Source organism: Amycolatopsis sp. M39, from assembly GCF_001651785.1.
In the GTDB taxonomy this organism is placed as follows: Bacteria; Actinomycetota; Actinomycetes; order Mycobacteriales; family Pseudonocardiaceae; genus Amycolatopsis; species Amycolatopsis rubida.
Window position 1 is genome coordinate 356,106 of record NZ_LWSF01000006.1, and the last position, 57,671, is coordinate 413,776.

At 69.9% G+C, this 57,671-nt stretch carries 40 protein-coding genes, 1 tRNA gene and 4 pseudogenes (1 of these 45 only partly in view); 21 read left to right on the top strand and 24 right to left on the bottom strand.

Translation table 11 applies throughout. The features are described 5' to 3' along the window. Positions 1 to 2,104: 2,104 nt before the first annotated feature. Positions 2,105 to 2,800 carry a tRNA-dependent cyclodipeptide synthase gene (locus A4R44_RS18835; protein ID WP_067581983.1) on the bottom strand — a complete coding sequence of 232 codons (696 nt, stop codon included), beginning with the start codon at positions 2,798 to 2,800 and terminating at the stop codon, positions 2,105 to 2,107. Positions 2,801 to 2,839: 39 nt separating this feature from the next. Next, the gene (locus tag A4R44_RS18840; protein WP_067581987.1) at positions 2,840 to 4,147 is read right to left on the bottom strand and encodes an LLM class flavin-dependent oxidoreductase; all 1,308 of its coding nucleotides are present in this window, start codon (positions 4,145 to 4,147) and stop codon (positions 2,840 to 2,842) included. Between the two features lie 361 nt (positions 4,148 to 4,508). Between A4R44_RS18840 and ribB the strand changes: the two genes are divergently transcribed. The 4 genes from ribB to A4R44_RS18860 all read left to right on the top strand — a co-directional run bounded on the left by ribB (position 4,509) and on the right by A4R44_RS18860 (position 9,986). Next, positions 4,509 to 5,291: a 3,4-dihydroxy-2-butanone-4-phosphate synthase gene (gene ribB / locus A4R44_RS49115; RefSeq protein ID WP_232791662.1), complete on the top strand. Its 783-nt coding sequence runs from the start codon at positions 4,509 to 4,511 to the stop codon at positions 5,289 to 5,291. Positions 5,292 to 5,869: 578 nt separating this feature from the next. Beyond that, positions 5,870 to 7,792, top strand: coding sequence for an SDR family oxidoreductase (locus A4R44_RS18850; protein WP_067581989.1), 1,923 nt, complete (start codon positions 5,870 to 5,872; stop codon positions 7,790 to 7,792). 705 nt (positions 7,793 to 8,497) lie between these two features. Beyond that, positions 8,498 to 9,100 carry a methyltransferase gene (locus A4R44_RS45850; RefSeq protein WP_255366136.1) on the top strand — a complete coding sequence of 201 codons (603 nt, stop codon included), beginning with the start codon at positions 8,498 to 8,500 and terminating at the stop codon, positions 9,098 to 9,100. A gap of 28 nt (positions 9,101 to 9,128) precedes the next feature. Further along, positions 9,129 to 9,986: an SDR family oxidoreductase gene (locus A4R44_RS18860; protein ID WP_232791663.1), complete on the top strand. Its 858-nt coding sequence runs from the start codon at positions 9,129 to 9,131 to the stop codon at positions 9,984 to 9,986. A 966-nt stretch (positions 9,987 to 10,952) separates the two neighbouring features. Here the strand turns inward: A4R44_RS18860 and A4R44_RS18865 are convergent. The 3 genes from A4R44_RS18865 to A4R44_RS18880 form a co-directional block, all read right to left on the bottom strand. Further along, on the bottom strand, positions 10,953 to 11,432 hold the full coding sequence (locus tag A4R44_RS18865; protein WP_067581993.1) for a PPOX class F420-dependent oxidoreductase: 480 nt from the start codon (positions 11,430 to 11,432) through the stop codon (positions 10,953 to 10,955). Between the two features lie 924 nt (positions 11,433 to 12,356). After that, positions 12,357 to 13,478 carry an AI-2E family transporter gene (locus A4R44_RS18870; protein ID WP_067581996.1) on the bottom strand — a complete coding sequence of 374 codons (1,122 nt, stop codon included), beginning with the start codon at positions 13,476 to 13,478 and terminating at the stop codon, positions 12,357 to 12,359. Between the two features lie 1,089 nt (positions 13,479 to 14,567). Further along, a tRNA-Leu gene (locus A4R44_RS18880) sits at positions 14,568 to 14,641 on the bottom strand. Positions 14,642 to 14,837: 196 nt separating this feature from the next. Here A4R44_RS18880 and A4R44_RS18885 point away from each other — a divergent pair. From A4R44_RS18885 to A4R44_RS18910, 6 genes and pseudogenes are all read left to right on the top strand, one after another. Beyond that, positions 14,838 to 15,449, top strand: a complete 612-nt coding sequence (locus A4R44_RS18885; protein WP_067582000.1) for an ANTAR domain-containing response regulator — start codon at positions 14,838 to 14,840, stop codon at positions 15,447 to 15,449. 629 nt (positions 15,450 to 16,078) lie between these two features. Then, positions 16,079 to 17,254 (top strand): branched-chain amino acid ABC transporter substrate-binding protein, encoded by a 1,176-nt coding sequence (locus tag A4R44_RS18890; RefSeq protein ID WP_067582003.1) that lies wholly within the window; start codon positions 16,079 to 16,081, stop codon positions 17,252 to 17,254. A 94-nt stretch (positions 17,255 to 17,348) separates the two neighbouring features. After that, positions 17,349 to 18,370 (top strand): annotated as a pseudogene (locus A4R44_RS18895) (branched-chain amino acid ABC transporter permease). Then, positions 18,367 to 19,512: a branched-chain amino acid ABC transporter permease gene (locus A4R44_RS18900; protein WP_067582006.1), complete on the top strand. Its 1,146-nt coding sequence runs from the start codon at positions 18,367 to 18,369 to the stop codon at positions 19,510 to 19,512. Before A4R44_RS18895 ends, A4R44_RS18900 begins: the two are co-directional and overlap by 4 nt. Next, positions 19,509 to 20,438 (top strand): ABC transporter ATP-binding protein, encoded by a 930-nt coding sequence (locus tag A4R44_RS18905; protein WP_067582011.1) that lies wholly within the window; start codon positions 19,509 to 19,511, stop codon positions 20,436 to 20,438. The genes A4R44_RS18900 and A4R44_RS18905 overlap by 4 nt, the downstream gene beginning before the upstream one ends. Then, positions 20,425 to 21,138, top strand: a complete 714-nt coding sequence (locus A4R44_RS18910) for an ABC transporter ATP-binding protein (protein ID WP_067582014.1) — start codon at positions 20,425 to 20,427, stop codon at positions 21,136 to 21,138. Before A4R44_RS18905 ends, A4R44_RS18910 begins: the two co-directional genes overlap by 14 nt. A gap of 237 nt (positions 21,139 to 21,375) precedes the next feature. On the opposite strand, the gene A4R44_RS18915 is transcribed toward A4R44_RS18910, so the two are convergent. Then, positions 21,376 to 21,816: a PaaI family thioesterase gene (locus tag A4R44_RS18915; RefSeq protein ID WP_067582016.1), complete on the bottom strand. Its 441-nt coding sequence runs from the start codon at positions 21,814 to 21,816 to the stop codon at positions 21,376 to 21,378. A gap of 62 nt (positions 21,817 to 21,878) precedes the next feature. Here A4R44_RS18915 and polA point away from each other — a divergent pair, with 62 nt between their 5' ends. After that, positions 21,879 to 24,617 (top strand): DNA polymerase I, encoded by a 2,739-nt coding sequence (gene polA / locus A4R44_RS18920; protein WP_067582017.1) that lies wholly within the window; start codon positions 21,879 to 21,881, stop codon positions 24,615 to 24,617. A gap of 681 nt (positions 24,618 to 25,298) precedes the next feature. Here the strand turns inward: polA and A4R44_RS18925 are convergent. From A4R44_RS18925 to A4R44_RS18945, 5 genes are all read right to left on the bottom strand, one after another. After that, positions 25,299 to 25,868 (bottom strand): TetR/AcrR family transcriptional regulator, encoded by a 570-nt coding sequence (locus tag A4R44_RS18925; protein ID WP_067582020.1) that lies wholly within the window; start codon positions 25,866 to 25,868, stop codon positions 25,299 to 25,301. Next, positions 25,865 to 27,760 (bottom strand): YhgE/Pip domain-containing protein, encoded by a 1,896-nt coding sequence (locus A4R44_RS18930; protein ID WP_095213447.1) that lies wholly within the window; start codon positions 27,758 to 27,760, stop codon positions 25,865 to 25,867. Before A4R44_RS18930 ends, A4R44_RS18925 begins: the two co-directional genes overlap by 4 nt. A 26-nt stretch (positions 27,761 to 27,786) precedes the next feature. Continuing rightward, on the bottom strand, positions 27,787 to 28,515 hold the full coding sequence (locus A4R44_RS18935) for an ABC transporter ATP-binding protein (protein WP_067582026.1): 729 nt from the start codon (positions 28,513 to 28,515) through the stop codon (positions 27,787 to 27,789). 108 nt (positions 28,516 to 28,623) lie between these two features. Beyond that, positions 28,624 to 29,517 carry a GNAT family N-acetyltransferase gene (locus tag A4R44_RS18940; protein WP_232791664.1) on the bottom strand — a complete coding sequence of 298 codons (894 nt, stop codon included), beginning with the start codon at positions 29,515 to 29,517 and terminating at the stop codon, positions 28,624 to 28,626. A gap of 17 nt (positions 29,518 to 29,534) precedes the next feature. Further along, positions 29,535 to 30,398, bottom strand: coding sequence for a class I SAM-dependent methyltransferase (locus A4R44_RS18945; protein ID WP_067582029.1), 864 nt, complete (start codon positions 30,396 to 30,398; stop codon positions 29,535 to 29,537). A 346-nt stretch (positions 30,399 to 30,744) separates the two neighbouring features. Between A4R44_RS18945 and rpsA the strand changes: the two are divergent. Beyond that, positions 30,745 to 32,246: pseudogene (gene rpsA / locus A4R44_RS18950) on the top strand (30S ribosomal protein S1). 268 nt (positions 32,247 to 32,514) lie between these two features. Here rpsA and A4R44_RS18955 read toward each other — a convergent pair. Then, positions 32,515 to 33,147 carry a TetR/AcrR family transcriptional regulator gene (locus A4R44_RS18955; protein WP_067582033.1) on the bottom strand — a complete coding sequence of 211 codons (633 nt, stop codon included), beginning with the start codon at positions 33,145 to 33,147 and terminating at the stop codon, positions 32,515 to 32,517. Positions 33,148 to 33,306: 159 nt separating this feature from the next. Here A4R44_RS18955 and A4R44_RS18960 point away from each other — a divergent pair, with 159 nt between their 5' ends. Further along, positions 33,307 to 33,747 (top strand): OsmC family protein, encoded by a 441-nt coding sequence (locus A4R44_RS18960; RefSeq protein ID WP_067582036.1) that lies wholly within the window; start codon positions 33,307 to 33,309, stop codon positions 33,745 to 33,747. 70 nt (positions 33,748 to 33,817) lie between these two features. Here A4R44_RS18960 and A4R44_RS18965 read toward each other — a convergent pair whose 3' ends face one another. Beyond that, positions 33,818 to 34,039, bottom strand: a complete 222-nt coding sequence (locus A4R44_RS18965) for a hypothetical protein (RefSeq protein ID WP_037818102.1) — start codon at positions 34,037 to 34,039, stop codon at positions 33,818 to 33,820. 500 nt (positions 34,040 to 34,539) lie between these two features. Between A4R44_RS18965 and coaE the strand changes: the two genes are divergently transcribed. Together coaE and thrS are read left to right on the top strand one after the other, a co-directional pair. Next, a complete protein-coding gene (gene coaE, locus A4R44_RS18970) occupies positions 34,540 to 35,724 on the top strand; it encodes a dephospho-CoA kinase (RefSeq protein WP_067582039.1) in 1,185 nt (394 codons plus the stop codon). Beyond that, the gene (gene thrS, locus A4R44_RS18975; RefSeq protein ID WP_255366134.1) at positions 35,615 to 37,111 is read left to right on the top strand and encodes a threonine--tRNA ligase; all 1,497 of its coding nucleotides are present in this window, start codon (positions 35,615 to 35,617) and stop codon (positions 37,109 to 37,111) included. Before coaE ends, thrS begins: the two co-directional genes overlap by 110 nt. A 379-nt stretch (positions 37,112 to 37,490) precedes the next feature. Here thrS and A4R44_RS18980 read toward each other — a convergent pair whose 3' ends face one another. From A4R44_RS18980 to A4R44_RS19015, 8 genes are all read right to left on the bottom strand, one after another. Beyond that, complete coding sequence (locus A4R44_RS18980) at positions 37,491 to 38,117, bottom strand: response regulator transcription factor (protein ID WP_067582048.1); 627 nt, start codon at positions 38,115 to 38,117, stop codon at positions 37,491 to 37,493. Next, on the bottom strand, positions 38,114 to 39,442 hold the full coding sequence (locus tag A4R44_RS18985; protein WP_232791665.1) for a sensor histidine kinase: 1,329 nt from the start codon (positions 39,440 to 39,442) through the stop codon (positions 38,114 to 38,116). Before A4R44_RS18985 ends, A4R44_RS18980 begins: the two co-directional genes overlap by 4 nt. Beyond that, on the bottom strand, positions 39,439 to 40,956 hold the full coding sequence (locus A4R44_RS18990; RefSeq protein ID WP_369805907.1) for an ArnT family glycosyltransferase: 1,518 nt from the start codon (positions 40,954 to 40,956) through the stop codon (positions 39,439 to 39,441). Before A4R44_RS18990 ends, A4R44_RS18985 begins: the two co-directional genes overlap by 4 nt. 96 nt (positions 40,957 to 41,052) lie before the next feature. Next, positions 41,053 to 42,567 (bottom strand): glycosyltransferase family 39 protein, encoded by a 1,515-nt coding sequence (locus tag A4R44_RS18995; RefSeq protein WP_067582394.1) that lies wholly within the window; start codon positions 42,565 to 42,567, stop codon positions 41,053 to 41,055. A 5-nt stretch (positions 42,568 to 42,572) separates the two neighbouring features. Then, complete coding sequence (locus A4R44_RS19000; RefSeq protein ID WP_067582055.1) at positions 42,573 to 43,310, bottom strand: ABC transporter permease; 738 nt, start codon at positions 43,308 to 43,310, stop codon at positions 42,573 to 42,575. A gap of 13 nt (positions 43,311 to 43,323) precedes the next feature. Next, entirely contained in the window at positions 43,324 to 44,229 is a 906-nt protein-coding gene (locus A4R44_RS19005) for an ABC transporter ATP-binding protein (RefSeq protein ID WP_067582062.1), read from the bottom strand. A gap of 71 nt (positions 44,230 to 44,300) precedes the next feature. Further along, positions 44,301 to 45,056 carry a class I SAM-dependent methyltransferase gene (locus A4R44_RS19010; RefSeq protein ID WP_067582064.1) on the bottom strand — a complete coding sequence of 252 codons (756 nt, stop codon included), beginning with the start codon at positions 45,054 to 45,056 and terminating at the stop codon, positions 44,301 to 44,303. An 80-nt stretch (positions 45,057 to 45,136) separates the two neighbouring features. Further along, positions 45,137 to 45,655, bottom strand: coding sequence for a DUF402 domain-containing protein (locus tag A4R44_RS19015; RefSeq protein ID WP_067582066.1), 519 nt, complete (start codon positions 45,653 to 45,655; stop codon positions 45,137 to 45,139). Between the two features lie 112 nt (positions 45,656 to 45,767). Between A4R44_RS19015 and A4R44_RS49120 the strand changes: the two are divergent. The 4 genes and pseudogenes from A4R44_RS49120 to A4R44_RS50475 form a co-directional block, all read left to right on the top strand. After that, a pseudogene (locus tag A4R44_RS49120) lies at positions 45,768 to 47,052 on the top strand (DUF5685 family protein). A 436-nt stretch (positions 47,053 to 47,488) separates the two neighbouring features. Next, positions 47,489 to 49,648, top strand: coding sequence for an excinuclease ABC subunit UvrB (gene uvrB, locus A4R44_RS19025; protein WP_067582068.1), 2,160 nt, complete (start codon positions 47,489 to 47,491; stop codon positions 49,646 to 49,648). 28 nt (positions 49,649 to 49,676) lie between these two features. Next, complete coding sequence (locus A4R44_RS19030) at positions 49,677 to 49,949, top strand: type II toxin-antitoxin system VapB family antitoxin (RefSeq protein ID WP_067582069.1); 273 nt, start codon at positions 49,677 to 49,679, stop codon at positions 49,947 to 49,949. A 32-nt stretch (positions 49,950 to 49,981) separates the two neighbouring features. Continuing rightward, a pseudogene (locus A4R44_RS50475) lies at positions 49,982 to 50,227 on the top strand (type II toxin-antitoxin system VapC family toxin); the annotation flags it as partial. A gap of 311 nt (positions 50,228 to 50,538) precedes the next feature. Here A4R44_RS50475 and A4R44_RS19035 read toward each other — a convergent pair. The 3 genes from A4R44_RS19035 to A4R44_RS19045 are packed head-to-tail and all read right to left on the bottom strand — an operon-like array spanning position 50,539 to position 55,122. Beyond that, positions 50,539 to 51,294 carry an enoyl-CoA hydratase/isomerase family protein gene (locus A4R44_RS19035; RefSeq protein WP_369805908.1) on the bottom strand — a complete coding sequence of 252 codons (756 nt, stop codon included), beginning with the start codon at positions 51,292 to 51,294 and terminating at the stop codon, positions 50,539 to 50,541. Positions 51,295 to 51,319: 25 nt separating this feature from the next. Then, the gene (locus tag A4R44_RS19040; RefSeq protein ID WP_067582075.1) at positions 51,320 to 52,258 is read right to left on the bottom strand and encodes an ABC transporter permease; all 939 of its coding nucleotides are present in this window, start codon (positions 52,256 to 52,258) and stop codon (positions 51,320 to 51,322) included. After that, positions 52,255 to 55,122, bottom strand: a complete 2,868-nt coding sequence (locus A4R44_RS19045) for an alpha/beta fold hydrolase (protein ID WP_067582078.1) — start codon at positions 55,120 to 55,122, stop codon at positions 52,255 to 52,257. Before A4R44_RS19045 ends, A4R44_RS19040 begins: the two co-directional genes overlap by 4 nt. Before the next feature lie 371 nt (positions 55,123 to 55,493). Between A4R44_RS19045 and A4R44_RS19050 the strand changes: the two genes are divergently transcribed. Beyond that, positions 55,494 to 56,462, top strand: coding sequence for a TerC family protein (locus A4R44_RS19050; RefSeq protein ID WP_067582082.1), 969 nt, complete (start codon positions 55,494 to 55,496; stop codon positions 56,460 to 56,462). 38 nt (positions 56,463 to 56,500) lie between these two features. After that, positions 56,501 to 57,671 carry the 5' portion of a S9 family peptidase gene (locus A4R44_RS19055; RefSeq protein WP_067582084.1) on the top strand. The gene runs 758 nt beyond the window's last position, so 1,171 of the gene's 1,929 nt are visible here — the first part of the coding sequence; its start codon is at positions 56,501 to 56,503; its stop codon lies off the right edge, out of view.

Consider the following 57,671-nt stretch of genomic DNA (forward strand, 5'->3'; position numbering starts at 1 on the left):
CCACGCTCTTCGGAAAGCGCTCGACGAGTGCCGCTGGAACGGACCCGCGTTCGCGAACGAGGTGAACAGGATCGGCCGCGAGATGGGCCTCGACCTGCACTACGCCCGGCCTTCGGTGTCTCAGTGGCTGGGGGGAGTGCGTCCCCGGCCGCCGGTGCCCGAGGTCATCGCCGAGGCGATCTCCCGGCGGCTCGGGCGCAGGGTCACTGCCGAGGAGACGGGCTTCGGCGTCCCCGGCCCCAGGCGCGGCGGTTACGACCTGGGGGAGGAGCGGCCCGGCGGGCCGGCCTGGCCGCCGAAGAGCCCCGTTCCCTATTCCCTCGACGCCCTCGCCGCGGTGCCGGACCTCTCCGGCCTGGGATTCGGGAGCGCGCGAGAGCGCGGATCCGCACTGGCCGCCCGCGATGTGCGCTCGGTCGCGACGATGACGGAAATGTTCGCGTGCACTGTCGCCCAGTTCGGAGCCAGTCCTGCGCGCAAGGCTATGCAGTCCTACATCGATACGAAGTTGCGTCCCCTCCTGCTGCGGCCGGCGAAGCCCGGAGTCCGGTGGGAGTTGCTGAACACGGCCACGCGCATGGTCCGGGTCTGCGGTTACGCCCACTACGACGACGAGGCCCACGGCAACGCTCAGCGCTATTACCTGCTCAGCGCTTCCGCGGCGATCGCCATCAGCGACACCGATGCCGTGGCGCGGGTGCTGCGGCTGCTCAGCATGCAGGCGAGGGAGCTCGGACACGCCGCCCCCGCCACCCGGCTGGCGCGCCTCGCGCTGGAACACGGCCGCAACTCCGGCACCGGGATGCGCGCGCTGCTGCACGGGCAACTGTCGGCCGCGGCGGCGACCGCGGCCGACGGGAAGACTGCCGACCGCCACCTGCGGACGGCGAAAAAGCTGGCCGGGGAACCGGATGGGCGGACGTGGCCGGGCGTGCTCACCGGGGCGTACGTCTCGTACTACGAGGCGGTGACCGCGAGCCATCGCGGCGACCGGACACGGGCCATCACTGCGCTGGCCGAGGGCGTGCGCCGATGTCCGGCCGATTTCGCCCGGCTGCGTGTGATCATGCTCGCCCGGCTCGCGGAACTCCAAGCGCGCGAAGGTCGCCTGACGGCGGCCTGCCGGACCTGGAGCCAGTTTCTCAGCCAGAGCGAAGCTTTCCGCTCGGCGAGCATCGACACCGCGGTACGCAGGGCGAAGGCGATCCTGCACCCCTACCGCTATCACGAAACGGCGGCCGAGATCCTGGCACAGATCGCGCACCGGCACAGACACGACCGGGTCCTTCCCGAGACCATCTGAACCGAGGACCGGACCATGCGCCTCGCCGAGCAGGCCACCGCTTTCAACGACTGCGGCGAATCGAGGATCGTGCCATGCCGAAGGCGAGGGCTCGACGCCTGAATCGCGTCCTCGGCCGAGGAGGGAAACGCGCCCCGATTCGCGGTTCCGGCCGAAGGGCGACCGATTGCCCTGCTCGCATCCGGCGCCCCGATGACGCGGGCGGCCTGGCGGCGGCCGTCGGGCTTTGCCCGGAGACGGAGTCCGTTCGGCGGCGGCACACTGTGCGAGGGACCGGTGCGATGGGGTGAACGTCGGGATGTCACGCGGCGGGGCCCACCGGAGGTCTGCCCGGCGGCGGAACGGCCTCGGCGCGCTGCTGCGCTGAGCGGGGGCGGGCATCAGGGTGGCCCCAGCTTGTCCGAGCCCGGTCAGCCGTGTGCCGCACCGGGGCGGAAAACCGGGCCACCGTGGACGGTGCCTGCTCATCCTGCGGAGCGAGGCAGCGCTGCTCGTTCGCGGTCGGCCCCGGCCAGGTCGTCGTCTGCGCCCGCGACCGACGGAGACTCGCTGGTGCCGAAGGCATCCGAGCGGCTATCGCCAGCCGGGGTGTCGCTCCGGCCCCGGTTCCTGCCGCCGGGTCGTTGAAGGCTGCTTCGCCCTGCCGCCGGTTCCGGAGGTCGCGGTTCTGCCGGGACCACCGGGTAACGTCCGGTCTGGGTCGCACCGCCTGCCGTCACCGGCTCAGCACCTGTTCGGCCGCTGGCGGTCCTAAGTGGACTTGATTGGCGGTGATCGGTCCCTCCGCAGAGCGGAGAACCGTCAGGAGGGTGGACGGCGCAGGCTCGCGTAGCCTTGTTTTTCGGACGGGCGCCAGCTCAGCTTGCCTTCGTACAGCGGGGCGATGAATTCCATGACATGCCGGTAGCAGGTGACCGAGCTGTCGTGGCCGAGCATGTCCGCGGTGTTGGTCATGACCGCCGCTTCGCTGACGTAGTAGCCGATGGTGGCCTCCAGCTCGGCTTCCGTGGGCTGCCTGCTCTGGTCGACCCGCCGCAGGACACGGCGGGAGATGTTCAGGCACGCGTCCCGGAAGACGTTGTCGTGCTCGGCCTTCTCGCGGATGACGGCGGTGATCTCGTCGTGAGGCGTCCCGCCGCGGAAGTCGTCGAAGGTGAGCAGATGGGCCTGCGCGGTCAGCCGGGGGACCCCGATCCGGTCGAACGCGCGCAGTGTCCTGCCTCGCAGCATCGACAGGTTCTTGCGCACTTTGGCGAGAGCGCGTTGCTGGTCGTATCCGGCGGCTTCCAGCAGGCTCCGCATCTGCTCGCCGGGGGTCACCACGTCGAACGTCCGGAACCGGTCGTGCATGGCGGCGACGCTGAAATCGATGACTTCCTGGCTGAAATAGCTGTTGAACATGCTGAGCGCGAGCAGCCCGTGCTCAGCCTTGTCCAGCAGCCGCGCGCTTTTCTGATCGATCGGGACGAAGTGGTCGCCGTACTCGCCAGTTCGCATGAGGTGCCGCCTCTCCGGCAGTGAAGCTGCCCGGTCTCGTCAGGTGCGTTCGCGTCTCGACGCGCTGGGACCGCCGGGCCGGGCCGGTACGGGCAGCGCGCCGCCGATCCCGCTGTCCGGGGGAAGACGCTGGTCGTGCTGCCCGGCCTCCTCCCGGTGCTCCGGTGCCCGCACCACCGGGATGTCCTCCTCGCGGAGCGGACGCAGGGCCCGTGCGCGACGGGCCTCAGCCGCCGCCACGTACGGCGCGAGCCGGTCGTCTTTGCCCGCTCGGGCACCGGCGTCACGTTCGCGGAACGCGGGCGCGATCTCGGTGCCGAACAGTTCCAGCGCTTGGCAAATGTGGTCATGCCGCGTCCGCCCCACCGCCTGGATGAAGATGACCTGGTCGAGTCCGGCTCGTTCGTAACCCGCGAGCAGCCCACGCACCTCAGCGGGGGTGCCGATGATTCCCTGCTCGGGGTGAAAGGGGATGCCGGTCTCCTCCCGCTGGAATGCCGACCACACATCCGTGCGTCCTGGGCGGTGGTGCCCGGACGCCCAGATGCGGCCCAAGCTGTAGCCGAAGTACCGCAGCCCCGGGGCGATCCGCGCGATCGCCTCTTCCCCGTCGTGGTGCACCGAGAACCCGAAGAGCGCGGCGACGTTCGCGTTCACGGTGTGTCCGATGGGCACGCACTTGCCGGACCTGATGATGTCGTAGTACTCGGCGACCCACGTCTTCGCCTCTTCCGGCTCGACGAATCCGAAGACCAGCGCTCCCATGCCGTTTCGGGCTGCCCGGAGAATGGACTCGCGCCGTGCGCAGGCGAGCCACATCGGCGGGTGCGGCCGCTGCAGCGGCTTCGGCACGATGTTGCGGCACGGCATGCTGAAGTAGTCGCCTTCGTGCCCGGGATAAGGGGTCAGCGCGAGCATGTCGGCCGCGGCCTGGGCGCCTTCCTGCCACATGGCCCGCTTCTCGTCGTAGGGCATCCCGAAACCGCCGAGTTCGAGTGCCGTGGCCGCTTCACCGGTGCCCCATTCGACCCGGCCCCCGCTCAGCACGTCCAGCGTCGCGATCCGCTCGGCCACCCGCGCGGGGTGGTTGATCCGGGGCGAGGTGAGGCAGACGCCGTGGCCGAGCCGGATGTCGCGGGTGCGCTGGGAAGCGGCGGCGAGCAGCACCTCCGGCGCGGAGCAGTGGGAGTACTCCTCAAGGAAGTGGTGTTCGACGGCCCAGGCATGATCGATGCCGATCCGGTCGGCGAGTTCGATCTGTTCCAGCGCCTCGGCGAACATCCGCTGGTCGCTGTCCGGGCTCCACGGCCGCGGAGCCTGCAGCTCGTACAACACCCCGAACTTCATGGCAGCTCTTCCTCCCGGACAGTCGTCCCGTTCGACGGTTCAGGCTACGAGGCTCTCAGCCCGGTGGAGCCGGGGTAAGTACGCACGGGGAAAAGGCTGTTGAGCGTCGCGACGCGTTAAACCGGGCAGGCGGGCGGAGACATCAGGTTCTGTTTCGTGGCCGGAAAGGGAGCCGTCACCAGTCAGGCGATCAGGACATGCCGGCCGCTTTGCCCGGCACCCGGTCGCCGCCCTCTCCGCGCCGGGAGAACAGAATGAACAGGCAGCGCCGCTTAACGGCCTGATGAGGTGAACGGCTTGTAGCCGTGGAGACACCGCGACGACGCTGGATGTTCCACACCGGCGTTCAAGGGAGACCATCATGTCGGCGAAGTCCCGGCACGGGCGAAATACGGGGGCGATGACCGTCTCTGGTGGACGCGATGGCTTCGGGCCGCCCGTTTCCGGGGCGCGGCGGCCGCCGGGCGCGGTGGAACTGGCGGTCCGGGATATCGCCGCCGGGCGGCCTGTCGTCGTGCTCGACGCCGAAGACCGTGAGAACGAAGGGGACCTGGTCGTCGCCGCGCAGAAGGCCACTCCGGAAATCGTGGCCTTCATGATGAGCGAGTGCCGCGGGCTGATCTGCGCGCCGATGGCCGCGGCGGACCTCGACCGCCTGCGGCTGCCACCGATGGCGGCGGCGAACACCGACCCCATGGGCACCGCGTTCACGGTCTCGGCGGACGCGTCCTCCGCCCACGGGGTCACTACAGGTATCTCGGCCCGGGACCGCGCTACCACGCTGCGGTTGCTCGCGAACGAAGACACGGCCCCGGACGATTTCACCCGGCCGGGCCACGTCTTTCCGCTCCGGGCGCGTCCCGGCGGTGTCCTCGTCCGGGCTGGGCACACAGAGGCTGCTGTCGACCTGGCCTCGCTCGCCGGATTGAGACCGGCCGCCGCCATCGTGGAGATAGCGGGACCCCGCGGCCATCTGCTGCGCGGTCCCGAGCTGGTCGAGTTCGCCGGCGTGCACGACCTGACGATCGTGTCGATCGCGGAACTCGCCGCCTGCCGGGACAACTCGGCAAAGCGGATCGAGCATCCGGCTGCCGACGCGGGATCAGTTCACCGCTCGCGGTCACAGCGGCGTAGCCGGCAGTGAGTACCCGGCGCTCCTCCGCAAGGACCCGCGGCGGCCGCTGCCGTCTCGCCCGGTGCCGGCCCCCTGGCTCGGCCGCGAGACGGGGCGAGGAGTTGCCCGACCACGCGCAGCCCGCGGCAGAGGTTCGTCCGCTCCGCACACGAGCACCGGACACCTCGCGGTCGCAAGAAAGACGGCACGCCGCAGGTCACATCGACCTGGGTGGGCCTCGGCGGCACTGCGATCGCGGTGCCGCCGTCAGCCTCGACTGAGACAGCGGCCGGTCGCCACGAACGAGAGGGCGGATCGCGCGGGTGGTGCGTCCGGCGGCCACGCACGCGTCCACATGCCGGAAGCAGACACGGCCAGCGTGCGCGGCCCCAGCCCCTCCTCGCGAACTCCGCGGGCAGTCGCGCCGCGATGACCGATCAACGTCCGCCAGAAATAAACCGGGAAAACGCGGCAACTTCTTCCCTGCGGCCGTGCACCGGGTGAAGTCTTGATACAGCCAGGCAATCACCGGGGAGGGCCTGGCCGTCCGATCGCGGGGTCCGTTCGGCGGCGAAATCCCGAATAACGGATAGGCGAGGGAGAACCTGATGCACGCTCGCAGCCCCGACGACGGTTCCGCGGCGAAGACCGGAGACTGGCCGGCCGGCTCCGGACTGTTTTCCTCCCTGCGGTTCGCTGCCCCGCCGATCCCGGAGGGGCGCACCCCGAAGCGGGTGCTCCTCACCTGCGCCACCAGCCTTCTGGGATCCTTTCTGCTGGACCGCTTGGTCAGGGCCGGGGTGGCCGAGGTGCGCTGCCTGATCCGTGCCCGCGACGCCGCGCACGGGTTGTCCAAGCTGGCTGAGCGGGTGCGCGGCCACGGGCTGGACTTCGGCGCGGTCGAGGGGAACGTCGTTCCCCTGGCCGGTGATCTGTCACAGCCCCGGCTCGGGTTGTCCCCGGACGCTTACGACGAACTGGCGCGCACCACGGAAATGATCGTCCACAATGGATCTTTCGACGCTGGTCCGGCCCTGGCATCGCCGCGGGCGGAGACGGTTGTCTCCGGCGTGCGCGCGTTGATCGCCCTGGCGGCGAGCGAGCGCCTCAAACCGCTGCACCACATCTCCACCCTTCTCACGATCGCGGGATCGGGGACGGCGCACCTCCGCTACATACTGGAAGACGACCGTCCAAGCCCGCTCGGCACCGACCGGCCGGGCACCGCCGACAGTCGACGGGCAGCCGAGGATCTGGTCCGGGAAGCCAGCTCGCGCGGCCTGCCGGCGGCGATCTACCGGCCGCATGCCATCGCGGCGGCTGCCGAAGGCGTGCTGCGGAGCGGCGACACCCCGATCGGTGCGTGGACCCGTGCGATCGTCGACACCGGGGCCGCACCGGAGGCCGATCTGCCGCTCGACTTCGCCCCGGCCGATTATGCCGCCGACGTGATTGTGCACGTTTTGCGCACCCAGCCTCCCGACGGCCGCGTCTACACCATCACCCACCCCGCTGCCGGCGAACTGAGCGCACTCGTCGACCGGCTGCGGAACCGGGGGTACTCCATTCGCGACATACCTTACGATCGCTGGGCACAGGACGTCTCGGCCCTCATCCAGTCGCCCGGCCATCCTGCGCGGCAGCTGGCCCCGCTGATCAGCGAGACAGGGACGGCGACCGGGCAGATGCGGCCACACTGGTTCTTCCCCGAGTTCAGCTGCACCAACACGATTCGCGCGACGGCCAACGCGGGCCTCGACCCGCCGCCCGCGGGAACCGCCTACCTGGACGGGTTGCTGGACCGCTTCGCCCGGTCCGGCCTGCTGCCCCCGCCGTCGGCCGTGCGACAGCGCCCGTCGGACGCCGCAACGGTGGTTGCTCCCGGGGAACGAAGCGCCCGGCTTCTCAGCGCGCTGACACCGAGGATATCGAGGTTCGTCCGGGAAACCTCTGCATACCGCCGATCCTGCACGCACGGCCTGGCGCTCGAAGACCTCCGCCGGTTCGTCGCAGGCGAACTCCCGGCGCAGTTGACAGAGATCGCGGCATTCGAACGCATGGCGGCCGAATTCGGCTCCTCTCCGGCCGGTGACCTCTTCCGGAAGATGACACAGGCAGCCCGCACTGTCCGCCCCGTCCTCCGGGAAGCCGCCGCCGAACTCGAAGTGGACCCGGCGCAACCAGTCCCTCAAGGCGCCGTCGACTTCGGTTGCTTCATGACAGAACTGTCCCACCGTGCGCGACCGGGCGCCGCGGCAGCCGTTCTGCGCACCAATTTGCTGCTGTGGTGTGCTGTCAGCGCCGAACTGCTCCTCACCCTGCGCGGTCTCGCCAGCACCCCGGCGGCGATCGTCCGGTATCTGGAACAGTTCGAGCACCCTCCAGTGGATATCCTGTCCACCTGCGCCGACGTTCTCGTCGCCGCCGTCGAACTTGGCGAAGACGGCGACGACATAGCCGCTGCCGTACGACGAGCGGAAGCCGCGCTACGAGGCTACTTCAAGACGGTTGTCGGGGACCCGGTGCACTGATGCGACCGCCCGCGTGACTGGGTTCCGTAGTAATGCTAGTGGCCAGCCTTCCGTATTCAGGGCCCTGGCGAATCCTCGGTGAATACGCAGCCTCGGACGGGGAGGGAGGTGACAGAGGATGCCGCGCACCGCCTGCTGGCCGTTCCGCAGGTGACCACTACGAGTCACTTTCGCCGGCGGCTCCCGGGCGGGTTTTCCGAGGGAGTCCGCCTCGGCCTGTCGTGGTCGCTGCGATCCACGGGAAACCGCCGAGAGCGAGAAAAGTCACCGTACTGTTTTATCGCATCCAAGCAGTGTGAAAGGAACGCCTGTGGCACGCGAAGAATCCGCAGATTTCCTGCTCTCCTCCAGTCTGGACTACCTCTATTCCGCTGCGTTGCGCGTGGCCGCCCTGGTCAACGTCGCCGATCAGCTCGCCGACGGCCCGGCGGACCCCGGAGAATTGGCTGAGCGCACGAAAACGCATCCGAACGCACTCGCGCGGGTTTTGCGCCTGCTCGCCTCTCGCGGAGTTTTCCACGAGGACGGCGACGGCCGCTTCGCCATCACCGCGCGAGCCCAGGCCCTGCGCACCGACTCTCCGACGTCGGTCCGCGATGCGGTTCTGATGATCACGGAGCCCGCGATCTGGCGTCCTGCGGGCGAGCTCGTCGCCGGCGCTCGCACCGGGCTGGCCGCCATCGACGCCGTATACGGCAGCCCGTTCTGGGAGGTGCACGCCCGGCCGGCGAGTTCGACGCCGGTATGGGTCAGTGGTCCCAGCTGGAGGCCAGGGGGTTCGCCCAGAGCTATCGTGTTCCTCCGGACGGTCTGGTGGTCGACGTCGGAGGCGGCCGCGGCAGGTTCCTGGTGGAGCTGCTGCGAATCCGGCCCGACCTGCGGGGCATCCTTCTCGACCAGCCGATCGTCGTCTCGAATCACGATCTTGGCCAGCTGGACGACCGAGACCGCTGGCAGGCCGTTTCCGGCGACTTCTTCGAAAGCGTTCCGCCGGACGGCGATGTCTACGTGCTCCAGTACATTCTCAACGACTGGCCCGACGACCAGTGCGTACGCATTCTGCAGAGCATCCGCCGATCCATGAAGCCCGAATCCCGGGTCGTCGCCCTCGAATGCGTAGTGCCGCCGGGCAACGCGCCGCATGCCGGAAAGGGCATTGATCTGGTCCTGTTGGCATCTTTTGCCGGCCGGGTCCGCACCGAGGCCGAATTTGCCGAGCTCTTCTCGGCCGCCGGGATGCGGCTGACCAGGGTGATGGAAAAGACGGGGCCGGGGTTCCTGTCCATCGTCGAAGGTGTTTCACAGTGAGACCGGAAAACAGCCTGTGGAGGACAGTGTGACAATTCCGACCGGCCCAGGCGTGGCCCTGGACGACGAGTATCCTCGCCCCGCCGGAGACGACTTCGAAATGCGAGGGCTGAGTGCGCTGGTGGTGTCCGGCAGCCGCGGGATCGGCCGGGCGATAGCCTTGGAACTGGCCAGGCGCGGCGTGGCGGTGACGATCACTGCCCGGCACCCGGAGTCGCTCAAGGAGGCGGCCGAGAGCATCGAGAGGGAGACCGGAAACCCGATCCAGCCGGTGGTCGCCAACAGCCGGAAGGCTGACGAGCGGCAGACGGCAGTGGACCTCGTGCTGAAGACCGGGCGGCTGGATCTGCTGGTCTACGCGACGGGCATCAACCCCGCCAGGAACACCCCGGCCGTGGACATGGCTCTGGACACTTTCCAACGGACGTTCGACACCAACGTCCTCGGCGCGCTGGGTTACGTGCAGCTCGCCTGGCATGCCTGGATGAAAGACCATGGCGGTTCGGTTCTGATGCTCAACACCGTGGCGGCGACCAGTCCTTTGCGGCTGGCGGCCTACAGTGCCACCAAAGCCGCGCTGCATCGGCTGACCGAGGACCTGGCCGACCAGCTCGCGCCGAGGGTGCGGGTGAACGCGATCGCGCCGGCCTTCGTGCGCACCACGTTCATGGACTCCGTCACCCGCCTGCCACCGGAGACGATCGCCGCAAGCTACCCGCTGGGCCGGATCGGACAACCCTCCGACATCGCCACGGCGGCGGCCTTCCTGCTCTCGCCGCTGGCGTCGTGGATCACCGGCGTGACCCTGCCGGTCGACGGCGGCAAGTCTGTCTCGGCCGTGACCCACGACCGCGAACACCCGCCCGTCGACTACCAAGTCCACTAGGCTCGACCTTGCCCGCGGCGGTTGTCCGGTGGCGCAGGGCCGGGAAGCCTGCCGATCTTTCCTTCGCGACACAAGGAAGATCGGCTGAGCCCCGCAGGCGATCGTGTGCGGATGCACCGGCCCATCCGGTGTAGTGCGGAGTCCGTCCTGGCTCCGGCGGGAGTTCGCGTCCGCAGCGCGGCGGCTTCCGCGAGATTCGCGTGGACGCATCATCCGGAAAGCCGGTCTTCAGCAGCTGGAGATCTGCTCTGAGCTCCACGCGTTCGCTCATCGACGATCCGGTGCCGCGGCTTGTTCCGGCTGGCCGCGGCGCTGTTTCCAGCCTCGTCACGGGTGTTCCGTCCAGGCGGAGGACTTGGCCCGTGAGCTGCTCGCCTGCGGCCGGCTTCGCCGCCGCGGGATCGCCCCAGCTTGTCTCCGCGGGCGGCTGCGTTGCGACGGGCAGTCTTACGCGAGATCGGCGCGTCTGCGAGTGATGAGCCGGATCTCGTGAGTTCGCGCAAGGACGAGCGGGAGCCGCGGTTCGAGCACGCCGCGGCCTGCTCGCCGTCGTCGAGGTCTGGCCTGGGGCCGTGGGTCGATCGCCCGGACGGCTCGGCCCGGAGAACGGCCGCTCGGGCCGATGGTCAACGAAGAATCCGTCGTTGCTCGGGAACGAGAAGCCTCCTCGCTTCTCGCCAAAGCAGCTGGCTGACAGGGGAAGGCAGTACTGCGGCAGCCTGACCGGAGACCCAGCGCAGGAGGCAACCTCATCGGATTGGCCCGTTCCGATGCGTGTGGACTCGGTCAAAGGGCAGGGGCGCGACCCGCTTCGACCGCGATCCGTGCTCGATGGCAGTTCGCGTACGCGAGCGTCGATGTTCCCTACGGCACCTGATCGAGTGTTCGTTCGACGAGGAGCCGTGGCTGGAGCTGATCTCGTCGATGGTCGCGCCGGCCGTCGCTGGGGTGTTCGCCACGCGGTCCTCACGGGACAGCCGGCTTCTCCAGCGCGGGCGGCGGCGAGGCCAGAAGGGAGTCCACGACTCCGGCCTGGCCGATGACGGTCGCGTCGGCCACCCGGACGACGACCTCGCCGGGAACGCAGACGCGGTCGACCCACTCCTGTGCGCGTTCCTCTCCGAGGTACCGGGCCGCGATCCGGTGCATCCAGCGGCGGACGTTCCCGGCGTGGTCGTCGATCTCCGCGTCGCCGGTTATCAGCACGAAGGCGAACGGGGGCCGGTCGTCGTCGAAGCAGATCGCGATCCTGCCCTCGCGTAGCATGGCCCGGCCCTTGACCGAGTCCGCGCGAGCGGTGAACACGACGGTGCCGCCGTCGAGGTCGACCCAGACCGGTGTCACGTGCGGACTGCCGTCCTTCCGCGTCACCGCGAGCTTGCCGGTGCGCGGTGCCGCGAGCACGAAACTCTGCCACCACTGATTGTCTATGACCTTGCCGGGCACGGCTGCCTCCGTTCATCTGTCAGACCAGAACCTGCTGTACTCCCGGGAAATCCCGCCTTCCCACTGTTGCCGCACCGCGTGCCGTGCGGCAACAGTGGGGATGATGGACGGGTTAAACGACGCGAAGCGTTGACTGCGGAAGCAAAGCGCCGAAACCTTGCCGGGGGACGCAGAAACAACATTCGCGATTCGGCAGCCGCTTTCGCGCCGCCGCCGCGATCAGGACACTGCACTCCACAAGCTCGGTCATGGGCTGCGCCGACTCGCGCCCGCCATCCAGCGGCAGTGCGCGCAGATCCGGTTCGTCCGTCCTCCGCCGGATAGTTCCGCGGCGAATCCTTCGACCTGGCAAGGTATTGCTAGACCGAGTGCGCGGCAGCTTCGACGGCTCTCGTGCTGAGTGCGGTCGGCACGTGAGGCCCGCGCCGGTGCTGAGCACGCTGTGGCGGCTGGCGCGTCGTTGCGCGGGATCACCGCCGTGATCGGCGGCCGTCCCGCAGGCCGGTGGTCGGCGCGCTGGGGGACTATCTGGGCGAGAAGTCCGGGTGATCGTCCACTGTGGAGGAAAATTGAACGCCCGGGATCCACCCGCCCTCGCCCGCCTCACGGTACCTCGGCGGGACCGGCTCGGCGGAATTGTCCACGACCACCACCATGCGTCTTGACCTGCACGGACGTAGTTTTCGGCTCGCGCGCGGACTGCCTCGCCACGATTACCGGGCCGCACGCCAAACCCGGGCACCGATCACGGCAGGAAGGCCCCGGCACTCCGCAATGACTTCGCTCGCGCGCCAGCACAGTCTGGGCGGCACTCATGACGTTGGCGTGGTTCGGCCGCCGCGCCTCGAAGCCCCTCGCTTCGAAATCCCCCGGCCCGGCAGCGTGGCGTGGACGTTCGGGCGTGGTCGCCGGGTCCGCGGGCGTTCACGCCGGCTCGCTCCCGGCGTGCGGCGGGGGTGCGTTGAGGCTGCGCAGACCGGAGCTGAGGACGGCGAGCAGCGGCACGGCCAGCAGGGCTCCGACGATCCCGGCGGTGACCAGTCCGGCGGCCAGCGCGAGCACGACCGCCAGCGGGTGCAGCCGGATGGCCCGGCCGAGCAGGAATGGCTGCAGGACGTGGCTTTCCAGCTGCATCACCCCGATCACGATGGCGAGCACGACGATTCCCGGCAGCACGCCGCCGGTCAGCAGTGCCACCAGTACCGCGACCANCGCGACCACGCCGGCGACGACCGAGCCGACCACGGGGATGAACGCGCCCAGGAACACCAGGGCGGCCAGCGGGGCGGCCAACGGCACCCCGACGATGAGCAAACCCGCCCCGATCGCCACCGCGTCGACGACCGCGACCGCCGCGGTGCCGCGGATGTAGCGGGCCAGCGTGGTGAACCCGGCCTGCCCCGCGAGGTCCACCCGGGGCCGGAACCGGGCGGGCGCGACGCGCAGGACGAACGTCCAGATCCGCCTGCCCTGGGCGAGGAAGAAGATCAGGCAGAACACCATCAGCAGGAACTCGGTGGCCAGTTCGCCGACCGTGACCGCGGTCGTCACGGCGCTGGAGGCGATCGAACTCCGGTTGTTGTCGAGGGTGGTGGCCACCTGGTCGAGCATCTGGTCGAGCTGCCCCTGGCTCAGGTGGACCGGGCCGGTCCGCAGCCATTCGCGAAGGTCGGCCACGCTGTGCGAGATCTGCTCGATCAGCGCGGGCATTCCCGCGGTCACGGTGAGGACCACGAAGGTGACCACTCCGCCGACCACGGCGATTCCGCCGACGATCACCATCGCGGTGGCCAGCGCGCGGGGGACTTTCTTGCGTGCCAGCCAGGAAACCGACGGTGCCAGCAGTCCGGTCAGCAGCAGTGCCACCGCCACCGGCACCAGCACTGTCGCGAGCTGCACGACGACGAACCCGATCAACGCCATCCCGCCGGCGACCACCAGCAACCGTCCGGAGACCGCGGCTGCGACACGTAACCCGTAGGGCACCGCCGCGAGAACGTCCTCCGTGGTCGGGCCGTGCCGGGCCGGCGGTCTGTCGCTGTTCATGAGCACCTGGCTTCCTCGCCCGGGATCCGGGCCTAGTGGGCGCACGAGACTAGCCCGCACTGTCTCACGCGCAGGCTTCCGTCCTCGGGCAGGGCGTCATCGTCAGAGCAGGCAGCCGCGTGCGACGCATTGCGTGTCCGGCCGGGGACGACGGCGAACAGCCCGGCGGAATCACTCCGGAGTACGCCCTGTCCGCCGGCTTGCGGGGTGGCTTGGGCTCCGGCCGCAGAGCCGGCCGGGTGTTCGAAGGACTCTCGGTGGAACGAGGCCTCAAAGCGCACGACGTTTCTTTGTTCGCGGCAAAAACGAGAGCATCTCGGTCTCGGGCAGTCGCGCACAGCGGATCCTGGGGCGGACTGTGCACGCACGTTCGCGAGGGCTGGAATATCGGCAAGCCCTGCTACGGAACCCGCGCATGAACCGCTGATCCCGGAATGGATGCACGACGAACTAGTCCAACGGCGTGCCGCCGAACGCACCTCCCGGAGCGCCGGCAAAACCCAGCGGACACCCGAAGACGGATGTGCATGTTCCGGGGCAGGGTGCTGTGTCCATGCGGCCGGCCGAGCACCGCCAACCGCGGCCGACCGGACAAGTACGGGGGCCATCGGAAGACGCTGTACTTGCGAGAGGACGCGATCCCTGCCTCGGTCGGAGGGCTTCTCTCCGATCGGCTGTTCGGGCCAGACCGGTGCGGAAGATCAGCAGGCGAAGCACAGAGAGGCCGAACTCAAGCGGCTCCGTCAAGCACTTGATCACCTGGCGCAAGCAGCGGCCGACCCGTTCACGAAGGCGCTCCGCGAGAAGTACGACAAGCTCGAACACGAGCGCGCGCAGATGGTTGCCGAGTTCGACGCGCTGCGCGAGGCGGAAGCGGCCGCGCCTAAGCGCCCGAAGGCGGAGGAAGCCAGCCTTCTCGGCGCAGTGCCCCGGCTGGTCTCGACCTCGCGAAGGCCCCCCGCGGATCTGCTCATGGCCCTTTTGAGGCAGGAAGCGCTGTCCGCGATCGCGAGTGCGGCGAAGAGGACCACTGAAGTGACGAATCGAACCGGGACCGGCTTGGCCGCGTCCGGCGGGGATTTCCGACGGTGCCCCCGGTGAGATTCGAACTCACACTGGACGGGTTTTGAATCCGTTGCCTCTGCCAGTTGGGCTACGGGGGCGCAGTGCCGGAAACTTTACGGGACCCGCCCCTCCAGCCCCAGACCGGGTCCGGTGATCGACTGGGGGCCGGGGCTGGGTGTCGCCCGCCACTTCGTGGTGAACGCCATCGTGGGATCTGGATCGGTCCCGGTACGCTGGGCTCTCGCGGGTGACCGCGTGTCGAAGACGTCCCGCCGAGCCTTCAGGAGGACACCGGTGACCGAACAGGCTGCCGAGTCGAACGGCGCCGCCGGCGTGCCGCAGCGACGGGTGCTCGTCGCGGAAGACGAGGCGCTCATCCGGCTCGACCTGGTGGAAATGCTGCGCGAAGAGGGCTACGAGGTGGTCGGCGAGGCCGGCGACGGCGAGGAGGCCATCGCGCTGGCCACCGACCTCAAGCCGGACCTCGTGATCCTCGACGTCAAGATGCCGAAGCTCGACGGCATCGAGGCGGCCGCGCGGATCACCGGCGACCGGATCGCGCCGGTCGTCATTCTCACCGCGTTCAGCCAGCGCGACCTCGTCGAACGGGCCCGCGACGCGGGCACCATGGCCTACCTGGTGAAACCGTTCGCCAAACGCGACCTCGTGCCCGCCATCGAGCTGGCCGTCAGCCGGTTCTCCGAGCTGCAGGCCCTTGAGGCCGAGGTCGCCGGGCTCACCGACCGGCTTGAGACCCGCAAGGTCATCGACCGGGCGAAGGGCCTGCTGATGAGCCGCCAGGGGCTCACCGAACCGGACGCGTTCCGCTGGATCCAGCGCACCGCGATGGACCGGCGCACCACGATGAAGGCCGTCGCCGAGGCGGTCGTGGAAAGCATCGGCTGAGCAACCGGCAAGCATCCCAGAAGCGGGCGTGGCCAGGGGGTCGCGCCCGCTTTTTCGTTGCCCGGCACACCGGAAACGCCGGAAACCGTGCCGGAGCGTGACCGTCCGGCCCCGGAGTGCGCTCCCGTCCAGCGGGACTCCCTCCGGTGCGCCGCGTCCGGCCCGGCTCGCCGGGTCGCGCCGAAACCTGGTCGACGACCAGGGAAAACCCTGGAGCGGCATCGATGCCGGACCCACCCGTGCGGGTTGATCTCCCCTGCGCGAAAGGGCAAGGTTGCTACCTTGGAGGCCGGGGGATCGTGGTGTCGGTCACGATGACGGAGGGGATGTTCCTAGACTGCCCCCATCGATCGGACGTCAGGTCAAGGTCCTTTCGAGGGGTGCTCGGACACGAAGAGTCATTCACTCGGTCGTTGCAATCAGACGATCGAGTGTAAATCGTCCGTTAATTCTCGTGACGACCGTCACGATGTGGATACAAGACTCGCTGTGACTCTGTGCAACACCTCACCCGGCGGCTACGTTCAGCGCCCAGTCGAAGTCCCACGCAGGGACCCGCCGTTCCCCGGGAGCGTGGCGGGTGGCATTTGGAGGAACGAGTGCAGAGAGCACGACTCACTAAGGTCATCGTGCTGGCCGCGGCGGGAGTCATCTCCCTTGGCGCCTGCTCGGCGCGGACCGGCGGTGACTCGGGTGGCGACAGCGGCGCGCCGCAGGCCGCGGCCCCGTCGGCGGCGGCGAACGCGGCGGACCCGGCGGGAGACGGCAAGGCGCAGTGCGCGCCGACCTCGATCGCCTACGCCGGCACGATCAACGGCGCGAACGCGGCCCTGGGCCAGAACATCCTCAAGGGCGCGAAGCTGGCGGTCGACCAGCACAACAAGGCCAACCCGGGCTGCCAGGTCAAGCTCGCGGAGTTCGACACCGAGGGCACCCCGGACAAGGCGCCGGGCATCGTGACCCAGATCGTCAACACCCCGGGCATCATCGGCGTCATCGGCCTCCCGTTCTCGGGCGAGTCGAAGGCCGCGGGCAACATCTTCAACTCCGCGGGCCTGGTCGCCGTGACCCCGTCCGCGACGAACCCGTCGCTCGCCCAGAACGGCTGGAAGACCTTCTTCCGCGCACTGGGCAACGACAACGCGCAGGGCCCGGCCGCCGCGAAGTTCATCACCGGCGAGCTCAAGGCGAACAAGGTCTGCGTGATCGAGGACGACTCCGAGTACGGCACCGGCCTCGCCGCCTCGACCGTCAAGGCGCTCGGCGGCAAGGCGAGCTGCCAGGACAAGGTCAAGACGAAGCAGACCGACTTCTCCGCCGTGGTCAACAAGATCAAGAACGAGAAGCCGGACGCGATCTTCTACTCGGGCTACTACCAGGAAGCCGCTCCGTTCGCGCAGCAGCTGAACGACGCGGGCGTCAAGGCCAAGTTCGTCGGCCCGGACGGCGTGAAGGACGACCTGTTCGTCAAGGGCGCCGGCGACGCCGCGGCCAACGCGTACTTCACCTGCCCCTGCGTGCCCGCCGACCAGTTCACCAAGTTCACCGACGCCTACAAGGCGGCGACCGGCGTCGACCCGGGCACCTACTCGCCCGAGGCCTACGACGTCGCGACGATCCTGCTGAAGGGCATCGACGCCGGCAAGAAGGACCGCGCCGGACTGCTGGACTTCGTGAAGACCTACGACGGCCAGGGCATCACGAAGCACTTCAAGTGGGACGACCACGGCGAGCTCGCCGCGACCACCGTGTGGACCTACAAGGTGGAGAACGGAAAGATCGTCCGCAACACCGAGATCAAGTAGCTCACCGCTTTCGGTTCCAGTACCGGGGTGCGGGCCAGGCGGCGAGATCCCGCCGCGCCCGCACCCCGGACCCACATGGAGAACTAGTGTGTCGATGACCCCTGACCTCAGTTCGCTCGTCCTCGCGCAGGGCGGCGGCAGCTGGATCACCTTCGATGTGAATTCGTTCCTGAACCAGTTCTGGGACAACACGATCGACGGCCTGTCCTACGGCAGCATCTACGCGCTCGTGGCGTTGGGCTACACCCTCGTCTACGGCGTGCTCAAACTCATCAACTTCGCCCACTCCGAGGTGTTCATCTACGGCGCCTACGCGACGTGGTTCACCTTCTACGGCTTGGGTTTCCGTCCCGGTGCGCCCCCGGACCTGCCGATCTTCGAGCTGATCGGCTTCCTGNCTTCCTGCTGCTCGCGCTCATCGCGTCGATGGCGGTGTCCGGCGGCACCGCGGTCGTCCTGGAACGCGTGGCCTACCGGCCGCTGCGCAAACGCAAGGCGCCCCGGCTGGTCTTCCTGATCACCGCGATCGGCGCCTCGTTCGTGCTGCAGCAGATCCTGTTCATCTGGCGCGGCGGCAACCCGGAGAACAGCATCCGGCTGCTGCGCAACGACGAGGTCTTCACGATCTTCGGCGGCAGCGTCACGATCGTCACCATCATCACCGTGGTGGCGTCGATCCTGCTGATGGTCGGCACGGACCTGTTCGTCAACCGCACCAAGTTCGGCCGCGGCATCCGCGCGGTCGCGCAGGACCCGGACACCGCGACGCTGATGGGCGTCAACAAGGAACGCGTCATCACGTTGACGTTCCTCATCGGCGGTCTGCTGGCCGGTGCGGCGGCGCTGTTCTACATGATGAAGATCCCGCAGGGCGCCTCCTACCAGGGCGGCTTCATCCTCGGCATCAAAGCGTTCACCGCCGCGGTGCTCGGCGGCATCGGCAACCTGCGCGGCGCGCTGCTGGGCGGCCTGCTCCTCGGGGTCGTGGAGAACTACGGGCAGTCCTTGTTCGGCGGCGCGTGGCGCGACGTCGTCGCGTTCGCCCTGCTGGTGCTGATCCTGATGTTCCGCCCGACCGGCATTCTCGGCGAATCGCTCGGAAAGGCCCGGGTATGACGACGACTACGACGCCGCCCGCCGCACCGGCGAAGACGCGCCGCCGTCCGGTTTCGGACTGGTGGAACAGGCTGTCCCGGGTTCAGCAGTGGGGGGTGCTCATCCCGCTGGTGGCGCTGGTCTACCTGCTGCCGGTGCTGAACCCGCCGCTGATCACCACCCAGCCCGGGTACGACTTCCCGATCGCGATGTTCGAGGTGGCCCGCTACGCGCTGGTCGCCATCGGGCTCAACATCGTGGTCGGCCAAGCGGGTCTGCTCGACCTCGGCTACGTCGGGTTCTTCGCCATCGGCGCCTACGTGATGGCGCTGTTCACGAGCCCGGACTCGTCGCTGGCGAAGCTGCCGTTCCTCGTCGTGCTGCCGATCGCGATGGTGGTCACGATGATCTTCGGGGTGATCCTGGGGACGCCGACGCTGCGGTTGCGCGGCGACTACCTGGCGATCGTCACGCTGGGCTTCGGCGAGATCGTGCGCCTGCTGGCCGACAACATCGACCCGCTGCGCGGCAACCGCGGCTTCCAGGGCGTCGGGCATCCGCCGGGCTCGAAGGCCGACGGCAGCCCGCTGTTCAACAACACCGACGGCATCCCGTGGTACTGGCTCTGCGTCACGATCATCATCGTGATCCTCTTCGTCGTCGGGAACCTGGAGCGCAGCCGCGTCGGCCGCGCGTGGGTCGCGATCCGCGACGACGAGGACGCGGCCGAGATCATGGGCGTGCCGACGTTCAAGTTCAAGATCTGGGCGTTCGTCGGCGGTGCCGCGGTCGGCGGTCTCTCCGGCGCGCTGTACGCGGGACAATTGGGCTTCGTGAACAACCAGAAGTTCGACGTGGTGACGTCGATGCTGTTCCTGGCCGCGGTCATTCTCGGCGGCGCGGGCAACAAGGTCGGCGTGCTGCTGGGCGCGATCGTGGTGGCGTACGTGCCGCTGCGGTTCCAGCAGATCGCGGAGTACAAGTACCTGATCTTCGGGCTGGCGCTGATCATCCTGATGATCTTTCGCCCGCAGGGCCTGCTCGGCGCGCGGCAGCGGCTGCTCGCCTACGGCAGGCAGGCCTACCAGCGGCTGCTCGGCAAGGGCGAGCAGGTCAGCAGCGACGGTTCGCTGGCCACCGACAATCCGGGGGAGAAGGCATGACGGTCCCTGGCAACGGAAACGGGCCGGAGGTCCCGGCCGAAGGCGGCCTCGTGGCCGAGGTCGCGAACATGACCGCCGAGGAACTCGCCGAGCACGAGGCCGAGGTCGCCGAGGTCGTCGCGCCGGACCGGGAGATCCGGGCCGATTACGGGCAGACGCTGCTCAAGGTCGACGACGTCACCGTCCGCTTCGGCGGGCTGGTGGCGCTGGACTCGGTGTCCTTCGAGATCCGGCGCGGCGAGATCCTCGGCCTGATCGGGCCGAACGGCGCGGGCAAGACGACCTGCTTCAACGCGATGACCGGCGTGTACCGGCCGTCGTCGGGACAGGTGCTGCTCGAAGACAAGCCGCTCGGCAAGACGTCGCGGCACGGGATCACCCAGCTCGGCATCGCCAGGACGTTCCAGAACATCCGGCTGTTCTCCGAGATGACCGCGCTGGAGAACGTGGTCGTCGGCACCGACGCACGGCACAGGACGAGCCTGCTCGGCGCCCTCCTGCGAGTCCCGCGGCACCACCGCGAGGAGAAGCAGGCGATCGAGAAAGCCATGGCGCTGCTGGAATTCGTCGGCATCGCCGACCGGGCCGCGGACCGGGCGAAGAACCTGCCGTACGGCTATCAGCGGCGGCTGGAGATCGCGCGGGCGCTGGCCACCGAGCCGAAGCTGCTGTGCCTCGACGAGCCTGCCGCCGGGTTCAACCCGGCGGAGAAGGAAGAGCTCATGGGGCTGATCCGGACGATCCGCGACGACGGCTACACCGTCCTGCTGATCGAACACGACATGAAGCTCGTCATGGGCGTCACCGACCGGATCGTGGTGCTGGAGTTCGGCAAGAAGATCGCCGACGGGCTGCCCTCCGAGATCCGGGAGAACCCCGCCGTGATCGCCGCTTACCTGGGAGTTCCCGACGATGACGTTGCTTGAGCTTTCCGACGTTTCCGTCCACTACGGACGGATCCAGGCCGTGTCCGGGCTGTCGATCACGGTCAACGAGGGCGAGATCGTCACCCTCATCGGGGCGAACGGGGCCGGCAAATCGACCACGATGCGCGCGATTTCCGGCATCCGGCCGATTTCCGGCGGCTCCATTCGCTTCGACGGCGAGGACATTTCGCGGCTGCGCGGGGATGTGCGCGTGGTCCGCGGGATTTCGCAGGCACCGGAGGGGCGGGGGATTTTTCCCGGGATGACGGTGCTGGAGAATCTGGACATGGGCGCTTACGCGCGCAAGGACCGGAAGAATCTGCAGCCTGACTTCGACCGGGTGTTCGAGTTGTTTCCGCGGCTGGCTGAGCGGAAGACCCAGGTCGGCGGGACGATGTCCGGGGGTGAGCAGCAGATGCTCGCCATCGGGCGGGCGTTGATGGCCAAGCCTCGGCTGTTGCTGCTGGACGAGCCTTCGATGGGGTTGGCTCCGCAGTTCATTCAGCAGATTTTCCGGATTATCACGGAGATCAACCGGCAGGGGACTACGGTGCTGCTGGTCGAGCAGAACGCGCAGCAGGCGTTGTCCCGGGCGCATCGGGCTTATGTGCTGGAGACCGGGCAGATCACCAAGACTGGTACCGGGCAGGAATTGCTGGCTGATACCAGTATCAAGGAGGCTTATCTCGGGGTGGGGTGACTGCTCGTCGCCTGGCGGCGACATTGCGCCCCAGTGGTTGCGCGGGGCACCCCGAAGCTGATTGTGACGACGGCGCGGGGGTGCTTGTCGAGGCGGGAAAGATGCCTTGACAAGCACCCCCGCGCCGCGTTCGTGGCTTCGTATCGGGGTGCGGGGGAGTGTGGCTGCCTGGTGAGCGGGGTGCGTTGCTGTGGCCGCGGGCCGTGAGGGGAACCTTCACGGATCTTTCACCGGGAATCAGGCGCCTGGCGGACGGTCCCGGACGACGCAGGTGAGGCGCGCGGTGCAAGTACGGCGACCCTCGTCGTCCGTCAGCACAATCTCCGACGTGATCGTCCCCCGGCCGACATGCAGGGGGGTCGCCACTCCGGTCACGGTGCCGGAGCGGACCGCGCGGTGGTGGGTGCAGGACAGCTCCAGGCCCATCGCGGCGCGTTCGGGGCCCGCGTTCAACGCGGCCAGCACCGAGCCCAGTGCTTCGGCGACGGTGGCGTTCGCGCCGCCGTGCAGGAGTCCGTAGGGCTGGAGGTTGCCTTCGACGGGGATCGTTCCGACGACCCGATCGGGAGTCAGCTCCACGAGCTTCAGCCCGATCTTGTCGTTCAGCTGCTGGCCCGCGGCCGCGGGATCCATGCCCGCGAACTGGCCCGGCGTGATTTCCGCCGTCTGCTCGGTCACTCTCTGCTCCTCAACCTATGCGACACGCAAGAGTGTCAGACCCTCACCCTAGACTCGCCCCCGTGAGCCCGACCGAGAACCGAACCGTTGCCAACGCCACAGGCGCCGCCGCCGCGAAAGACCGCCCCCGGCTGCTGCTGATCGACGGCCATTCGATGGCCTACCGCGCCTTCTTCGCCCTGCCCGCGGAGAATTTCCGCACGAAGACCGGGCAGGTCACCAACGCGGTCTTCGGCTTCACCTCGATGCTCATCAACCTGCTGCGCGACGAGAAGCCGACGCACCTCGCGGTGGCCTTCGATCTCTCGCGCAAGACCTTCCGGTCGGAGACGTACGCCGGCTACAAGGCCAACCGCAGCGCCACGCCGGACGAGTTCCGCGGCCAGGTCGACCTGGTCAAAGAGGTGCTCGAGGTGCTCGGCATCCCTTCGCTCACGAAGGAGAACTACGAGGCCGACGACGTCATCGCCACGCTCACCACGCAGGCGGGCGAGGACTACGACGTCCTCATCTGCACCGGCGACCGCGACGCGTTGCAGCTCGTCACCGACCGGGTGACCGTTTTGTACCCGAAGCGGGGCGTCTCCGACCTCGTGCGGTTCACGCCGGACGCGGTGGAAGAGAAATACGGCCTCACGCCGACGCAGTACCCGGACTTCGCGGCCCTGCGCGGCGACCCGTCGGACAACCTGCCCGGCATCCCCGGCGTGGGGGAGAAGACCGCGGCCAAGTGGATCCGGCAGTTCGGCAGCCTGGCCGACCTGATCGACCGGGTCGACGAGGTCAAGGGCAAGGTCGGCACCGCGCTGCGCGAGCACCTCTCCTCGGTCCAGCTCAACCGGCAGCTCACCGAGCTGGTCCGCGACGTGCCGCTGGAGTCCGTGCCGGGCCAGCTGGAGCTGCGCCCGTGGGACCGCGAGGCAGTGCACCGGCTCTTCGACGAGCTGGAGTTCCGCGTCCTGCGCGACCGGCTGTTCGAGACCCTGAGCAGCGCCGAACCGGAGGCCGAGGAGGGCTTCGAGGTGTCCGGTTCCGCGCTCTCGCCCGGCGCGCTCGGCGGGTGGCTCGAAGCGCACGCCGGTGCGGCCGAGCCGGTCGCGCTGTCGTTCCGGACGACTGGCTCGTCGGTCCGCTCCGACCTCAAGGCGGTCGCTTTCGCCACGGCTGAGGGCGAGGGCGCCTACGTCGACGTCACCGCGATGGACGAGGCGGACGACCGGGCGTTGTCGGCGTGGCTGGCGGACCCGAAGATCCGCAAGATCGGCCACGACCTGAAGGTGGCCCTGCACGCGGTGCGCGCCCGCGGCTGGACGTTCGGCGGGCTGACCATGGACACCGCGCTCGCCGCGTACCTCGCGCGGCCGGGGCAGCGCACGTTCGGGCTGGACGACTTGGCGCTGCGCTACCTGCACCGCGAGCTGCGTTCGGAAGCTGGCGACGGAGACGGTCAGCTGTCACTGCTCGACGGCGGCGCGGACGAGCTGGAGCAGAAGGAAATTTCCGCCGAACTGGTGAGGGCTCGCGCCGTCTTCGAGCTGGCCGGCGCGCTGGCCGCCGAGCTGGCGGAACTCGGCGGCGCGAAGCTGCTGGCCGAGCTGGAGCTGCCGCTGCTGGAAGTCATCACCGAACTCGAAGCGGCGGGCATCGCGGTCGACGTCGACCAGCTCACCGAGCTGGAGGCGCACTATCTCAGCCGGGTCACGCAGGCCGCGGAATCCGCGTACGAGGTGATCGGCAAGCAGATCAACCTGGGTTCGCCGAAGCAGTTGCAGGTGGTGCTGTTCGACGAGCTGGGCATGCCGAAGACCAAGCGCACCAAGACCGGCTACACCACCGACGCGGACGCGCTGCAGTCGCTGTTCGAGAAGACCGAGCATCCGTTCCTGCAGCACATGCTGGAACACCGCGACGCGACGCGGCTGCGCACCACGGTCGAGGGCTTGATCAAATCGGTCGCCGACGACGGGCGCATCCACACCACGCTGCAGCAGACCATCGCGGCCACCGGACGGCTGTCGTCGATCGAGCCGAACCTGCAGAACATCCCGGTGCGCACCGAGGAAGGCAGGCGCATCCGCGACGCGTTCGTGGTCGGCGACGGCTACGCCGAGCTGATGACCGCGGACTACAGCCAGATCGAAATGCGGATCATGGCGCATCTGTCGAAGGACGAGGGACTCATCGAGGCCTTCAACAGCGGCGAGGACCTGCACACGTTCGTGGCGTCGCGCGCGTTTTCCGTGCCCGCCGCGGAAATCACGCCGGAACAGCGCTACCGCGTCAAGGCGATGTCCTACGGGCTGGCGTACGGCTTGTCGGCATACGGCCTGTCGCAGCAGCTGAAGATCTCGACCGAAGACGCGAAAGAGCAGATGGAGGCGTACTTCTCGCGGTTCGGCGGGGTGCGCGACTACCTGCAGTCGGTCGTCGGCGAGGCGGCGAAGCGCGGGTACACCGAGACGATCTTCGGCCGCCGCCGCTACCTGCCGGACCTCAACAGCGACAACCGGCAGCGCCGCGAAATGGCCGAGCGGATGGCGCTGAACGCCCCGATCCAGGGCAGCGCGGCCGATATCATCAAGGTGGCGATGCTGAACGTGCACCGCGCCCTCGCCGAAGCGGGTTCGCGCAGCCGCGTGCTGCTCCAGGTCCACGACGAACTGGTCCTGGAAATCGCCGACGGCGAGCGTTCGGACGTCGAGAAACTGGTCCGCGAAGGCATGGGCTCGGCGGCGGAACTGGCCGTGCCGCTGGAGGTTTCGGTCGGGTACGGGCGGTCGTGGAACGAGGCCGCGCACTGAGCTGAGGAACCTGGCCCGGGCCGGTCCGCGACCGGTCCCGGGTACTCCCGCGCAGCGGTTTCGCGGCGGGAACCGGATTCGGGGAGCGGGCGACGGAATCCGGCCAGGCGGCCGCGAATCGGCGGAGCACGCGAACCGATCGGCGGTGCCATCCGGGCGCGAGCGGGAGCTGGCGCGGCGGGCGAAGGACTCCGGCAGGCCGCTCGCGATTCGGCGGGCGGGGCGAGGCAATCGGCCGCACACGCGGGCAAGCGAACGCGCACCGGCGCGGCCAACGGAACCGACGGCGAACTCGGCCAGGCCGCCACGCGGACCAAGCGCGTGAGGGGAACCCTGCGGGAGTCAGGTTCCCGCAGGGTTCCCCTCACGGCCCGGAAACCGCAGGCGTTGTCTCACGAGCGCCAGGCGCGATGTCGCCGTCAGGCGACGAGCCGAGACGACCACCATCCGGGATTCACCCGCCCGCTTGCCCGGTCAGCGGTACCCCCGTGACCGCGACCCCACTTAGCGTGACTCACGCGGGAACGACCGACCCGGAAGGACCGAGCAATGATCAAACGCCTGTTCCAGACCGTCCTGCGGCACGGATGCTGCTCCGCCTGCACCGGCAAGGGCTGCGGCTGCTGCGCGAACTGCCACTGACCCCCAGGGGCCCGGCGCGGAAAGCCGGGCCCCGCCACGTCACCTCTTGACCCCGCGAATCAACAACATCACCGACCCGAGCACGTCCGCCCGGTCCCGCGCGGGATGGAACACCTGCCAATCCAGCGCCACCACGAGCATCGTCCCGAACAACCCGGCCGCAGCAGTAGCGATATCCAACCCGGCGGGCAACCGCCCAGCCGCGTCCAATCGCTCCAGCTGCGCCTTCACGACAGCGATCAGTTCCTCCCGCAGCAACGCCAACGTGTCATGCCACCGCCCGGGCGTATGCCACAACTCGCTGACCACGATCTGCGAAAACCCGGGATACTCCGCGATGAACTCCAGCGTCGTATCCACCTGGGCCTCGATCACCGCCAGCGGATCGTCATCCGACCCCGCCGCCCGCAACCGCCCGGCGAGCAGATCCACGCCGAACCGCAGCAGCGCGTCGACCAGCCCGTCCTTGGACCCGAAGTTGTAATAAACGGTGCCCTTGGCGACCCCGGCCTCAGCCGCGATGTCGTCCACCGTCAGCCCGACCAGCCCGCGGCTGGCCGAGAGCCGCAAGGTGGCCTCGAAGAGCTTCCGTTTGGTCGTTTCTCTCACAGGCTCAGCTCGGGCTTGAGTGCCGACACCGACCACACCCGGTGTTTGCGCGCCGCGAGAGTGGACAGCAGGATCCCGCCGACGAGGTAGGCGGCCAGCACCCCTACGTCACCGAGGATCTGCAGCGAAGCGCCGGAATACAGCAGGTGCCGGAAGCCGTCGATGGCGTAGCCCATGGGCAGCACGATGTGCAGCGGATAGAGCGCGTCCGGGATCGTCTGCCACGGGAACGTGCCGCCCGCGCTCACCAGCTGCAGCACCAGCAGCACGAGCCCGAGGAACTTGCCGACCGCGCCGAAGAGCGCGTTCAGCGCGTGCACGATCGAGGTGAAGGCCAGCGACACCAGGCAGGCGAAGCCGATCGCGCCCAGCGGATGCGCCACGTGGATGCCGACCAGCCAGGTCACCGCGGCGAACAGCACGATCACCTGCCCCAGCCCCAGCACGGCCGAGGACATCCAGCCGCCGAGCGCGACCCGCAGCGGGGACGCCCCGGCGGTGAGCGCGCGCTTCGACAGCGGGCGGATCAGCAGGAACAGCACGAACGCGCCGATCCAGGTGGCCAGCGAGATGAAGAACGGCGCGAGCCCGGCCCCGTAGGTGCCCGCGGACGCGACGCCGTTCGACGTGACCGCGACCGGGTCGGCGATCGTGTTCGCGGTGGCGGTCCGGGTCGGGTCGTCCGGGTTCGGGATCTGCTTCAGTCCGGCGGCCAGTCCGTCGCGCAGCTTCACCGAACCGTCGGCGAGCTGGTCGGTGCCGGTGACCGCGGTCTTCTCGCCGTCGTTGAGCTTCGCCGCGCCGTCGCGCAGCTGCTTCGCGCCGTCGGACGCCTGCGCGATCCCGCTGGCCAGCTGCGGCGAGGCCGACGCGAGCTGATGCGCCCCGTCGGACACCTGCCGGGCGCCGCTGGAGAGCTTCTGCAGGTCTCCGTTCGCGGACTGGATCTTCCCGTTCGCCTCGTTGACCGGGGAACGAAGCTGGTCGAGGCGGGAGAGGATGTCGTTGACCTGGCTGTCGGAGAGCCCGGCGTCGTGCAGTTGCGTGTTCAGCTGGGAGCGGTAACTGTCGAGACGGCTTTGCAGGTCGCTCGACGCGGACGCGGCCAGCGACGAGGCGTCCGCGACCTTCTGGTTGCCGTCGGCCACCTGGCCCGCGCCGTCGGCGAGCTTCTGCGTCTGGCTCGGCAGCTGCGCGGTGCTCGATGCGAGCGTGCCCAATCCGGTGGCGAGGCTGGCCGAACCGGTCGCGAGCTGGCTCGCTCCGTCGGCCAGTTGATGTTGCCCGGTCTGGAGTTTCCCCGCTCCGTCGGCAAGCTGCTTGGCACCGTCGGTGGCCTCGGAGATCTTGCCGTAGATGGTGGAGAAGCCGACGAGGAACTTGTCCGCCGCCTCGCTGCCCACCTTCTCCGCGATCGTCTTGCGGACCTGGTCGGCCACCTGTTTCGCGATGGTGCCGGACAGATAGTTGTTGGCGTCGTTGGTGGTCAGCGTGATGGTCGCCTGCTGCGGCTCGAAATTTCCGGACGACAGCAGCGCCTTCGAGAAGTCGTGCGGGATGCCGATGGCGAAGGAGTACTTGTCGTCCCGCACGCCGTCCCGAGCGTCCTTTTCGGACACTTGGTGCCACTGGAAGGTGCCGGACTTCACCAGTTCGTCGGTGACCTCGCGGCCGACGTTGCGCTCGGCCCCGTTGGAGTCCTTCGCGCCCGCGTCCTCGGTGAACACGGCGGCGGGCAGCTTGTCGAGACGGCCGTACGGGTCGTAGTTCGCGTAGAGGTAGAACGACGCGTACAGCAGCGGCACCATCACGAGCGCGAACATGGCGAGCTTCGGCAGCGTCCCGGTGGAGAGCCTGCGCAGCTCGTTCAGCGCGATCCGGAACGCGTTCAGTCCGCCGGCCCGCTTGTGGGGGGTGGTCATGCCCGGTCTCCCTCGGAGTTCTCGGTTTCGGCGGTCAGTTCGGCGGTTTCCGGGAGCTGCTTGGTCTGCTCGGCTTCGGTGGGTTCCGGCGGGGCGTACAGCCGGACCGGGTCCGGCTGCTCGGCCTCGCCGACCTTGGCGGGCGGGAACGGAAGCGCCGGCTCCGGCGTCGTCGCGGCGAGCACGGCCACCGCGAACCCGCGCGCGGCGTGCTCCTTCGCGACCGCGGTCCAGGTCTCGACGTCGCTGGTGTGCCGGTCGGGCGTGTCGAGGACGAGCACGCGCACCCCGTCGCGTTCGGCGGCCAGCGCGGTGAGCAGCCGGATGCGCAACGCCGGTTCGAGGTTCTCGAACCGGCTGTCGGCATACGGAGCCGCGTCGTGCTGGGAGAGCCAAGCTGTGACAGCATCCTTGCTGGAAGGACGGTGTGCGAGCGCCAGTTCTTCGCCGGTGACGACGCGCAGCGACAAGGCCTCGTCCGGCTCGCTGACCCCCGGCGAGTCCACGACGGCCACGAGCCGCCGCAGGTCGCCCTCCGGTTCGGCGGTCACGGTGCCGGTGGTCGGCTTCAGCCGTCCGGCCAGCGCCAGCACCAGCGCGGTGATGCCGACGCCCGGTTCGCCGTGCACGACGGTGAGGCAGCCCTCCTCGACGGTGAGCGAGGTAGGCGGCAACAAGGGGCCGTGGGGGCCCTTCAGGGACACCCGGTCGGCACGGACCTGCACAGGACACACTCCACGGATTTTGAACTGACTAGTCAGTTCAAAAGTTAGACCTGACCTGGAGGCGTCGGCAAGGCGGCTCGCCGGACGTCACACCAAAGAGCGGCGAGCTCAGCGCAGGGCCCACGCAGGGTGCGCTTCCCAGGACGTCCACAGCGGCCGGTAGCCCTGCCGGTGCCAGAACACCGACGACAGGGGATTGGTCGGGTTGTAGTAGAGGTAGGTGCCGGTCGCGCCCTGGTTCAGCAGTTCGCGGTGTGCGCGGGCCATCAGTGCGCGGCCGATCCCGCGGCCGCGGCTGCCCGGGGCGGTGACGACGTTGTTCACGTACCCCCACCGGCCGGTCGGCAGCAGTTCGGCGGCCTCGTTCCCGGGCATGGATTCGACCCAGTCGCATTGCGCGAGCGCCGCCACCTCGCCGTCGGCCTCGGCGAGCCAGGTCGCCTTCTCGCCGAGCGCGCGGCGCAGCGCCGGGCCGAGCAGTTCCGCGGTCTGTTCGCGTTTCCGGTGCGCGACCAGGCCGGTGTAGTCGAAGGTCGCCGTGCACAAGGCCAGCGCCGCGGGGTAGTCGTCCGGTCCGGCGAGGCGGATCGACGCGTCGGCGGCGGTGTCTTCCGGTGCGACGGCGGGGCGAACGGCCAATGCGGACAACGGGACCAGCCCGTGGTCGAGAAAGGCCCGGATGGCCTCGGCGTCGCGGCTCGGCCAGGTGACGACGCACGCCGAATCGGTGCCCGGCGCTTCGGTGTCCACTTGGGACCGCAGTGCGCCGAGCAGCGCGTCGAACGCTTCGGTGCCTGCCGTTTCCGGATCCGGGAACAGCTGCCACACCTCGGCCGCCGACCACAGCAGGGGAACGTCGCCCGGACCGTGCCGGTAGCGCTGGAGCATCGCGGAAACCTGCGTGCCCGACGCGGTCACCGCGCGCAGCCGGTCGCCGCTCGCGAGCGGGACGGGCGGCGGCAGGAGCGGGTCGAGTTCGGCGAATCGGCCTGCGGAGCTCACTGCCGCAGCGTAGCCGGTCAGTCGCGGCGCGTGCGGAAGATGGCGGTGCCGGGGAACAGCCTGCCGCGCAGCGGGCTCCACTGGCCCCAGGCGCGGGTGTGGCCCTGCGGCCATTCCGGCTCGACGAGGTCTTCCAGCGCGAAGCCTTCGGAGGCGAGCGCGCGCACGTAGTCCCCGAGCGTGCGGTGGTATTCGACGTACGTCGCCGTGCCGTCGTCGTCCACCTCGACGTATGGCGTGCGGTCGAAGTAGGGCTGGGTCGCGGTGAGCCCCTGCGGCCCGGGATCGTCCGGGAAGATCCACCGCATCGGGTGGGTCACCGAGAACACCCATGGCGCGCCGGGGCGCAGCACCCGGCGCACTTCGCCGAACACGGTCTCCAGCGACGGCACGAAGGGGAGCGCGCCGAACGCGGAGCACGCGATGTCGAAGCTCGCCGCGGCGAACGGAAGCCGCTCGGCGTTCGCCTGCACGAGGGGGACCGCCGCGCCGGTGCGGGCGTTCCCTTCGCGGGCGTGGCGGAGCATGCCGCCGGACAGGTCGGTGGCGACGGGTTCGGCTCCGGCGGCCGCGAGCCAGCGCGAGCACGCGGCCTGTCCGCAGCCGACTTCGAGCACTCGCTTGCCGCGCACGTCGCCGAGCAGTCGCGCGTCCTCTTCGCGCACGCCCTCCGGGCACCAGACGAAATCGGCGTCGCCGAGGAATCCGCCGTGGGTGGCCTGGTAGTCGTCGGCATCCGCGTCCCACCAGGCCAGATTCGCCGCTTCCGCTTCGTTTCCGCCGACTTCGCGATGGGCGACGCCGACGGTGCCGAGCCGTTCCTCTGCACTCGCGTGGCGGTCGCCGGACAGGGCCGCCGGTGCCGCGGCGGGCTCGGGCATGCGGGTCTCCTCTCCCGGGTGCGGCCGGCTGGGCGCGGGGAATGCCCGGACCGGCGGAAACGTTGCGAAGAAGGTACCGGGAGCCGAGGGCGACCCTGATTGTGTCCCCCGGACAGGCCCGCGTACGATACGTGTTAGCGCAGTGGGGTTCGCGCTGCCTGGGTGACTACCCACCGGGGCCGCGCATCGTCAGCGGGTCATGCCGCGGTCGTTCACTGGTGGAACGTTTGGTCACCGGACGTTTGAGCAGGGTCGTCGCATGCCAGTTGCGGGGCCCGCCGCGTGCACCGCCGGTAGCCAACTTCACGTCCACCTACGACACCCATCCACCGGAGCAACCCGCCTAATGACCACCGACACCGCCACCGCCCCGACCGCCCCGACCGGGGCCCCGCAGGTCGCCATCAACGACATCGGGTCGGAGGAAGACTTCCTCGCGGCTATCGACAAGACGATCAAGTACTTCAACGATGGGGACATCGTCGAGGGCACCATCGTCAAGGTCGACCGCGACGAGGTCCTGCTCGACATCGGGTACAAGACCGAGGGCGTCATCCCCTCGCGCGAGCTGTCCATCAAGCACGATGTCGACCCGGCCGAGGTTGTCGCCGTCGGCGATGAGGTCGAAGCCCTTGTCCTCCAGAAGGAGGACAAGGAAGGCCGTCTGATCCTGTCCAAGAAGCGCGCCCAGTACGAGCGCGCCTGGGGCACGATCGAGGAGCTCAAGGAGAAGGACGAGCCCGTCAAGGGCACCGTCATCGAGGTCGTCAAGGGCGGCCTCATCCTGGACATCGGCCTGCGCGGCTTCCTGCCCGCGTCGCTGGTCGAGATGCGCCGCGTGCGCGACCTGCAGCCCTACGTGGGCCGCGAGCTCGAGGCGAAGATCATCGAGCTGGACAAGAACCGCAACAACGTGGTCCTGTCGCGGCGCGCCTACCTGGAGCAGACCCAGTCCGAGGTGCGCAGCGAGTTCCTCAACGCGCTCGCCAAGGGCCAGGTCCGCAAGGGCGTCGTGTCCTCCATCGTCAACTTCGGCGCCTTCGTGGACCTGGGCGGCGTCGACGGCCTGGTGCACGTCTCCGAGCTGTCCTGGAAGCACATCGACCACCCGTCCGAGGTCGTCGAGGTCGGCCAGGAGGTCACGGTCGAGGTCCTGGACGTCGACATGGACCGCGAGCGCGTCTCGCTGTCGCTGAAGGCGACCCAGGAAGACCCGTGGCGCCAGTTCGCCCGCACCCACGCGATCGGCCAGATCGTGCCGGGCAAGGTCACCAAGCTCGTCCCGTTCGGCGCGTTCGTCCGCGTCGAGGAGGGCATCGAGGGCCTGGTGCACATCTCCGAGCTGGCCGAGCGCCACGTGGAGATCCCGGAGCAGGTCGTGCAGGTCAACGGCGACGTCATGGTCAAGGTCATCGACATCGACCTCGAGCGCCGTCGCATCTCGCTGTCGCTGAAGCAGGCGAACGAGGGCGTCACGCCGGAGACCGAGTTCGACCCCACCCAGTACGGCATGGCCGCCGAGTACGACGCCGAGGGCAACTACATCTACCCCGAAGGCTTCGACCCGGACACGCAGGAGTGGCAGGAAGGCTTCGACAAGCAGCGCGAGGAGTGGGAGCGGCAGNGCGGCAGTACGCCGAGGCCCACACGCGCTACGAGGCGCACATGGCCCAGGTCAAGAAGGCCGCCGAGGCCGACGCCGAAGCCGCTGCCGACGCTGCCACCGGCATCGAGGGCGGCGACCAGAGCTACACCTCGTCCGCCCCGGTCGAGGCGAAGAGCGGCGGCACGCTCGCCAGCGACGAGCAGCTCGCGGCTCTGCGCGAGAAGCTGTCGGGCGGCGCGTGAGCGACTGACTCGCTGAGTCTCTGACACGTTCGGCCCCGGTCCACCTGGACCGGGGCCGAACTGTTTTCCGGGTCTTTTCGCGCTGGTCGGCCGCGCAACCGGGGCGGCTCGCCGCGCGGCTGTGCGAGGACGTCGGGCGGGCAGACCCGGTCGGTTCTCGCGACGAACTCGTGCGCGGCACCCCCCGACCGCAACGCCGGGTCCGGGTCGTAGTCGTGCACGGAAGGCTCGAACACCGGGCCGAGCTGTTGCCCGTGCCGTGCGCGGGTCAGGTGCGCAGGCCGAGTCCGTCGATCGTCGCGTGCACTCCCCGGCGGTAGATGGTTTCGTGCGCGGATTCGTCGGAGCTGAGGAACCAGTCGTCGAGCGGGCTTTGCGAGCGGATCGTCAGCTCGACGCTCACCAGCCCGTGCATGGAGGTCCAGAGCAGATAACCGCATTCCTGCGCGAGGACTCCCGGCGGGCAGACCCGGTCGATCTTCGCGACGAACTCGGCGAAACTGGTGCGCAGCACTCCCGACCGCAACGCCGGGTCCGGGTCGTAGTCGTGCACCGAACGCTCGAACATCAAGCCGTAGCGGGCCGGGCTTTCCAGTGCGAACCGGCGGTAGGCGAGTGCGACCTCGACCAGGTCGGCGATTCCGTCGCCGCCGGACTGCGGAGCGGCGCGCAGTTCCTCGCCCAGCAGGTCGAAAGCCCGTTCGTACAAGGCGTCCAGCAGGCCGGTGCGGCCGCCGAAGCGCGTGTACACCGTGATCGTGGACGCCCCGGCCTGTTCGGCCACCGCGCGCACCGTCAACCCGGCGACGCCTCGCTCGCTGAGGACGGTCAGCGCCGCGTCGAGGAACCGGCCGCGGTTGTGCTGCTCCGCCGGCCGTGTCGAGAGATGCCGGGTGGCCATCTCCCACCCCCTTTTGCCCGTGCTCCGCGGCAAGCGCGTCCGCTTCTCGCAAGCAGAAGATACGATATTCACGGCTTCTTGGGAACGTCGTTCCCGGACCGTCCACAAGCGACCGCCCGGAGCGGGCGGGCAGTGCCGAGCGGAAGGAATCCGTCCCCCATGACCCAGCCGGAACCCGGCACTGTCGTCGTCACCGATGCCGGGAGCGGCCGCTACACCCAGCGAGTCACGACCGCAGGCCACGAATTCCTCGCCGACGAACCGACGGGCGCGGGCGGCGCGGACGCCGGTCCCACGCCGTACGATCTTTTGCTGTCCGCGCTCGGCGCCTGCACGTCGATGACGCTGCGGATGTACGCCGACCGCAAGGGAATCCCGCTGGCCCGCACGACCGTCCGGCTCCGGCACGACCGGGTGCACGCCCGCGACTGCGAACGCTGCGAGACCGAGGCCGGGCTGATCAGCCGGATCACCCGGGAAATCTCCCTGGAAGGCGACCTCGACGACGCCCAGCGCGCGCGATTGCTGGACATCGCGGACAAATGCCCGGTGCACCGCACGCTGAGCCACGAGATCGCGATCGAAACCCACGCCATCTGATCCTGGCTGGCCGGTGAAGGAGTCCTTCACCGATCTTCGTCGCGGCGGCGGAGAAACCAGGCGGGGAGGGTCAGGCGCGTTCCAGCGAAACCGAGGGGACCCAGGCGCGTTCCAGTGCGGCTTCGCGGGCACGACGGCGGAGGCCGGCCAGACTGTGCTTCGCGGGCACGAGCAGCGCGCTGAACCACGTGCGCCGGTACTCCGCCAATGCGTCCGAGACCTGGCGATAGGAGACGCAGTGCACCAGACCCGGGGTGCCGAGCCGGTGCTTCCCGACGTGCTTCTCCGCCATTGTTCCTCCGTGTGGGCGACCCTTCCGCCGCGCACGGTACGCACTCGACCCGCGAAAACAGCGCAAGCGCGCGGCGTGTCACCCACATCAGTTCGGCTACGCCCGAAAATGTGCTTGCGTTTGCGCGGAGGGTGTGCGGGTACGTGTGCGGCTGCACGTGCAGGGGGTCCGGCGTCGCCTGAGCGGGTGACGGCGGCTCGTTGCCCATCCGACCACAAGCAGGCCGACCCTGCTGGGGCACGTGACCGTTGCCGCGACGTCGTTCGGCCGTGGCTGTGGCCGGATGAGCGGCCATCGGCACAAGTAGGCCGACCCTGCTGGGGAACGTGACGGTTGCCGNGTGACGGTTGCCGCGACGTCGTTCGGCCGTGGCTGTGGCCGGATGAGCGATCATCGGCACAAGTAGGCCGACCCTGCTGGGGAACGTGACGGTTGCCGCGACGTCGTTCGGCCGTGGCTGTGGCCGGATGAGCGGCCATCGGCACAAGTAAGGTGTGGCCATGCTGCGAGTGGGCCTGACGGGCGGGATCGGTGCGGGGAAGTCGACGGTGGCGAACCGGCTGGCCGAACACGGGGCCGTCGTCATCGACTCCGACCGCATCGCGCGCGAGGTCGTGGAGCCGGGCACACCCGGGCTGGCCGCGCTGGCCGAAGCGTTCGGCGAGGAAATCCTCGCGGAGGACGGTTCGCTGGACCGTCCCGCGCTCGCCGCGCGCGCGTTCGCGGACGACGAATCGCGCAACCGGCTGAACTCGATCGTGCATCCGCTGGTCGGGCAGCGCACCGGCGAGCTGATGGCCGGGGCGGCCGACGACGCGATCGTGGTGCACGACGTGCCGCTGCTGGTGGAGAACGACCTCGCGCCCGCGTATCACCTGGTCCTGGTGGTCGACGCGCCGGTGGAGGTGCGAGTGCGCCGGCTCGTCGAGGTGCGCGGCATGCCCGAAGCCGACGCGCGGGCGCGGATCCGGGCGCAGGCCGCGGAGGAACAGCGTCGCGCCGTCGCGGACGTCTGGCTCGACAACGGCGGCACGCCGGACGTTGTGCTCGCCGAGGTGGACGCGTTGTGGGCGGACCGGCTGATTCCGTTCGAGGCGAACCTCCGGCTGCGCAAACCGCGTCCGCCCGCCTCGCCGGTGATCTCGCCGTACGACTCGGGCTGGCCCTTGCAGGCCGAACGCCGGCTGGCGCGGCTGCGGCAGATCGCGGGTTCGCGGCTGGTGCGCGCGGACCACATCGGGTCCACCGCGGTGCCGGGGCTGCCCGCCAAGGACATCCTCGATCTCCAGCTCACAGTGTCCTCTTTGGACGATGCGGACGCGATCGCCGAGGCTCTCGCCGACGCCGGTTTCCCGCGCCGCGAAGGCGAATGGTGGGACGACCCGCAGGGCGGCGACGGGAAGTGGGTCAAGCGGTTCCACCAGAGCGCCGACCCGAAGCGGCCGGTCAACCTGCACGTCCGGTCCACCGAAACCCCGGCGTGGCGGCTCGCGCTGGTGTTCCGCGACTGGATCCGCGCGCATCCGGACGAGCGCGACAGCTACGCGCGGGTGAAGGAAGAACTGGCGCGCAAGCATGCCGCGGACGGCACAGTCGAGCAGTACGCGGAAGAGAAGCAGGGCTGGGTCAACGAGGCGTTCGTGCGCGCGGAGAAGTGGGCCGGGCAAAGCGGCTGGAAGCCCTGAGCCGGAAAACCGGGTGCGGGCCCGCCGGGTGCGGGGTTACCGTTCGCGGTATGAAGCGCGCCCCGTCCACGACGACGCCGGATCCCGTCCCGGCGCGCTGAACACTGCCATTTCGAGCCCGGGGCGAGCGCCCCGGGCTCTGTTGTGCGCTCGCCTCGCCTTCCGTGAGGAGACCGCCATGCCTGACCACCGCACACTCGGCCGGGAACTCGGCCTGTTCGGCAGCGACCCGCTGATCGGGGCCGGACTGCCGTATCTGCTGCCCGGCGGAGCCGCCGTGCGGCACGTGCTGGAGGAGTACGTCCGCGAGGTCGAACGCCGCGCCGGCTACCGGCACGTGGTGTCGCCGGTGCTGGGGAAACGCGAGCTCTACGAGCTTTCCGGCCACTGGGCGCATTACCGCGACGACATGTTCCCGCCGATGGATCTCGGCGGCGAGCAGGTCGTGCTGCGGCCGAGCCTGTGCCCGCACCACGCGCTGATCTACCGGTCCCGCGCGCACAGCCACCGCGAACTGCCGCTGCGGCTGGCCGAACTCGGCGGGATGTACCGCGCCGAACTGTCCGGCGTCCTCGGCGGGCTCAGCCGGGTGCGCGCGATCCAGCTGAACGACGCGCACATCTTCTGCCTTCCCGAGCAGGTCGGCGCGGAGGTGCGGGGTGCGCTCGCGCTGATCCGCCGCGGGTACCGGGACCTCGGCCTGAAACCCGCGCGCTACCGCCTTTCCTTGCCGGACAACCGCGGCAAGTACGCCGGTGCCGCCGACGCGTGGGAGCGCGCGGCCGAGGTGCTCGTCGACGCACTCGAGGGCATCGAGTACGAACGCGGCCCGGGCGAAGCCGCGTTCTACGGCCCGAAGATCGACGTCCAGATCGCCGACAGTTCCGGCCGCGAATCGACCCTGTCCACCGTCCAGATCGACCTGCACCAGCCGAAGCGGTTCGGGCTCGAATACGTCGGCCCGGACGGCCGCGCGCACCGGCCGGTCCTGGTGCACCGCGCGGTGCTCGGTAGCCTGGAACGCGTGCTGGCACACCTGATCGAGGTGCACGGCGGCGCGTTCCCGCCGTGGCTGGCGCCGGTGCAGGTCGCGGTGCTTCCGGTCGGTGACGCGGAACTTCCGGCGGCCGAAGCGGTCGCGGAGGAGGCGATGGACGCCGGGTTGCGCGCCGAAGTCGTCGCGGCGGACCGGGGGAGTCTGGGCTCTCGCATCCGCGACCGCCGGCTGGTGCCGTACCAGGCGGTGATCGGCCCGCGAGAGGCCGCCGCGGATCTGATCGCACCTCGGCTCCGGGACGGTCGGAAGCTGGATCCGTTGCCGGGGAGGGAATTCGTCGCCGCAGTGGTCGCCCGGGCAGCATCCCGCTCCGAAGTCCTGTGGAGCTGAAAGCGGCCCGCTGAGGTTTTCTCGGTGGTTGCGGTGCGCGGCGGGGTTCGCGGTAACGGTGCTGGTCGGGGTGCTGCGGCGCGCCGGGCGGTTTTCTCCTGCACAGACCTCGCCACCGCACGCCGGGCCTGCGGCGGCCGGGACGAGAGCCCGCGCGGGCGCAATGCGCGAAGCCGCCCTTGGCCGCTGGCTCCGGTCGGGCTCGGGCGAGCGGGACCCGACCCGGCCGGATGCTGCGCATCGCCGCAGCTACTGAGAAAACTCCAATGCGGCATGGGGTTTCTCAGTAGTGCGCGGGGTGCGCCCCGTCGGCGGGCCCTTCACGGACCTCGACGAGACCGAAGCCATCCGGGTCCGCACCGCGACGGCCGAGCCGGGGCTAGGACCCGATCAAACCGCGTTCGAAAGCCACCGCCACCGCGGCCGCCCGGTCCTTCACGCCGAGCTTCGCGTACGCGTGCAGCAGGTGTGTCTTCACCGTCGCCTCGCTGATGAACAGCTTTTTCGCCGCTTCCTTGTTCGTCGACCCGCGCGCGACGAGGTTCAGCACCTCGATTTCCCGCTGCGACAACGGTTCCTGGGCCGGTGCGCGCATCTGGCCCATGATCCGGCTCGCGACCGCGGGGGAGAGGACTGCCTCGCCGCGCGCGGCGGCGCGGACGGCGCGGAACAGTTCCTCGCGCGGCGAATCCTTCAGCAGGTAACCGGTCGCGCCCGCCTCGATCGCGGGCAGCACGTCGGAATCGGTGTCGTAGGTGGTCAGCACGAGCACGCGCGCGGGGTTGCCGAGGCGGGCGAGTTCGGTGATCGCGGCGACGCCGTCGGTGCCGGGCATCCGCAGGTCCATCAGGACGACATCCGGGCGAAGGGCCTCGGCGAGCGTGACCGCCTCGTCTCCGTGCGCGGCCTCGCCCAGCACCTCGAAACCGCGCTCGCCGGTGAAGATGCCGCGCAGCCCGTCCCGGACGATCGGGTGGTCGTCGGCGATGAGCAGCGTGATGGTCATGAAGCCCCCTCGGTCGGATCCAGTGTCGCAGCCGGGATCGCGGGCAGGCGCGCCGAGATCGCGGTGCCGCCGCCCGGCTCGGATTCGACGTGCAGGGTGCCGGCGAGCCGCTCCGCACGCTGCCGCATGCCGGGCAGGCCGTGCCCGCCTTCGGCCGACGGCGGCGTGGGCGGATGCGCCGGGTCGAAGCCGACGCCGTCGTCGCGCGCGTCGAGGATCACTTCGTCGCCCAGGTACGACAGAGTGATCCCGGCCCGGCTGGCCCGCGCGTGTTTGGCCACATTGGACAGTGCTTCCTGGGTGACCCGCAGCAGGGTGGCCTCCAGCTCCGGATGCAGCGGGACGGCGGTCCCGGTGGCCGAGAATTCCGCGGGCACGCCGGTGCGTTCGCTCCACAGCCGGGCGACCTCGGCGAGCGCTTCGGGCAGCGTGGCGGTTTCGAGCGGTTCCGGGTGCAAAGCGGCGACCGAACGCCGGGCGGCGGTGAGGTTTTCCCGCGCGAGCTGGGTGGCCGCGGCGAGGTGGCGTTCCCATTCCGCCGCGTCGGCACGGGCTTGGGCGGCGGCTTCGAGCTGGGTGATGATCCCGGTGAATCCCTGCGCGAGCGTGTCGTGGATTTCCTGGCTCAGGCGCTGCCGCTCGTCGAGCACTCCTGCCTCGCGTGCCTGCGCGAGCAGCTGCCGCTGGAGTCCGCGGTTCTCCGCCTCGGCCGCCGCCAGCTGCTCAAGCGCCTGCTTGCGTTCCTGGCTCTGCCTGCCCACCGCGGCGAAAAGCGCGCCACCGCCGCCGATCGCCACGGTCTGCACGACCACCACGGTGCCCCAGATGCCCGGCGAAACCGACAGGGCGTGAAGCGGCCCGCCGAGCGTCATGGTGTTGATCAGCAGCGACGTGATGCCGACGCCCAGAAACGCGACCAGCATCGGCTTCATCCGCATCGCCGCGAAGAACCCGTAGACCATGAAGATCAGGAAGTACGCTTCCCGGTACTGGAGGATCGAGCCGAACGTGACGACCCCGGCGAATATCGCGACCGCGGCGAGCGGGTGGTCGCGCAGCTTCCCCCGCAGCGCGACAGTCGTCAGCCCCAGCCAGACCGCGGCCCCGCCGGCGAGAAGCAGCGTGGTGTTCCGGTGTTCGGCTGCCTGATCGCTCAGTGCGCTGAGCAGCGTCGGGACGATCAGCAGAACCCAGGCGAGCACGGTCTCGGCCCAGCTGAAGCAGCGGTGCCATCGCACCGGCGGATCGCTCGGGCCGGGCGTGGCCGGCGGCATCATCGAACCCCGCCAGTCGAGTTTGACGTCCCGGACGTCGTCGAGTCTCACGCCTTGAGGTCCTTCAGCTGCGGCCAGATCTGCGCCCAGCCGCCGATCCGGCCTTCGAGCAGCCAGATCGGCAGGTGCTGGCTGGAGTTCGGGACGCCGAGCCGGTTGCCGACCTCGCCGACGACGCGCGCGGACCGGAAGTGCGCCGCCAGCTTCGCCGGTTCGCGGCCGACGAACAGCACGGTGTCGGCGTTGTCGCCCGGGCGGCCGAAGTACCAGAATCCGCGGCTGGCGCTGTACGCCTCGGGCAAGCCCTGATCGGGCCCGTACCGGCCGAGCGCGCCGGCTTGCCAGTACCCGCCGGTGACGAGCGCGGTGCGGGTCCGTTCCTCCGGCGGCAGCGCGCGGTACTGCTTGGCGACGGACGCGGCCAGATCCGGCCAGCCGTATTCCTCCGCCGCGTACGCCGGGCGCGGCGCGGTCGGGTGCTCGACCAGCCACTGCACCGGCCACACCGGGAGTGCGTAGGGCAGGCTGTAGAGCGCGGAGAGGACGAACAGCGGCCACGTCGGCACCCAGCGCCACCACAACGCGGGCCGCCGGTCCTGCAGATGCACCGCGGCGGCTGCCCACAGGATGCCGAAAGTGCCTGCGGCGTAATAAAACCGGCCGTTGCCGATCAGGAAGATCACGAAGACGCCGAGCGCGGTCCAGCCGAGGAACCGGTACGCCCGCAGCCGGGCGCTGCCGAGCAGCACCGCCAGCCCGTACAGGACGCCCAGCGCGCCGATGACCAGACCGGCTCCGGCGAGCAGCGCGGGCACGAACATCGCCCGGCCGCCCGCTTCCTCGACCTCGCGCGACACCGCGTCGCCCATGCCCAGCTGCGGCCAGCCGTTCGAGGCTTGCCAGAGCAACGTCGGCACGCACGCGACAGCGGCGATCGCCGCGCCGGCCCACAGTTTGGGGCGGCGCACCAGGTCCCGCGGCCCGAAGACGAGCGCGGTGATCGCGGTGACTGCCCAGAACCCGCCGATCAGGAACTTCACGTTCAGCCCGGCCGCCGTCGCGACGCCGAGCCACAGCAGCAGGTTGTCGTCGCGGGTGCGGATCCAGCGCACCAGCAGCCACAGCACGACCGTCCACAGCAGAGGGTCCACAGTGGACGTCGCGAGGTAGTGGCCGCTGCCGACGAACTGCCCGCAGACCGCGTACGCCGCGGCGGCGCGGGTCTGCGCCTTGCGTTCGCCGCCCATTTCGCGGGCGATGAGCGCGGTGAACACCACGCCCGCGGCGGTCGCCAGGATCGCCGGGATCCGGAACACGACGAGCGAGCCCGGCGCGATCGAGTTCGCCAGCCAGGCGAGCCACGGCAGCACCGGCGGCTGGTCCGCGTAGCCCCACGCGAGGTGCTTGCCCGCGGCGAGGAAGTACAGCTCGTCGCCGAAGTAGCCGTAGCGGCCGGCGGTGGCGAGGAGTACGGCGGCGGTCCCCGCGGCGAGCAGGAGGACCGGCCGCCGGGCGAACCCGGCGAGCGCGCGCCCGGGCGTGCTCGGTGCGGTGGCCGTGGTCACGGCATCCATCCTGCTCCCTGTCGGCGGATCGGGGGGCTGGCCTTGCCCGCACCCTACGGGCGAGGCCAGCCCCCGTCCTACTGCGGGTGACGCCGGTCAAGTCCCGGTGTTCGCCAGCTCGGGCCAGATTTCCGCCCACGGCCGCAGCCTCGCGGTGGCCAGCCACAATGGGGTGCCGTCGAGCACACTCGGCTTCGCGCTGCCGGTCGTGACCGCGCCGACCGGTTCGAGATGGGCGAAGCGGCCGAGCAACGGCCGGGGGTCGGCTCCGACGAACAGGACGTCGCGTGCCGAATCGGGCGGGACGGCCAGCGTGGCGTACCCGCGGTTCGGGCTGGCCGGTTCGGGCAGGCCGAGGTCCGGGCCGTAGCGGTCGAGCGCGCTCGCGGTCCAGTAGGTCTCGCCGACGATCGCGGTGTGTGCCGGGTCGGGCACGCGATGGAATGCCGTGGCGACCGACTGCGCGCCTTCCGGCCAGCCGACCTCGCCGAACGAAAAGGCAGGTGTGGGCAGCGACGGGTTCTTCTCGACCCAGGAATGCGGCCACACCGGCAGCGCGGCGGGCAGCATCAGCAGCGCGGAAAGCACGAAGACCGGCCACGTCGGGATCCAGCGCCACCACCGCGACGCCCGCCCGTTCTCCAGTTCCACCGCCGCGGCCGCCCAGCACGGCGCGAACATGCCCGCGATGTAGTACGAGCGGCCGTTCACCGCGATGAACACCACGGCGAGCGCGAGCGTGGTCCAGGCGAGGAAGCGGTAGGAGCGGAGCCGCGGCGAACGCAGCAGCCGCCACAGGCCGTAGCCCAGCAGCACGATGCCCACCGGGACGCCGGCGAGCAGCAGCACCTGCGGGATCCAGGTGAGCCGTCCGCCCCAGCTTTCGCCGACCTCGTGCGAGATCGCCGCGCCCATGCCGAGCTGCGGCCAGCCGTGCTGCGCCTGCCACACCAGCGTCGGGACCAGTGCCAGCGCGGCGATCGCCGCGCCCGCCCACAGCAGCGGGCGGCGCAGCAGTTCGCGCGGACCGCAGATCAGCAGCGCGATCCCGGCGACGATCCAGAAGCCGCCGATCAGGAACTTCACGTACAGCGCGAGCGCGGTGACGACCCCGGCCCACAGCAGCAGGCCGTCTCTCCGGGTGCGGATCCAGCGGACGATCAGCCAGAGCAGGACGGTCCAGAGGAACGGGTCCAGGGTCGACGTCGCCAGGTAGTGGCCGCCGGCCACGAAATTCGTGCAGGCGGCGAAGGCCGCGGCGGTGATCGCCTGCGCGCGGGCGCGGCCGCCGAGCTCGCGGGCGATGAGCGCGGCGAACACGACGCCGGCGAGCATCGCCAGCATCGCCGGGATCCGCAGGACGAACAGCGAATCCGGCGCGATCGTGTCCATCGCGCGGGCGAGCAGCGGCAGCAGCGGCGGCTGGTCCACGTAACCCCAGGCCGGATGCCGTCCGGCGGCGAGGAAGTACAGCTCGTCGCCGAAGTAGCCGTAGTTGTTCGCGGTGAGCGCCAGCGGCACCGCCATCAGCGCGGCGATGCCGAGCACGGGCATCCGGGCGAACGGCTCGATCGCTCGGGCCGTCGCGGCCTCTTCCTGTGTCGCAGTCATCGTGCTCACTCCCAGCGGAAGAATCGGGCGGCGAGCGTCGAGCACACGATGGCGACCACCGCGAGCGCGATCACGGGCAGCAGGTGCGGCGCGTGTCCGGCAGCGGTGTCGCGCAGGCTGCCGAGCGTCGCGCCGAGCGGCAGGATGTCGGCGACGTGCTGCAAGACCGGCGGCAGCTGTTCCTTCGGGACCCAGACGCCGCCGAGCGCGAGCATCGGGAAGAACACGGCCGCACCGAGCCCGTTCGCCGCGCGGCCGGTCGGTGCGAACGCGGCGAGCAGCGTGCCCACCGAGAACAGCGAGACCGCGCCCAGCAGCATGACCGCGACGAATCCGCCGGGGTTCTTCGGCAGTGCCATGCCGAGCGCGATCGTGCCCACCCCCACGACGAGCACGATCGCGACCACGGCGATGGCGAGGTTCACCAGCAGCTGCGCGGCGAGCAGCCGCGACGGCGGCACCGGGCTCGCCGCCAGCCGCTTCAACACCCCCTTCTCCCGGTGCGCGGCCATTGCGCCGGGGAACAGGTTCAGCGCGAGGATCCCGAGCAGGATCGCCACCGCCATCGGCGCGATCAAAGTGGCCAGCGACGACTGGCCGCCGTGCTCGGCGCTCGGTTCGCGCGATCCCGGCATCAGCCCGAACACCAGCACCAGCGCCAGCGGGATCCCGAGCACCACGGCGGGCGCGCCCGGATCGCGGAGGAAGATCTTCGCCTCGGCGACGGTCAGCTTCGACAACACTTCCGGTTCCCCCTCAGTCCAGTTTCCGGCCGGTCAGCGCGACGAACGCGTCGTCGAGGCTGGCCTGCTCCACCCGCAGATCGCCCGCGACTACGTCGGCGCGGGCGAGGAACGAAGTCACCGCCTGCAGCGCGCCGTCGCCTCCGGTCACCACGAGATGCGCGCCGCTGCGCTCGACCTTCAGCACGCTCGGCAGCCCGGTCAGCTCCCGCGGGTCGACCGGCGCGGACGGGCGGAACCGGATGCGCTGCTCCCCGCCGGCCCGGCCGACCAGTCCCGCCGGGGTGTCGGTCGCGACGACGCGCCCGGCGTCGATCACCGCGATCCGGTCGCACAGCCGTTCCGCCTCCTCCATGAAGTGCGTGACGAGCACGACCGTCACGCCTTCCGCGCGGACGGCTTCGACGAGGTCCCAGGTGTCGCGGCGGGCCTGCGGGTCGAGACCGGTGGTCAGTTCGTCGAGCACCACCACCTCGGGGCTGCCGACCAGCGCGAGCGCGATCGACACGCGCTGCTGCTGGCCGCCGGAAAGCTTGCGGTAGAAGGTGTTCCGTTGTTCGGTGAGCCCGAGCAGCGCCATCAGCCGCCCGGGATCGGCCGGGGAGCGGTACATCGCGGCGAACAGGTCGAGCACTTCGCCGACGCGCAACCGGTCGGGGAGCTGGCTTTCCTGCAGCTGGACGCCGAGGCGCTGACGCAGCTCGCGGATGTCGCGCCGCGGGTCGAGCCCGAGCACCGAAACGGTGCCGCCGTCGGGGGAGCGCAGGCCCTCGACGCATTCCACTGTGGTGGTCTTGCCCGCGCCGTTGGGGCCGAGGATCCCGAAGATCTCGCCCTGCTCCACGGTGAACGAGACATCTTCCACCGCTGTCTTCCGGCGATAGCGTTTCTGGAGGTTCCGCACCTCGATGACCGGCATTGCCTGGGAGTCCCCTCTCGAATCGCAGCGGTTGCCGTCTTCGAGAATCCCGGCCGGAGGGGCCGGTCGGATCAGCGGAACGGCGCGACTTCCGGTCCACCGGCTGTCCGCCGCGCATCCACCGATCGGTGGATGCGGAAGTAGATCATCGGGTTGTCGCGCCCGGTGTGCACGGTGCTGTCGACGCCGAGTTCACGCCTGAGTTCGTTGAGGCGAGCGTACGCGTGTTTCGCGCGGGCACGGGCCGCGGTGAAGTACGGAGTCCGCGTTTTTTCCAGCCAGCGCACCACTTCGGAGCCTTCGGTGAACGGCAGCGGGGTGGCGCGGTGGAACACGTCATGCACGCTCACCGCGGCATCGATCTTCGGGAAGACCTCGGACAGGTACCACCTCGCGAAGCGCGCGCCGTGATCGGCGTCGATGAACAGATAGTTCACATCGGACAGCAAATCGACGGCGAGGGTGCGCGCGTCGCCTTGGCGGAATTCCCAGCGGCCCGTGGCCAGTGCGTGCGGGACAGTCTTGGTGGCGTTGCCGATGAGGTCGATCGTGGTCAGCTTGCCGGCGCCGTTGTCCGCGAGCGCGCGGAGGATCCAGCTCGTCGACCACCCGTGCAGCGAACCGATTTCCACGACTTTCTCCGGGCGCAGGCGCCGCAGGAGCAGGTAGGTGATCTCTGCCTCGACGTCGTCCAGTTGCGTCTTCATCGCCGGATGCGCGCGGCGGTGCGCGTGCTGGGCGTCTTTCGCGGCGCGCAACGCTTCGGCGTGTTCGCGATACAGCGAGCGGACGAGGTCGAGCGTCACCTGGTGTGCGGTTCGTTCCATACCGCCGATCGTGGCCGGGCGAGGTGGCCCGGGTAATCCTGCTGACCGCCGGGCGGGGTGGGGAATTCCCCCGTTTCCGGTTAGGGATGCCTGCGCCAGCCGAGTGTCATGTCCTTTGTGGACAGCCAGGCGGCCAGGTCGTATCCGTGCGCGGCGAGACCCTCGACGGCGGCGTAGGCGGCTTCGAGCGCGTACTCACCTTCTTCCTGGGAGAGCAGGTTCCCGGCGACGGCGGCGAGCAGTTCGTCGGTGTCGATCACCCGGACCGAGATCTTGTCCTTGAGCACGAGGTCGAGGTAGAGGTCGGTGGCGACCCAGCGCGGGCCGTCGCGGTGCACGCGCACGACGTCGAGGTAGAAGTCCTGGTCGCGTTCGTGGCCGGGGCTGAACCAGAAGTCGGTGATCCGCAGTCCGAGCCCCGGCAGCAGCCAGGACTCGAGGTAGTGGAACTGCGCCCGCCCCGGCGCGGGCCGCGCCAGGTACAGGCCGAACGGCTCCTCGCGGAACTCGTCCACGTCGCGGCGGATGCCCTTGTTGTCGACGTTCACGCGGGCGGCCGGGTCGAACGTCTCGACCTTGGGCGGGTGCAGATCGGTCATCCGCCCATCCTGCCTTGCCCCGGCCCTTCGGAGAATCGCCGGAACCCGGGTCAGGGGCCTGGCCGAGGGGTTAAAGTTCCCGGGTCATTCGGTTCTCCTGGGGGACACGCACTTGTTCGGGATCATCAGACCCTGCCGGCATCGGCTGGCCGGGCGGCTTCACGCGGACTGGACGGCGCACCTGTGCGGCCTCTGCCTCGCGCTGCGCGACCAGCACGGGCAGCTCGCCCGGGTCGTGACGAACTACGACGCGCTGATCGTGTCGGCGCTGGTCGAGGCACAGACGCCGAGCGGACCCCGGCGCGGCGCGGGACCGTGCCCGCTGCGGTCGATGCGCCCGGCGTCGGTCGCGGTCGGCGACGGCGCCCGGCTCGCCGCGGCGGTGTCGCTGGTGCTGGCCTCGGCGAAGGTGGACGATCACGTCGCCGACCGGGACGGCGCTTTCGCCCGGCGTCCGGTAGCTGGAGCGGCGAGACTGCTCGCCCGGCGCTGGGCCGCGCAGGGCGGCCGGACGGGTGCGGGCATCGGCTTCGACACCGCGGTACTGACCGAAGCCGTCGGCCGGCAGGGCGAGCTGGAACGCGCGATTCGCGCCGGGGACTCGCCGCTGCTGGCGACCGAACCGGCCGAGCTGGCGTCGTCCGCGGCGTTCGCGCAGACCGCGGTGCTGGCTGTTCGGCCGGGTGGCGCACCTGCTCGACGCGGTGGAGGACCTGGCTCCCGACGCCGCGTCCGGGTCCTGGAATCCGTTGCTGGCCACGGGAACCGCGCTGGACGAGGCGCATCGGCTGTGCTCGGACGCGGTGCTCGGGGTCGAGCTGGCGTTGCGCGAGGCGGAGTTCGCCGATTCGGCGTTGGTGCACGCGCTGCTGGTGCACGAGCTGCGGCAGGCGGTGCGGCGGGCGTTCGGGCATCACCATCTGCACGGTCAGCAGCCGCCGCCCGGGTGGATCGGGCCGGGGCCCGCGCCGCGGCAGTCGCCGTACGGGCCGGGGGCCGGTGCGCCTTCGGGGATGCCTGGGTACGGGCCGCCGCCGGGGTACGGCGCTCCGGCGCCGGGTTACGGACCTGCCGGAATGCCGGGTCCCGGCGGGCCGGGCGGTCCTGCGGGGCCGTCCGGCCCGGGCGGACCAGGCGGGCCGGACGGCCCCGAACCGCCGGCGGACGGGGGCTCGCCGGAGGGCAAGGGCGGCGGCTGCTGGGCGCCGAAGTTCGCGGTCCCGCCGAAAAACCGGAACTTCTTCTCCGGCTGCGCGATCGCGACCTACATGTGCTGTTCCTGCCAGTTCTGCTGCCGCGACCCGTACCCGGGCCCGTGGAGCGGCAAACCGCACGACAACGCCTGCGACTGCGACTGCTGTGATTGCTGTGACGGTTGCGACTGCTGCAGCTGCTGAGCCGGAAGGTCTGTGAGGGGAACCCCGCGGGGCTCTGATTCCCCATGTCTGGAATTTGGCAGCGGCACTGTGGGTGTGGTCGAGGCGTGTCTGCCCGCGTCGAAGGGGCTGGCCTGGGTCAGCGACCCCCGGGCGCCGCGGCTGGACACCCGCGAAGGCTCCGCCGAACTGCCCGCTTGATGCGCGTCTTGAGGTTCGTGAGGGGAACCCTGAGGGAATCTGATTCCCTCAGGGTTCCCTCACGAACGGGCAAATCCGGCGTACCGGCCTCGGTCTTGGGCGGGTGCACCTCGTACCGCGCCTGCGGCACCGGGTTAAGGCCCTGGCAGGGCCCAGGGTTCCCGCACGGCTGCTCGGGTAGCCCGCCAGGGCGATAGATCCCCAGCTCAAGGCGGGGTCGCGGAAATTGTCGGTGCCCCGGCCTACCCTGGTTCCCGTGGCTTTCGCAACCGAACACCCCGTCCTCGCCCAGTCCGACTTCCGCCCCGTCTCCGAGGTGCCTCGTGAAGGCGGCCGGTTCGAGGTCGTCAGCGAGTACCAGCCCGCGGGCGACCAGCCCGCGGCCATCGACGATCTCGAACGCCGGATCAGGGCGGGCGAGAAAGACGTCGTGCTGCTGGGCGCCACCGGCACCGGCAAATCGGCCACCACCGCGTGGCTGATCGAACGCGTCCAGCGGCCCACGCTCGTGATGGCCCCGAACAAGACGCTGGCCGCGCAGCTGGCCAACGAGCTGCGCGAACTGTTCCCGCACAACGCGGTCGAATACTTCGTCAGCTACTACGACTACTACCAGCCCGAGGCGTACATCGCGCAGACGGACACCTACATCGAGAAGGACTCGTCGATCAACGACGACGTCGAGCGGCTGCGCCACTCCGCCACGATGAACCTGCTCTCGCGCCGCGACGTCATCGTGGTCGCGTCGGTGTCCTGCATCTACGGCCTGGGCACGCCGCAGTCGTACCTCGACCGGTCCACGAAACTGGAGGTCGGCGGCACGGTGGAGCGCGACGTGCTGCTGCGCGCGCTGGTCGACGTGCAGTACTCGCGCAACGACATCGCCTTCGCGCGCGGCACGTTCCGCGTCCGCGGCGACACGGTGGAGATCATCCCGGCGTACGAGGAGCTGGCGATCCGCGTCGAGTTCTTCGGCGACGAGATCGACAAGCTGTACTACCTGCACCCGCTCACCGGCGACATCGTGCGCGAGGTCGACGAGGTCCGGATCTTCCCGGCCACGCACTACGTCGCCGGGCCGGAGCGGATGGAGAAGGCGATCCGCGGCATCGAGGCCGAGCTGGAGGAGCGGCTGGCCGAGCTGGAGAAGCAGGGCAAACTGCTGGAGGCCCAGCGGCTGCGGATGCGCACCGCCTACGACATCGAGATGATGCGCCAGGTCGGCTTCTGCTCCGGCATCGAGAACTACTCGCGGCACATCGACGGCCGCGGCGCGGGTTCCGCGCCCGCCACGCTGATCGACTACTTCCCGGAAGACTTCCTGCTGGTCATCGACGAATCGCACCAGACGGTGCCGCAGATCGGCGGCATGTACGAGGGCGACATGAGCCGCAAGCGCAACCTGGTCGACTACGGGTTCCGGCTGCCGAGCGCGGTCGACAACCGGCCGCTCACCTGGGAGGAGTTCTCCGACCGGATCGGGCAGACGGTGTACCTGTCGGCGACGCCGGGCCCGTACGAGATGGGGCAGACCGGCGGCGAGTTCGTCGAGCAGGTCATCCGGCCCACCGGCCTGGTCGACCCGAAGGTGGTCGTGAAGCCCACCGAGGGCCAGATCGACGACCTGGTGCACGAGATCCGCGAGCGTGCGGACAAGGACGAGCGGGTCCTGGTCACCACGCTCACCAAGAAGATGGCCGAGGACCTCACGGACTACCTGCTGGAGCTGGGCATCCGCGTCCGGTACCTGCACTCGGAGGTCGACACGCTGCGCCGGGTCGAGCTGCTGCGCCAGCTGCGCGCGGGCGATTACGACGTCCTGGTCGGCATCAACCTGCTGCGCGAGGGCCTCGACCTGCCCGAGGTGTCGCTGGTCGCGATCCTCGACGCGGACAAGGAAGGCTTCCTGCGCAGCGGAACCTCGCTGATCCAGACCATCGGCCGCGCGGCGCGGAACGTGTCCGGCGAGGTCCACATGTACGCGGACAAGATCACCGATTCGATGCAGTACGCGATCGACGAGACCGACCGCCGCCGCGCCAAGCAGGTCGCCTACAACGAGGAGCGCGGCCTCGACCCGCAGCCGCTGCGCAAGAAGATCGCCGACATCCTCGACCGCGTCTACACCGAAGCGGAAGACTCCGACGAGGCGGTCGCGGTCGGCGGTTCGGGCCGCAACGCCTCGCGCGGCAAGAAGCCGGAACAGGGCGACCGCGTGCGCAGCTCGGGCATGCTCACCGACAAGAACGTGTCGTCGATGCCGCGCGCCGAACTGGCCGACCTGATCCAGCAGATGACCGACCAGATGATGCAGGCCGCCCGCGACCTGCAGTTCGAACTGGCCGCCCGGCTGCGCGACGAGGTTTCCGACCTGAAGAAGGAACTGCGGGGGATGGACGCGGCCGGAATCAAGTAATTACACCCTCGCGGGGTACCATTCCACCATGGCGATGAACATCAAAGATCCGGAAACGGAGCGCCTGGCCGCCGAAGTGGCTGAGCTGACCGGCACCACCAAAACCGGGGCGGTCCGCGAGTCGCTGCGGATCATGCGGGACCGGCTGGTCGCGCAGCGGCGCGCGGAGCGGAACGCGGACGAGTTCGTGCGCTTCCTGCAGGAGGAGATCTGGCCGCAGGTTTCCCCGGAGAACCGGGGCAAGCCGGTCAGCAAGGCCGAGCGCGAGGAAATCCTCGGATACGGGCCGGGTGGCGTGTGATCATCGACAGTTCCGCGATCGTGGCGGTGCTCATGGGCGAACCGCTGGCGGTGCCGATCGCCCGGGCGATCGGCGGCGCGGAGGAATGCCGGATCGGGGCCCCGACCCTGGCGGAGACCTCGATCGTGCTGGCGCACAAGGAAGGCGAGCGGGGAGCCACGCTGCTGGCTTCGTTCCTGCAACGGCGGCGGTTCGACATCCTCACGTTCGGCGAAGCGCACTGGCGGACCGCGCAGACCGCGTACCTGCGCTATGGCAAGGGCAGGCATCCCGCCGCGCTGAACTTCGGCGACTGCCTCACCTACGCGGCCGCGATGATCGCCGGAGAACCGCTGCTCTGCATCGGCGNGCATCGGCGACGATTTCCCGCAGACCGACCTGGAGCTGGTCAAGCTAGAGGAGAACTGACGGCGATCAGCCGGGCGGGCCCCCAGCCGGGGGTGCGCTCCAAGCTGAGGCACCCCCGGTTCCCGGACCCTCGTATCGACTTTCACAGAAACATGCGCCCGAAGCAATGGGTTCGAGGGCAGAGCCGAGGCAAGAAAGTCTCCCGTCCGCGGCCGCCACCGGCGAACACCCGCCGCAAGGGTCAGTGCTTCAGCACCTTCTCCACGTACGCCTTCACCGCCGCGAGTGCCGGTTCGGACCGCCACAAACGCTCTACCTGCGCGTCGTCGGAAACGCGGTTCTCCGCGATCCGCTGGTGGTACGGCTGCCGCAGCTGCTGCTTCGTGTGCGCGAAGGCCTCCGCGGGCAGTTCGCCGAGCCGGGAAGCCAGTTCGCGGGCCCGGGTGAGCACGTCGTCGGCGGGCACGATCTCGTCGATCAGGCCGCGGGGGAGCGTGTCGGACATGGTGACCGTCGCGCCGCTGTAGATCAGCGACGGCAGTGGCGTCGTGCCGTACGTGCAGCGCAGGATTTCCAGCGCCGACAACGGGAACGGCACGCCCACCAGCAGTTCCGTCACGCCGATGCGGCCGGGGCCGTCCGCGGCGATCCGGTGGTCGCACGCCGCGGCCAGCACCATGCCGCCCGCGATGGCGTGGCCGTTCACCGCCGCCACTACCGGGCGCGGGAAGCCGAAAACGGCCAGGAACGCGTCCGACAGCGCGGGCAGGAAATCGCCGACGTAGCGCGCGCCGCCTTCGTCGAGCGCCACCAGGTCCACTCCGGCGGAGAACATGTCGCCGGACCCGGTGAGCACGACGGCGCGCGCCCCGGCCGCGTCGGCCTCTTCGAGTCTGATCACCAGCTCTTTGCAGGTGGCGGTGTCGAGGGTGTTGCCGCGCCCGTGGTCGAGGGTCACGAGTGCGACGCCGGCATCGAGTTCCAGGTGGATCGTCACGCGCCGAACCGTACCGGACATCCGCCTAGCTGGTGACGTCCTTGCGCGCGAACCGGCGGCCCGCCAGCAGCAGGAACACTGTCGTGTAGATAACCGACGACAGCACCCCGCTGGCCAGGTTCGTCCAGTCGATGTCGGTGGAGATCAAGTCGATCCAGGCGAACGAGTAATGCGTCGGCAGGTAGTTCCGCAGCCCCTCCAGCGCGGTGATCTGGTCGAGGATCTGCGACAGGATCGCCACCAGCACCGTCCCGCCGACCGCGCCGAGCGGCGCCTCCGTCGAGACACTGAGCAGCAGTGCGAGCCCGGCGACCCAGGCCAGCTGCACCACGATGTACACAGTGGACATCAGCAGCGCGAGCAGGCTGTCGCCGAAGCCGACGGCGTCGCCGGTGGGGCTGATCGCGTCGCCCGCGCCGTAGAAGATGATGCCGACCAGCAGCGAAACCACCGGCAGCAGCACCAGCGCCGCGATCGACAGCAGCCCGGACACCGCGGCCTTCTGCCGCAGCAGCCGGTGCCGCGGCACCGGGATCGCCAGCAGGTACTTCAGGCTCGACCACGACGATTCGCTCGCGATCGTGTCGCCGAAGAACAACGCGACGATCATCGGCAGCAGGAATGTGCCGGACACGAAGAACGCGAGCACCACGAAGTTCGGCGCGCTCGCCGTCGCGAGGTCCACGAACCCGCCGGAGCGGCGGTTCGGATTCGACTGCCCGATCTGGAACGCCACCACGAGGATGAACGGCAGCACCGCGACGAACGCCAGCACCAGCTGGGTCCGCCTGCGGCGCAGCTGCCGTTTCAGCTCCACGCCCAGCCGCAGCGTCCGGCCGGCCCGGTAGCCCGCGACCGCGCCGTCCGGGCCGGCCTCGGCCGGTTCCGCGGTGGCCAGCTCGCTCAGTTCCCGCAGCGCGGCCGGGTCGGTGTGCACGCCGCCGGAACCGTTGCCCTCGCTCATGAATTCTCTCCCACCAGCTGCAGGAACGCGTCTTCGAGCCGTCGGCGCGGTCCGGCCTGCTCGACCGCGATCCCGGCGCGCACGAGCGCCGCGACCGCGTCGGCGCGCGGCAGCCCGTCGAGGTTCGCGTGCACCAGATCGCCGTCGGTCTCGATGTCCGACACCCCGCCGACGCTCTTGAGCGTCGCCGCGGCTGCCGCCGGGTCGCCGACCCGGAACGTGGCCTCGCCGCCGGAGGCCGCCAGCTCGCCGACCTCGCCCGAGGCCACGAGCCTCCCGCGGTGCATGACCACCACGTGCGAACACGTCTGCTCGACCTCGGCCAGGAGATGGCTTGAGACGACGACGGTGCGCCCGGTGGCGGCGTAGCGCCGCAGGACTTCGCGCATCTGGTGGATCTGCGGCGGGTCGAGCCCGTTGGTCGGTTCGTCGAGCACCATCAGCTCCGGCAGCCCGAGCATCGCCTGCGCGATCGCGAGCCGCTGCCGCATGCCCTGGCTGTAGGTCTTCACCCGCCGGTGCACCGCGTCGCCGAGCCCGGCGATCTCCAGCGCCTCGGTGAAATGCGCCTTCCCGGCCGGCCGCCCGGTCGCCGCCCAGTACAGCTCCAGGTTCGCCTTGCCGGACAGATGCGGCAGGAACCCGGAGCCCTCGACGAACGACCCGATCCGGGACAGCACCGGCGCGCCCGGCGCGATCCGGTGGCCGAACACGCGGATCTCGCCCGCGGTCGGCGTGATCAGGCCCATCAGCATCCGCAGCGTGGTCGTCTTGCCCGCGCCGTTGGGCCCGAGCAGGCCGAGCACCTGGCCCGGTTCGACGCGGAACGACAGGTCCGCCACCGCGGTGAACCCGCCCGCGTACTGCTTGCGCAGCCCCTTGATCACCAACGGGGTGTCCGCGAGTTCCGGGTCGACGTCGTGCGCCCGGCGGCGGCGGATCACCGCGACCGCGACGACCGCGAGCGCGATCAGCAGCGTCGCGCCGATGCCGATCAGCTGCCCGACCGGCAGGGGAGTGCCGACCGAAGCGCCGGGCACCACCGGAAGGGCGAGCGTCGCGCCCGGTGCGAGCCCGACCCGGAACACCCCCGGCTGCGTCGGCGCCGAGTACGCCTGATCGGTCGTGCCCACCACGAGCCGCAGCGAATGCCCGGAGTCGATCGGCCGGACGACACCCGGCAGCGTCACTGTGACGTCGGCCGGCGTGCCGTCCGCGGGCAGCCCGGTGACCCGGAACGGCGCGACCGCGTTCGCGGGCAGCACGCGAGTGCCGTCCTGGCCGACGTCGTAGAGCTTCGCGAACAGCACCGCTTCCGGCTGCGGATGCGCCGGGTCGGTCGCGACCTGCAACCGGACTGTGCTCGAACCGGACAGCAGCACCTGGCTGTCGAACGGTGCGGTGCCGAACTGCGCGGCCTGCCCCGGCGGGTCGCTGCTGAACAGCGGAGCCAGCCGGGAGGTGCCCGCCGCGAGCCCGTTGAGCCCCGGAATTCCGCTCACCGCGGCGGGGTTCGCCCCCGCGGGCCGGACGATCGGCTGCGCCGGACCGGTGAGCGCCACCTGCTTCCGCTCGGTACCAGCGGCGTCGAGCCCGGGGTACGCGGCGGCGTTGATCGTCCGCACGGACGGTGTTCCGTTGGCGCGCAACGTGCCTTGGACGTCGTAGCTGAATCCGTGGCCGGGGTCGCCTTGGCCGGTGAGCGACGACCACAGGAAGTCGCCGATCTTCGCGCGCAACTGCGGTCCGGGGATGCCGCCGTCGTGCCCGCCGGTGTACCAGATCGTGCGCACCGACCCGCCCGCCGCGACGATCTGCCGCGCGGTGGCGTCGGATTGGTCGAGCCCGAAAAGCGTGTCGCTCTCGCCCTGGACGAGCAGGGTCGGCGCGGTGATCTTGCCGGTGACCGACGAGGGGGAGACTCGGTGCAGCAGCGCGACCGTCTCCGGGCTGGCCCTGCCGGTGGTCGCGAGTTCCGAGTACGCCTTGCACACCGCCGCGGTGAACCGGCCGCACGGATCCGCCGACGGCCGCTCAGCTCGTGCGCCGGCCGGCGGCGCGGCGGCTTGCGGCGCGGTACCGCCGCTGTTTCCCGCGGTGCTGCCGTTGTCGTTGGTCTTCTGGCCCGCTTCCGGCGCTTCGGTGGAGGGAGTGCTCGCCGCGGCCGCACCCGAACCGGCGGAGAAGAAGATGCCCGCCCAGCTCTTCTTGAAGACGCCGTCCGGAGAGAACGCGCCGGCCGCCGGAGTCTTCGCCGGCGGAGCGGTCGCCGCCGCGGCGTTCGGCACGAGCGCCTGGCCGAGGTCGTTGTAGGTGATCACCGGCGCGAGCGCGCGCACCCGATGGTCGGTCCCGGCGAGCAGCAACGACAGCGAACCGCCGTACGACGCCCCGGTCACGCCGATCTCGGGCGCGCCGTCGGAGCCGGTCGCCACGTCGTGGCTCGCCGTCAGCCGGTCGACCAGCCGGCGCGCGTCGGCGACCTCGCCGTCGGGGTCGTTCAGCCCGATTTTGCCGGTGCTGTGCCCGAATCCGCGCGCGGACCAGGTAAGCACCACGAACCCGCGCTGCGCCAGTTCGCGGGCCTGCGGGTCCACACTGGACTTGTCGCCGCCGAAGCCGTGCGCGAGCAGCACGGCGGGCGCGGGGGAGTGTTCGGGGTAGTAGGTCGTCGTGTCGATCCTTACCTGGTCGGGGGAGCCTGGTGCGGCGGGCATCGAGACGAAGGCGTCCTGGGTCCGGATCGGCGCGGGACCGCGGTCGCGAGTCGCCCAGACGGTCACCGCGGCGGCGGCGACCAGCACCACGGCGGCGACGGCGGCGAGCCGGGAGCCGCGGGTGCGGGGAAGCGGGATTCGGGGCACGATGCGACGTTATGACGATTTCGCTGAGAACGGGCATCCGGCCTCACACGGATCAGACACAGTTCACCTTGTCGTGAGTGGCAGTGCCGGTTCTCACCGGCACTGCCACTCACGAGACCCCGGCGGGTCCGATGCCCCGTGACGAAGAAAACACGACCAGTCCGGTGACGTGGGCAACCCCCGCTGGCGTTCGCAGCCCGTAACCGGCAGACTGAACGCGCTGTGAGGGGAGTATTCCTTCGCGGCGGTGTCGTCAGCACGGTGCACCCGGCGAGTCCTTCGCCGAGGTCCCCGGCACCGCCGGCCGGTCTCGTACCGGCGGGAGAGACCTCCGGTTAGTTGCTGCTGCGCACTATCCGGAGGTTTCTGAGATGACTGTCCCCCTGTGGCTGTGGTTCGCGACAGTCGGCGGGCTGCTCGCGCTGATCGCCATCGACCTGGTGATCGTCGACCACAAGCCGCACGAGGTGACCACCGGCGAGGCCGCGCGCTGGGTGATCTTCTACATCGCCTGCGCCGTCCTGTTCGGAGCCGGCGTCTGGTTTTTCGCCGGGCACGACCCCGGGGTCCAGTTCTTCACCGGGTACATCACCGAGTACTCGCTGAGCGTGGACAACCTCTTCATCTTCATGGTCATCATGGCCTCGTTCAAGGTGCCGGTGATCCACCAGCACCGCGTGCTGCTCGTCGGCATCCTGCTCGCGCTCGGCATGCGCAGTGTGTTCATCGCGGTCGGCGCGGCGTTGATCAACCAGTTCGTGTGGGTCTTCTTCGTCTTCGGCGCGGTGCTCGTGTGGACCGCGATCAGCATGCTGCGCGGCAACGGCGGCGGCGAGGAGGAGTACCACGAGAACGCGCTCACCCGCTGGGTGCGCAAGCTCTTCCCGGTCACCGACGACTACCGCGGCCACAAGTACCTGGTGAAGGAAGACGGCAAGCGGAAGATCACCCCGATGCTGCTGGTGATCGTCGCGATCGGCTCGGCCGACCTGCTGTTCGCGGTGGACTCCATCCCGGCGATCTTCGGCATCACCCAGGAGGCGTTCCTGGTCTTCACCGCCAACGCCTTCGCGCTGATGGGCCTGCGGCAGCTGTACTTCCTGCTCGGCGGGCTGGTCACGAAGCTCGTCTACCTCAGCTACGGCCTCGCGGTGATCCTCGCCTTCATCGGCGCGAAGCTGGTGGTGCACGCGCTGCACGAGTACCACCTCGCGCCGGACTGGCTGGACATCAGCAACTGGATGTCCCTCGGCGTGATCGTCGTCGTCCTCACCGTGACCACGGTGCTGAGCCTGGCGAAGGCCAGGCGCGACGAACGGCGGGCGGTCGAGGCCAACTAGGTCGTTCGCCTTGCTAAGGATCGGGTACGGTCGTCGGCATGCGTCCTGCCGACATCGAAGTCCTCGCCGTCCCCGGCCGTCCCGCGCTGCGCGGTGATCTCCTGCTCGCCGCGGTGAGCAGACCCGACCTGGAAACCGACCAGTACCGCAGCGCGATCCGGCGGATCGCGCTCTCCGGCGGCGAATCGCCGTGGACCCAGGGCCCGCGCGACTCGTCGCCGGCGATCTCGCCGGACGGCCGCTGGGTCGCGTTCCTGCGCGCAGGCGAGGGCAAGGGGGCCGAGGGCAGTCCGCAGGTGCACGTGATGCCCGTCGACGGCGGCGAATCGCGGAAGCTCACGTCGCTGCATCTGGGCGCGGACGCGCCGGTGTGGGCCCCGGATTCGCGCTGGCTCGCGTTCACCGCGCGGGAAGCCGAGCCGGGCCGCTACGGCACCGAGGACGCCGACGAGCGCACGCCGGAACCAGCCGCCGAGGCGCCCCGGCTGATCACGCGGCTCGACTATCGCATCGACAACGTCGGTTTCCTGCGCGACCGGCCGAAGCGGCTGTTCGTGCTCGACACCTTCGAAGCGGGCGAGCCGGAAGCGGTGACGCCGCGCGACTACAGCGTCAGCCTGCCGGTCTGGACGCCGGACGGCGAGCGTGTGGTCGTAATCGTGCCGCACGACTTCGACCGGACGGAAACGCGCGAGCACGACCTCGTCGCGTTCCCGGTCGACGGTGGCGATCCCGAGGTCCTCGCCGTCTGCGCCGGGTACGCCGATCAGCCGGTCTACGGGGCGGACGGCACGCTCTACTTCTTCGGCACGTCCCATGAGGACGGTGTCGTGGTCGCTTCCAACGCCGGGCTGTACGCAGTCGTGCCGGACGGGAAACCGCGGCGGCTGACCGATGTGGAGACCGTCGACGTCGAGCCCGGCTCCGGCCCGGCGCTTCCGCTCGGCGACGAGGTCCTGGTCGCGGTGCGCAACCGAGGTGCGGTGGAACTGCGGGCGATCCCGACGGACGCCGACGGTGCGAAGCTCGGCGACTTGCGCGTGCTGCACGCCGGGCACTCGGCGGTCCACGGATTCGCCGCGGACGGCGACACGGTTGTCGCGGTAGTGGCCGATTTGGACACTGCGGGCGAGCTGGTGGTGCTCGGCTCGGACGGTCCGCGCGTGCTCACCGATTACTCGAAGCCCTTGCGGGACAAGGGGCTTTGCG

What these genes read in the sequence shown, in the direction of transcription:
- ribB (WP_232791662.1), top strand. Translation starts at nt 4,509, where the DNA reads ATGTCGGCGAAGTCCCGGCACGGGCGAAATACGGGGGCGATGACCGTC.
- A4R44_RS18840 (WP_067581987.1), bottom strand. Translation starts at nt 4,147, where the DNA reads ATGAAGTTCGGGGTGTTGTACGAGCTGCAGGCTCCGCGGCCGTGGAGC.
- A4R44_RS19050 (WP_067582082.1), top strand. Translation starts at nt 55,494, where the DNA reads ATGACTGTCCCCCTGTGGCTGTGGTTCGCGACAGTCGGCGGGCTGCTC.
- A4R44_RS18850 (WP_067581989.1), top strand. Translation starts at nt 5,870, where the DNA reads ATGCACGCTCGCAGCCCCGACGACGGTTCCGCGGCGAAGACCGGAGAC.
- A4R44_RS19015 (WP_067582066.1), bottom strand. Translation starts at nt 45,655, where the DNA reads ATGACCGATCTGCACCCGCCCAAGGTCGAGACGTTCGACCCGGCCGCC.
- A4R44_RS19030 (WP_067582069.1), top strand. Translation starts at nt 49,677, where the DNA reads ATGGCGATGAACATCAAAGATCCGGAAACGGAGCGCCTGGCCGCCGAA.
- A4R44_RS18905 (WP_067582011.1), top strand. Translation starts at nt 19,509, where the DNA reads ATGACGGTCCCTGGCAACGGAAACGGGCCGGAGGTCCCGGCCGAAGGC.
- A4R44_RS18960 (WP_067582036.1), top strand. Translation starts at nt 33,307, where the DNA reads ATGACCCAGCCGGAACCCGGCACTGTCGTCGTCACCGATGCCGGGAGC.
- A4R44_RS19005 (WP_067582062.1), bottom strand. Translation starts at nt 44,229, where the DNA reads ATGCCGGTCATCGAGGTGCGGAACCTCCAGAAACGCTATCGCCGGAAG.
- coaE (WP_067582039.1), top strand. Translation starts at nt 34,540, where the DNA reads ATGCTGCGAGTGGGCCTGACGGGCGGGATCGGTGCGGGGAAGTCGACG.
- A4R44_RS18995 (WP_067582394.1), bottom strand. Translation starts at nt 42,567, where the DNA reads ATGACTGCGACACAGGAAGAGGCCGCGACGGCCCGAGCGATCGAGCCG.
- A4R44_RS19010 (WP_067582064.1), bottom strand. Translation starts at nt 45,056, where the DNA reads ATGGAACGAACCGCACACCAGGTGACGCTCGACCTCGTCCGCTCGCTG.
- A4R44_RS18955 (WP_067582033.1), bottom strand. Translation starts at nt 33,147, where the DNA reads ATGGCCACCCGGCATCTCTCGACACGGCCGGCGGAGCAGCACAACCGC.
- A4R44_RS18965 (WP_037818102.1), bottom strand. Translation starts at nt 34,039, where the DNA reads ATGGCGGAGAAGCACGTCGGGAAGCACCGGCTCGGCACCCCGGGTCTG.
- thrS (WP_255366134.1), top strand. Translation starts at nt 35,615, where the DNA reads ATGCCGCGGACGGCACAGTCGAGCAGTACGCGGAAGAGAAGCAGGGCT.
- A4R44_RS18945 (WP_067582029.1), bottom strand. Translation starts at nt 30,398, where the DNA reads ATGCCCGAGCCCGCCGCGGCACCGGCGGCCCTGTCCGGCGACCGCCAC.
- A4R44_RS18900 (WP_067582006.1), top strand. Translation starts at nt 18,367, where the DNA reads ATGACGACGACTACGACGCCGCCCGCCGCACCGGCGAAGACGCGCCGC.
- A4R44_RS18980 (WP_067582048.1), bottom strand. Translation starts at nt 38,117, where the DNA reads ATGACCATCACGCTGCTCATCGCCGACGACCACCCGATCGTCCGGGAC.
- A4R44_RS18910 (WP_067582014.1), top strand. Translation starts at nt 20,425, where the DNA reads ATGACGTTGCTTGAGCTTTCCGACGTTTCCGTCCACTACGGACGGATC.
- A4R44_RS18835 (WP_067581983.1), bottom strand. Translation starts at nt 2,800, where the DNA reads ATGCGAACTGGCGAGTACGGCGACCACTTCGTCCCGATCGATCAGAAA.
- A4R44_RS19040 (WP_067582075.1), bottom strand. Translation starts at nt 52,258, where the DNA reads ATGAGCGAGGGCAACGGTTCCGGCGGCGTGCACACCGACCCGGCCGCG.